The sequence below is a fragment of the Niveispirillum sp. genome (assembly GCF_017996735.1).
GTDB lineage: Bacteria > Pseudomonadota > Alphaproteobacteria > Azospirillales > Azospirillaceae > Niveispirillum.
The window spans coordinates 1-54563 of the sequence record NZ_JAGOGJ010000006.1; the positions used below are offsets into that span (position 1 = coordinate 1).

Here is a 54563-nt window from a genome sequence, read left to right on the forward strand (position 1 = left end):
AAGGAAAGAAATTATAAGTTTTTTTCTAACAGATTCCACAGCGTCATTGGTTAACAACTGGAGGGCCCGAGCCATTCTCCGTCTTTCCATCCATATATCAACGGCCAACGCAGCACTATATTTACCTGCACGCCGGATTGCTTCACTGACATAGTCAGAAACGGTGAGCCCTCCTCCAATTTCTCCAAATGCCCCCGAAAAATGGATGACATTTGATAAGGCGCGTCCCGGGACAGGAGCAGAGGCACTACGCAGACCACCCCATAGGGCGGCATTATTCCTTACAGCCAACTCATTGACATGCTTCGCTGCGACTGTCTGAACCACGGGGACGCAAGCAACCGGAATATCGAATTTACTCATAATACCCCCAGCAATATTAGCATCCGGAGATGGGTATATCGAAATACACCGACCAGACATTTCTCCTTTAAATCCAGATTTAAGAATAAATGAAAGAACACATCTACTATCTCGTCCGCCTGTAATATCGACTACTACTTTTCTTTCATCACGATGCATCGCAGAGTAAACGGATTCAACATGCCGAGTTACGGATCTACTTGCACTCTCTAATAATTCCTCATAATTTCCGACTTTCACATTGCTAAATTTTATGAATTTCAGAACATGGCTTCCGCGGATTTTACACCCGAACGGAACCAACCTGATCTGCTCCACATGCGTTGAACCAGCAATGTTGCCGCCGAACACCATGTTCTCTATACATGAATCCAGGATGATATTTACATTCTCCCCATTTTTCGCCATGATAAACTGAATATACTGTATGTTGTTTGAAACCAACCACCCTGATCCTATCCGGCTCCAATAGAGTGGGAATTGCCAAAGAGCATCAACAATCATATCGAGACCATCGGGTGTTACAAACCCAACGCAGAAGACCCCACTGTCGGCTGATCTGGGGCCATCGGCGATCAGTTTATCAATGGTCCGACCCATCAATTTATCATCATATTTGGGCAGAAGATTGGAAAAATAATTTCCATCTATAGAAAACTGACCGTCCATGATATAGCATTTATCTTGAAACGAATCATAATGGCAGCCAGTCATGCACAATTGGAAACTACCAATTCGCCTAGCAGACCATTGATCTGGACTTTCAAGGGAAATTGATTTCAGGGACTCCGAAAATTCCAGAATTTCGATTCCGTACCCAACAATAAAGTCCATTTTTCTCTCTCCACGCTCGTTGGTATATACATTTATGCTTCACACGGTTTCAAAAAACCATTAAACTATAATTATTTAATGATATAGAATCTGTCTCATCTAACAATACGGGAAAAATCCCACTCTGCTGTATAAGACATACTGGTAGAATTGTCTGCTGGCACCGTAGAATCATCGGAATGTCCGCATTTCTGTATATAGAGGGAAATGATACCGGTATTCTCGGCCAACATGACGTCAATCACCGGCTCGTAATATCCGAGATCATCATCCCAAATGATCCATTGTTGCTCCGGTCGCACAATGTAATGAGGCGGTTCGAGTACATCCGCAAGAAGACGGCCGCCTAGATCACCGCTTCGGTATATGACAATAACCCGACCATCGGGCAAGGCAGCGCACACAGGTCGGCTATAAGCCAAATAGAGAGTACCCTTACCATTCAATTCTACTGAGTTTTCAAACTGGCTGACCTGCCTGGTACGCCACGTACCGGTTCTAGCTGGCCAGAACGCATGGACCTGTCTGGATCCGATCGTAGAGGCCCAGGAGGCAACGCCAAAGGGGCGGCCGTCCGGCAAGCGTGTCGCCCCTGACTGATTGCACAGTTCCCGACGCCATGGAACAGCGACAACCCGTTCGCTAATGGCGGGCGTCACCGGCGCGAAAAGCTTGACCCCGTCATAGGTCGTGTAGGTGCGATCGGCTAAATCCGCTTCCAGATAATCTACACCGATGTTGCACACACGCGTCCGGGCGCCAGCCAGCGACTCAGAACGCCAGACAATAAAAAAACCTATCCTTCCGTCACGCGGACTGACTGCGGTGCTCAGGTAGGGACCTGCTGGCCAGGCATTCTGGCAGATGCCGCTGACCAGGAGGAAGGATTGCTGGTTCCACGCCCCGCCAATGTCGTCATATTGCGTGACGCGCCAAGAAGAGCGCGCCGGAACGCCATGCCTTGCCATGAAAAACAATCCCCCACGGCCATCCATGACGAAGGACGGATAACTCAGCCGGTCATCGGACGCGAAAGGATCGGCCCCATCAGTATACAATTTCAGCGTGTTTTCGATTTCTTCTACGCGCAGGTAAAGCGGGCGGCCGACATGGGCGCCACCGGCCACATGGATGCATCCGTCGTTGTCGATACCCAGCGTCAGGCTGTAATGGGCGTCATGAGGAAGCGCCGGGGCATCCGCAGTGATCATTGCACAGGCTGAAGAACCGATGTCTCGTGCGAAGACCACAACCTTTCCGTCCGCATCATAGTAACATCCGAACTGCCTTCCCTCCCTGGAGACCAAACCGAATTGCCTGTATGTCATGCCATTCAAGGCATTTCCCGCCCATGCCGGACCAAGCGGGCATAGGGTAGACGGTGGCAAGACGTTCCTGGTCATGCCGCTACCTTGTTAACAGACTTGGCCCGCATACCCAGCCGAATAGGAAGATCATGCCACAGGCGGGCCTTGGACAGGATGAAGCCGATATCTTCCCGGCGGGTGACGGGGTCCGTATCCTTGATCATCACACACCATGTATCAGGCAGATAGGCCTTGATCCTGTCAACGATGTCCACGCCATAGACACGATAATGTCCGTGATCTTTCGGATTGGGATAACCCCAGTCAGCGGTCTTCTGTCTCTCTGCCGGGTTGGGAACAGAGACGAAGGCGAAGCCCCGCGTACTGGTGATCCGGCATAATTCGGTGAAGGCCGCACGATCATCTTCGACATGTTCGATGACATGATTGCAGACAACGACGTCATAGGCGCCGACAGGCAGGGGAATCTTTTGAAGGTCGTATGAATTGCGCTTCCCGTATATTGATCGATCGCAACGGCGAAACCATTTCTCGTCGATCGACGGGTCCAAGCTGAACTGCAGGGCAATAAGGTCCGTGAACAACGAGGTATCCAGACGGTTGAATATCGACCGCAACGCACGGTGCCGTTCAAGTGACCCGCATTTCTCGCATGTCGGGGGAATGCCGTTGAAGCGCCGCCCGCCGGGACCGTCACGGAACGCCGTCGAGCCGCAAATATTGCAGGCACTCAGGGCTATATTCTTAAGAAACTTGTCCAGTTGCATCGTCATATCGCTTGGGCCTCCACAGTTTGCCGGGCAGCAAAGGGAACGGGTTCAAAGCTGGTGAAGCGCGGCGGCGGCTCATGCCCGGCCTGAATGATTTCGATCATCTGCCATACCTGTTCTGGCCATACGGGAACGTTGGATCGTAGGAACCGGAAGCGCTGCCGCCCCGTCCGGCCTTCGGAAAGCATGCGGACACGGTCGAGGAATGCCGCATGTGTCGGGGCGATGAATATTCCTGGGTCGTTGCCATGGATGTTGCCCACATCGGTCGTCACCACCGGCCGACCGAGTGCCCGGTACACATAGATTTTCAGCGGATTCATCGAATCCGTCAGTTCGTTGGCAAGGTGGGGCATGATGGCGATATCGAACCCGGCACCGATCCGTTTCGCCTCTTCATATGGCACCGCGCCCGTCATCATCACGTTGCGGATCGCGCCCAGCCCCTGCGCCTCCGCATTGCCACCGGTGGGCCCCACAAGGATGATCCGGTAGTTGGGGTTGGACGTGGCGAGCTTGGTGATCAGGTCGATATCGATCCGGTCGCGCAAATTGCCGATATAGCCAATACGCGTCACGTCCTGACCGGGAAAGAAATCAATCACGTCTTCCGACGCGACGGCCAGGGGCTCCGCCGCATTCGACACGACATGGATCGGATTGTCGACCAGGCTTGCGAAACGATCGGCAACCCCGGTGCAATTTGCAAAGACGCTGTGCGCCGCAAACAGAACCTGCCGGTAATTTTCCTGCAACTGCGCCCGGAATGTGGGGGTGGTGGTGAATGAACGTTGATCGTCAATCAGGTCGGCCACGATATGTTCAAACCGATGGGCCACGGTAACGGCATCAAAATCGAAGGCCACGGGGCAGACCCACAAGATGGCCTCCCGGCTCAGCCCCGCCGCCTTGAAGTCAGCTTCGAATAATTCGGCGAGATCCTTACGCCGGGGCAGGCCGGCTCCTAGGAAGTTGCGCCCCGCGTCGTCGTAGATTCGGGTGATTCGGCGGATCGACAATCCGTTGTCCAAGCCCAGCCAGCGCTTGAGGACGTTTTTATACACCAGCGCATCACCGGTCCGCTCGGCAGCAGCCTGCAGTTTCTGCACGGCCTGCAGGCTGATGGACGCATCATATTGGAACATCCGGCCGACAAAGCCGGATTTCATCATATATTTGATGAGCATATCGGACCGGCGGCCGTACAGGCCCGTGTCGTTCTGCTTCCACAGGAACACCATGTCCCGCCCGACACCCTGATTGACAAAGGGCGCCTCGACAGCCGGCAGCAGATTTGCAACGGGCCGCGGGAGCAGAGCCCGGTCGAGCACCTCCACCATTTCCAGGTCTGGCGATTTCGCCTGACCGATCAGCTCATAGAGCGGTTGGCTGACCGATCCGACCGAGAAGTGGCAGAGAAATGTGTCACGGATGCTGGCCCTGTCCGGTACCCGGTCCAGCAATTCCCGCATCTGCGCAGACAAGGCGCGCTGGTCCCGGATGGCGATTCCCGGCAGCCCCTTCAGGTCGCGAAACGGCGGGAGGTCCTCCAGCAGCACAGGCACGCCCATGGCCAACGCGTCGCTCATCTTCGCCGGGGTCTGATAGGCAGCGACGGGCGATCCGGCTTCGGACGGCAGACAGACAAGATCAGCACAGGCGATCAATTGCGGTAGTTGGGCAAAGGGCACACCGTCCGCCTGCGCGATATTCGCCATCATTCCCCGGAGTTCGGTGCGCAAACTCGCGTCATCAATGGGGCCGACAAGGACAAAATGAACCGACGGATCGTTCAATTCGACAATCGCCTGGGCAATGCCCAGGACACCCTTATGACGCCGGATCGTGCCGGCAAAGAGCACGATACGATCTGATTCCGAGTAGCCGAGTTGTGCCCGAATTTTCTTGCGGTCGAACTTGCCGGGGTCGAATACTGTTCTGGAACGGGCATGCCGGATGATGGTCCCGCCGAACCGTTCCTTCAGGGCAATGCTGGAAACGGTCCGGTTTGGGAACTGATTGATCAGATTCTCAGCGATCTTCGTCGCTGCGGCGCCATGCGCCTCTATCCGCCCCGCCTCCAGCGCCTCCAGCAGACCCGCCGGGGTCATCTCACCTCCACTATCCTTGAAAAATGCCATCTCGTGGTCATCAATATCCAGAATGACCTTGCAGCCGCTGATTCTGGACAAGCGCCAGCCAAGGTAAAGGCCAGGCCAGCGGGGTTTGCAGATGTGGACAAGATCGTACCTCTTCTTGCAGAGGGTATCGGCGAACACCACCAGATCCTGAAAGGTGGCAACCGGTTGCGTGATGGTGGTCAGGTCCGGCTGACCGGCCAACGGCTTCCACAATGCGGTACCGAACTTCGCGAACAAGGGGCCGATCAGGTCGACTTCGCTATAGAGTGCCTTCAGGCACTCCACCAATACGAAGGCGCGTCCCGCCGGGTTGTGGGCCAGATCCCAGCAGACGACCGCGGCCTTCGCCGCCTTGTTCCACCGCCGGTCGATGGGGGCTGAATTCTCCGATCCCAAGGTCAGCTTCGCATGCAAGGCAAGCTCTGAATTGCCCAGCACCCGGACCACGATCCGGTGGGTCTTTCCGTCAACGAACCGGGATGGCTGCACCGGGATAGAAAAGCCACAGGGCCCAACCGCAAACCCCGCAGCGACCACATCGGGGCGTTCCTGGTCAACAACGCCGGCAGAAACAAATTCCCCGTCGATCTCCAATATCAGATGACGCTGATCGGTCTTCGCAATCCATCCATGAATACAGCCTTCGTGAAAGACATCAATATTCCCGATCATGACTAATACCCCATCGAATCAACTGGATTCCTTGCAGCTACGATCGCGTCGGAACACTCTGATGCAGTGCATCAACGAACTCTCGACCGGGCCGTCGAAATCCGTCACCGGAGGCGTATCCAGCAGCGCAGATGGACCTGCGGCTCCTGGTCGCTCCCTTGGGAACGGCTCCCGCCGCCGGGTTTCGCTCACGGGCCCGCGCGGGCACAACGACTTGCCGTGTGGTGCGGAAATGCGGCCGCTCCCGCCAAACAGCTTTTCATGTCTCGCCCTTTCGCTTGAAGATTTTTATCATGGTCAAATTCTATGCTTTTGCTTGACGCGAAGTGACATAACAGTTCTTCCGCACGGGGGCCGACGGTTCGCTTCTGCGCGCCCTTGTCTCCATCAGGAAATTACCGTTTCGGTAAGATAATGTAAACCATATCGTTCAGGTGACCTTACTGAATCGGTAAGATAGAATTGGCCCATGAGCGCCTTGAGACACATCCGCGAGCAGCGCGGCCTGACCCAGCAGCAGTTGGGTGACTATATCGGCACGACGAGCGTGACGATCTCACGCTATGAGAAGGAGGATAACCGTCTGACGCTACCGGTCCTGCGCCGCTTGGCGAAGGTCCTGCATTGTCGTGTCTCCGACATCATCGGCGAAACCCAACTCGAAGAGCCCTTTCCCGAGATTGAGATGCTGGCAGCCGTTAGGGCAGTCGGCGGCGCCGAGCGTATACGCGGCGCTGTGCGATCGGTTTGCGAGTTGCTGATCGCCGGTGCGCCGGACCGCGCTCTGATCGCTTCACGGATGCTGGTCCTGGAACTGGAAATGGCGCTGGCGGTTGCTCAATCGGAGGGGACATCCAACCCCAGCACCACATCCAAGTCGAGTTGACGACCCATCCAGAAATCCTGGTGGATGACACGATGACCGGTCCTGACCAACGGGGCCCGTACCCGCATGGCAAATCCCCCGGCGAACGCCCCCCAGTCAGGCAATAGCTCAACCAGCCCGGCATGGCGGATATGGATATAAGATTCAGCAAAGCGATTGCTACGCAGCGCTTGCAGTTCTTTACCAGCGATCCAGACCGTGATTATGGATGATGGTCGCCGGAAATCGGGAATAGCATGAAACATATAACGCTCCATCACTGTTAAAGAGTGGCGGATGGAGTGGAACGAACCACCTTTACCGGGATACCTTTCTAACCGTTCTGGTATATGTTGGAAAGAATGACTAACCCTATATATACCAATACGGAGTTGGACAGCTATTAAAATTCTCTGTCCTGGCGTCTAGGTCGGTGATCGTTTCAGCCCGCCTTTTGCAAACATAAATATGCGTTACTGATACAGATCGACGGTTCTTACATAAAAGATAAATTCACACGTCTCTAGAAAGCAGCCATTTGGCTGTCATCCTCGACGCACTCAAGAAGATCGATTGTTTTCTGTCTCCGTTATCTTTGTTGGGGGCAGTTTTGTACGGTATGGACAGGAGCACAAGGTCATAAATTCACCTTGACATTCCCCGATTCTGAGCGTCAGAGCGATCGCTGATAGCCCTGATGGAATAGGCCCTGATCAGAGCCTGTCCATCGGTACGGGCCCCCAGCTTCTCCGTTGCGGCTCTCAGATATCCGTAGACAGCCTTCTCCGACCGTCCAATGATCTGCGCAATCTCCTTGGGTCCATATCCACTTAGCTGATGTTCCAGGACGGTTTTTTCCTGGGGGGTCAATCCCACCTCTGCCCGCAGCAGACGGCCATGCAACTCCTCATGGTAGGCCCTGACCAGCATGTTGACGCCCCACCCGACATTTCGCCAATGGTCATTGATCTTCTCCTGCGTGATGGAAGAGTGGGCGCAGATGCCGATCCCCCCCACCCCGGCACCGGCGAAACCCGCCAAGGGCAATGTGTGGCCGACACACAACCCCGCTGACTCCGCAAGCCAGCCGTCGCATGCCCGCTCCATCGGGTTCATGATGGCATGAATGGCCGGGTCACCCCACAGGATCACTTCCGTTTGCCGGTCACACTGCCAAGCATAGAAATCCTGATCGACAAAGGGCTGGCTGGTCTTCAGATAACGTTCCATGAAGGAAATCGAAAGTGTCGTGCGGAAGCTGACTTCCCGCGATATCCGTTTCTTGAGGTTTCCCACACCCCACCCGTAAATGTAATTCCCGTATCCCAGACGATTTAGGGCTGCCTGCATAATTTTATCGGCTTCGACCGCCGTATCGGCGGACCGCAGACGCTTGACATGCTCGCGGGCGACATCATCGTATCGGACCGACATATACGGCCTCCCATGAATGCTCTAATGGACGATAACGGCCGCACAATTCCCCAACAAGCTGAATTCAAGGTGAAACGCCGTAAAAGCCGAACATGCGCTCCGGTGTGTTGTGCCCGCTGAGCCAGGGACCAGACCAAGGGTGAACGGTGACCGTCAATGAACAATTCCTTCCACCGCCGTATGGTCGGGTTTAAACAACCGGCGTCCGGTTTTGCGTCTGGGGAAACAGGCCCATGGGGAAACAACCTCGCCTACTGACCATCGCCACCCTGTTGCTTGTCGCGGCGACGTTCCTGCTGGGTAGCATCGGCTGGTTCAGTCATGGGGACCTCCAGACTCTACCCACGCCTGCCGACCGTCTTCTCGAAGCGCTTTTCCGGACGTTGGTCAGTTTCAGCCCGGACGGGCTTTATGTGCAGGAAGAGCCGCGCCTGACCTGGCCCCTGCAGATCGCCCGTTGGACGGGTGCCTTGTCCACCCTCATCGTCCTGCTTTTTGCTGCCGTCACATTGCTGGGTGAGCGATATGACGCGCTGAGAACACAGCGGCGGCGCCATCACCATCTGCTGATCGGCGCCACGACATTTTCGCTGGTGCGGGCCGAGCGGCTGGCCTGTCAGTCGCAAAAGCCGCTGACCGTCCTTGTCCCGGAGCAGGAACGGGAGCGGATGAAGGCGGCGGCCCGCCAGCGCTCCACACGCATCGTCGCCATGGAGGATCAGGAGCTTGCCAGCCTGCCGCCACTGGCCGGGCGGGACTTCAGCCATATCGATCTGGGAAGCGCCTCGGCGGATTTTAATCTGACCTGGGCCCGCACCCTGTCCGGATACCAGCCGGCAAGCTGGTCGATCCGAATCGAGGACAGTTCCATCGCCCGCGACTTCGAACCGCTGATGCCCTGGCTAGGCCGCGCCGAACTCTATTCGGTGGGGCAGATCGTGGCGCGCAGTCTGGTTTCGGCTATGGACCTGCCTGGCATGGCCCTGATCAGGGGGCAGGAACGCATCCATGTCGTTCTGATCGGCATGGGCAAGACCGGGGTCAGCCTGATTGAAACCATCGCCCTGTGGTGCGCCGGCACCACCGACCGACCCATCCGGCTGTCCGTCTTTGACAACGAGATCGAGGCCGCACGCACCCGCCTGTTCAGCGCCATGCCGACGCTTGGCGACGTCCTGGATATCCGCTTCCACGCCGTCGATGCCCGCTTGTTCAGTGCCGGCCAGGGGCTGGAGCAGTTGATCGGGGTTGAAAGCGAACTGCCGATTACCGCCATCGTCGTCGCCACGGGCAATGACGCGCGCAATACCGGCATTGCCGTGCGGCTGCGTCAGGTGCAGTTGCATCGCATGCAATTGCGCGCGCCGATTTTTGTGCGCAACCAGTCCATGCCGACCGTCGCACCAGCACCCGTCACCGACCTTAGCGGCGGAACGGTGTTTTTCGGCGGGCTTTCCGTCGGCGAGGCGGAGGTGCGGATCGAAGACCGGATCGACAAGATCGCGCGGGCCATGCACGACGCCTGGCTGCGGGGCCAATCGGTGGACCAGCAGGCAGCACTGGCCTGGAACCGGTTGAGCCATCAGCAGCGCCGCGCCAGCATACGTGGCGCGGAAGGCATCCTGGAACTGCTGCGCACCGCAGGGCTGTCCCCTCCCGTCCAGGCGGGAAATGCCGATGGTGCCGCAGCCCCGGCGGACACCCATGCCGGTTTCGCCATCGCCGCGGCGGCGGCGACCGCCATCCTTGCCGACACGGCGGTGATGGAACGCCTGTCACGATATGAACATGACCGGTGGCTGGCCGAGCGCCGAACCGATGGCTGGCGTCAAAGCCCCACGGGCCGGCGCGATGATGAAAAGAAACTGCACAAGGACATGGTTCCCTGGGAGGAACTGAGCGCGGAATCGAAAAGCAAGGACAGGGGCAATGTCGAACTGATCCTGCGCCGATGCGCGGAATGGGACGATGGCGGTGCCTGCTGGCGCCGACGCCTGAGGATCGGCCTTGTGGGGCGCCTGCATATGCGACAGGAGGTCCACCCGGACCGTATCCAGGAACTGCTGGAAGCCTGGATGCGGGAAACCGGCCGGCCGGCGGAACAGTTCGACCTGGAGGTGGTGACCCCCAACGCGCCGGGTTTCGACCGGACGGGTGCCGCAGCCCTGTTGACCGCGTGGGAGCATATTGCCGGCCGCAAGGGGCGGCTGCTGCGGCTGGAGGCGGCGCGGCCCGCGATGCTGGATACACTTGCCAAGGTGGATAAGGCGGAATGCCGGCGGCAATCGGCCCTGCTGGACCGCGCGGCGGCGGAGACGCGGGTTTGCGACATGCGCCCTCTTGGCATGTCCGACGCCGATATCCAGGGGTCAGACACCCTGTTCAAGCAGGCCCGCGCCGGTGTGGAAACACGTCTGGACGCCCTGTGTGATCTGGTGATCGTGGCGATGGAGGGCGATGACAGAAGCGAGAGCGGGGCGTTCCTGAACCAGCGCCTGCAAGCGGGACGCGCCTGTCTGCGCTTCAGTTGACGGGAAAACCCCAGACAGGGCCGGAAGGGAATGTCGCGGCCGATTCGGCCCCCCTGCGGGACTGCCGCCCTGCCTTGAGGGCAAGCTTGACAAGCCGGCATCGCTGTTCGACAAAACGGACCCGGCATGCGCCACCAGGCCTGATCAGGCAGGTGTCGCCCCTGCCCCCCAAAGGCCCAAGATCGGCGGATGGCCAGTGGTCAGCTCAATCCTATCCGCGACACTGGTGTTGGTTGCCCCGCTGTCGGCAACGGTCAGCCATGCCCACTGAGATCCGGCACATCATCTTCACCAATGACGAGGTGATCCGCGCCGTGGTGGATTATCACCGCCGCGCCGGCAATCCCTTGCCGTCGGGCAGCATCATCCGCCTGGAAATCCAGACGGAGCCGCAGGTGCGCTGCGCCCTGCATATCGGGCTGGATGACGGCAACCGCCAGGTGAGCTGGATCGATAATCCGACCCTGGCCGCCTGTCTGATCTTCTATTGCATCAATCAGCGCATTCCCCTGCCCACCAAGTCGGCCAAGCAGTTGCACATGATGAACGACAAGGTGACGCTGGTGGTCCACAAGAATGCCCAGACCGACCGGGGCGGCGCGCGCGTCGCCTGACCCGTTGGCTTGGCTTCACACGGCACGGGCCGCGCGGCGGCAGTCGCCGGCCTTCAAGGGGCATTCCATGCCCCTTGGTCTTTTGCACCTCAGGCGCCGGGCGCCGCCATCCGGCGGCTTGGCTTACGCGCCATCTGGCGCGGGCCGGCAGTCGCCGGCCTTCAAGGGGCATTCCATGCCCCTTGATCTTTGTACCTCAGGCGCCGGGCGCCGCCATCCGGCGGCCTGGCTTACGCGCCATGTGGCGCGGGCCGGCAGTCGCCGGCCTTCAAGGGGCATTCCATGCCCCTTGGTATAAGACGCATTTTATTAAATGTTGCAGTGCGGTCAGGATGGACAGCCGTGCCCAAGCGGCGCACCATGACCGCTCCTGTCCAACATGGTGGTCACCGCCCCATGCCTTCTGGTACGGCCAGTCTGTCGCAGCAGCCAACGGCTGCTTTCCAGGATCACCCGCCAGCCCTGCTGCAGCCTTTGCTGCCCTGGTGGCGGGCCTTACCGCGTGAAGGGGGCCTGCCCTTGTGGTCGGGGGAACTGGTTTTTGACCTGAAACCCTGGCTCGGTCACCTGCTGATGGCGCGCTTTCCCCGCAGCGGGGCGGAGGCACGCTATACATTATATGGTTCCGAATTGGTGGAATTCACCGGCCGCGACCTGACGGGCCGTGGCCTGCGCGATGCCAGCAAATCGCCCGGCTTCCGGGTCACCGCCGAATCCTATGTCACAACCCGTCAGAGCGGCCGCCCGCACTGGAGCCGGATCCGTGTCGACCTGCCCGGCGGGGACAAGGTGCGGTATGACCGGTTGCTGCTGCCCTTCGGCTGCGCCGACGGCGATGCGCGTGTATTGGGCGCCATCCGTTTCGATCAGCGTCTGCCCCGGTTCTGGGATGCCGACGACATGCATCTCAGCATCGAGCAGGAGGCATTGCTGGCCTAGAATCCGGCCGGTCGACATGACGGCGTTTCAACCGGGCGCGCCGTCGCTTCACCTGGAACCCTGCCATCCGTCGTGATTAATGCTGACCGTCAGCCAGACCGACGATGCCCTTTCGCGCCTCGCCCAGGGCGCAGCTCAGCCTGAACAGCCAGGCATCGTCCAGGACATGGTCGGCGGCCACTTGACCGCGCCGGCGGGCCACCGCCAGACGGGCGGCCCAGGCCTGGGCCAGCAGCCGTTGCCGCCGTGCCTGCCCCACCGCCAGATCAAGGACATCATTCCCCGCCATCAGGGCCGCAAGCCGCTGCCGCTGCGGGGGACGCCCGTCATAACGGGCATGTAAATCATCCAGAAGGGCCAGCGTGTCAGGGGACGGCAGGGGGCAGGAAGCGGTCATTGGGGGCGACTCCGGCATGGAAACACGGCATGCGCGGAGGATAGACCGGTAACGGCCCCCTGATCAATGATTTTATTCCTAGGACAATCAGGCCGCCAAATCCGACTCCCAACCTGTCTTGCGACTCGGGTCACCGCACCCAGGACAAGGGGATCCATCACTAGCAGTTGGGGGTGGTCGCGTCGCAGACCCCTACTGGCTGGCCCACATGATGCGCGCGATCCAGGCGACATCGCCCATGGCCAGGGACCGGTCGGGATGCGCACGGTTCAGAGAGGTCAGTTCCAGCCGATTGGCCGTCTGCCGCGCCAGTTGCTTGGCCATCACCTCCCCGTCGCGCGTGCGCACCACCACCCGGTCCCCCCGTCGCACCGAGGCGGCAGGGGAGATGATGATGATGTCGCCGTCGCGATAGACGGGCTCCATGCTGTCACCCGACACTTCAAGCGCATAGGCATGATCATCGGTGACATGCGGGAATTCCAGCTCATCCCAGCCATTGCCGGCCGGATATCCCGCGTCGTCGAAATAACCGTCATTGCCGGCCTGGGCATAGCCGATCACCGGCACACGCCGCAGGCTGGGCGGCGGCGGCAGCGGCGCATCGCCGCCCCCGCCCCCTTCCCCTGTCATGCCGACAAAATCGGTGAAGCTGCTGCCCGTCGCTTCCAGCACCTTGGCGATGCTTTCCGTCGAGGGCCAACGCAGCTTGCCATCTGGCGTCATGCGCTTGGACTTGTTGAACGTCGTCGGATCCAGGCCGCCACGCTTGGCGAGCCCGGAAGCGGAGAGGCCATGTCGCTGCGCCAGCCGGTCGATGGCCCGCCATATGTCGGAATGTTTCAGCATGGGAGTCTTATCCCAGAAACCCCCTTGCCTGTCCCTAGGATAATTTTCACTTATCCGTTGACATAGGAATTTATCCATGCAGTCTTAAGGGAAATTACCTATCGCCCATTGTCACGAAAGGTTCTTCGATGACCCGGACCGCATGCATGCCCGGCCCCCTGCCGCGCGCCTTACCCCCGTTCCCCCTTGCCGGGACCACCCCCTTCGACAGCGTCGAGGAGGCCTGGTTCTGGTTCATCTCGGCACAGGAAGCCAAGCAGGCCGGCGCACGGGTGAAGGCGGGGCAGGGATTGATTGCCCGTCCCTGCGAACCGTCCGACATCCTGGGCGTGGTGGACCGGCTGCACCGCCAGCGCCGGCTGCTGCGCGACCATCTGTTGGTCCTGGCCCATTATGGCCGGCGCCAGATGGCACCGGAGGCCGACCGCCGCCGGGAGATGCGCGACCATGGCCTGTGGGTCGAAGCCTTGTCGATCCTGGCGCCGGTCCTGCGCGGCAAGGGCATCGTGCGATGAGAGGGCCGGCCCTGCTGGTCTTCTGCCACGACACGGAAATCGCCTGGCTGCGCCTTCTGCGCCCCGGCTTCCGGCATGTCTTCGTGGCTCTGCCCGTTGCCGGCGGCTGGGTCACGCTGGACCCGCTATCGACAAGGCTGGAGGTGGAGTTCCATCCCCTGCCCGCCGATACCGATCTGGCCGCCTGGTTCCGCACGCGCGGCCATTCCGTATTGCCAGTTTTGTTATGCCCGCCCCTGCCGGCCCAATGGCCGCTGGCCCCCTTCACCTGCGTCACGGTGGCCAAACGGGTGCTGGGCATCCGCGCACCGTGGGTTCAGACGCCCTGGCAGCTCTACCGCCATCTGGGCGGCGACCCGCCTGCCCCCACCCCACAGAAGGAGTGTCCGATCTTGGCCCGCCTCGTCTCCTCCCCCAAACCGCGCCCAACCGTGGTGGCGGCCAGCCCCGCCCCGGCTGCGACGCTATCCCTTGCCAACCCCGCTCCGGCGGTCGCGACCGGCCCCGCCGCCCCTGCTTCCACCGCCGCCGAACAGAGCCTGCTGCGCCGGTCCACGGGGCGGGCCGGCACGGTGCTGACCGGCTGGCGCGGTGTGCTGGCGCCCGGCGCCCTGGCACCGGCGCGCAAGACCCTGCTGGGGGAATGATCCATGGCCCTGTCCGAACAGACACAGACCCCGCCCGACCCGCTGGCGGCCAGCCTGCTGGACCGCCATGCCCGCGCCGTCGCCCGCCGCGCCGTCTGGGAACCGCTCTGGCGGGAATGTTATGAACATGCCCTGCCCCAGCATGCCGGCTTCGATCCCGGAGCCACGCCGGGCACGCGGCGCGGCGACCGCCTTTATGACGCCACCGCCGCCGACGCGGTGGACCAGTTGGCGGCCTCGCTGCTGGCGCAACTGACGCCGCCCTGGTCGCGCTGGATGGGGCTGGCCCCTGGCCCGGCGCTGGATACCGAACTGGCGGCAAGCCTGTCGCCCCTGCTGCTGGAGGCTTCGGAAAGTTTCCATGCCCAGATCGATCGCTCCAACTTTGCGGTGGAGGCGCATCAGGCTTTTTTGGATGTGGTGACGGGCGGGACCGGCTGTCTGCTGGTGGAGGAAGCCGCCCCCGGCGCCCCCTCCGCCCTGCGCTTCACCGCCGTGCCCCTGTCGGATCTGGTGCTGGAAGAGGGGGCGGAGGGCCGGCTAGACCATCTCTACCGCCGACAGCGCCTGTCCCTGGCCGAACTGGCGGCACGGGTTCCGGTGGACCGCATTCCCGAGCCGGTGAAACGCGACGGCGCCGCCGACCCCTCCCGCCGCTTCGCCATGATCGAATCGGTAATGGCGGAGGGAACGGCCTGGCGGTGGCGGCTGCTCCTGGCCGATGGCGACGAACCCGCATTGCTGGCCGAGGGCCGCTTCACCGACATGCCCTTCATCGCCTTCCGCTGGCTGAAGGCCCCCGGCGAAACCTACGGCCGCAGCCCCGTGATGAAGGCCCTGCCCGACATCAAGACCGCCAACAAGGTCGTCGAACTGGTCCTGAAAAACGCCTCCATCGCCGTCACCGGCATCTGGCAGGCTGACCAGTTATATTTTCCGGTATATTCGCGCCCTTTCCAGAATGAAGCCATCCTATTGAAATAGCGTGGTTTTTGGCGTGAAAATCGGGCCGTTGGCAACGTGGGTAAACGACGGAATATTCCGCTTGCTGCTTACGTGGTGCTTACGGGCTGCTTCCAAGAGGGTGGTGTGATGCCGAAGATCACGAAGAAGCTGGTGGATACCCTGGAGCCGGGGGAACGGGACATTTTCGCCTGGGATAGCGAGCTGCCGGGCTTCGGTCTGCGGCTTACTCCGGGCGGCTCCCGGACCTATCTGGTTCAGTACCGGGCTGGTGGCCGGTCCCGGCGGATGACGATTGCCCGGCATGGCGTCATGACCGCCGAAGAAGCGCGCAAGGAAGCCAGGAACATCCTGGCCGATGTAGCGCGGGGCCTGGACCCGGCGGAGAAGCGGGCGGAACAACGCCGCGACCTGACCGTCGCTGAATTGTGCGACCTGTATGTCGCCGAGGGCATGACCACGAAGAAGCCCTCCACCATCTCCACTGACAAGGGCCGGATCGAGCGGCATATCAAGCCGCTGCTGGGCAAGCGGCAACTGCGCTCCATCACGCGGGCCGACATTGAACGGATGCAGGCAGACATTGCCGCCGGCCGGACGAAGGCGGACATCAAGGGCGGGTTCAAATCCCGCTCCATCGTCACCGGCGGTCGGGGCGTGGCCACGCGCACCTTGGGTCTGCTGTCGGGGATATTCCAGTTCGCGGTGAACCGCTCGCTCCGGCCGGACAACCCAGTGCGGGGAGTGAAGCGGCACGCCGATAAGAAGATGGAGCGCTTCCTGTCGCCGGCGGAGATGGCGCGGCTGGGCAAGGCCCTGGCCGATCTGCTGGACGACGGCACCAACGCCCCGCCGGTGGGTGTGATCCGGCTATTGATCCTCACCGGGTGCCGGCGGGGTGAAATCACAGGCTTGCGGTGGGAGTGGGTGGATTGGGAACGATCCTGCATCCGCTTCCCAGACTCCAAGACCGGGGCCAAGGTGGTGCCGCTGGGGACGCCAGCGCTGGAGCTGCTGGCGGAGATGAAGCCGGATCGGACTGCCGGGCCGGTCTTCCCTGGACGCGGGCGGGATGGAACCACTACGGCCGTCTATCAGGCCTGGGAGAAGGCAAGGGAACGGGCGGGACTGCCGGGTGTCCGTATCCATGATCTCCGCCACAGCTTCGCCAGTGTGGGCGCGGCCGGCGGTGATAGCTTGGTCGTGATCGGCGCGCTGCTGGGACACCGGGACACGGGCACGACGGCGCGTTATGCGCACCTGGCCGATGATCCCCTGAAGGCAGCAGCCGACAGGATAGCGGGGAACATTGCTGCGGCTATGAGTTCCCAGATTTCCATCTTAGCTGACAGTAAGCGTTGATCGAATTCCATTGCATGACTACACCTATTTGATAGAGAAATAACTCTGGCACATGATATTAAGCGCATGATGTAAGGAATATTATTATGCCATACGACGATAATGCGGTGCAAAAACCAAATGAAATAGTATTCATAGGCAGTTGGGCCTCTGATGAAGATTTTTCCATTCACCCAAAAGGCTCTCAGCCGAAGTCCACTGTTGTATGTCCGGACCCTGCCCCATTTGACTTTCTCATTCCAGGCCATCAGTACATATTTAAAACTTCGAAGAAGAAATGGCAAGAAATTCAACTTTGGTCGGAAGTTATATCATACAGGATATCCAAGATAGCCGGGATAAACGCACCCCCTTGCCACGTCGCTGTTAACGAAAACACGGGTGAGGTTGGTGTTCTCATGGAATTTTTCTTCGGATACCCATTGGAGGCCGAGCCTCAGCGTTTTATTCATGCATCAGAATACTTAGCGCGCTTGCTATCCGATAGAAAACGAGGTCGCCCTCATGAGCTGAGAACGAATCTTCGATTCTGTCGGGCCCTTAAACTTCCCGATCCAGAAATTTGGTGGGCTCAAATCTTGGCATTTGATGCGTTGATTGGAAATACAGACCGACACCCTGAAAACTGGGGATTTCTGGTGAATCAATGCACGGACGGAACACAGTCATTTCGATTCGCCCCGGCATTCGATAACGGGACCAGCTTGGGATACGAGCAGTCAGAAGATAAGTTGGGGGCTCTGTGTGAAAACGCGTCGCTATCGAGGTATGTGTCGAGGGGAACCCATCATTGCGGATGGAACGCTTCTGAAGATGGACCGTTACCCCATATGTCGCTCTGCGCAAAATACATCTCTGCCTATCCGCGCACTAGCGCGGAGATGCGAAATGTGATTCGATTCGAAAGGGGGCAGATCACCGCAATCTGTGACGAGTGCGCTGAGTTTGATGTGGGCGTTCGGTTCACGCCGGCTAGAGCGAGATTTGTTGCAGCGCTTGTCGAGGCTCGTAGGGCTGCACTTGCGGAGATTCTGGGAGGGTACAATGGCGAATTGGATTGAGCGTGTTTCCGAACCGCCAAAGCTTTTCCTGGCTTGGCAGGCGCCGGATCATTTACAGTATCGCTTCAGGTGGGCTGTGGGCATTATCGCTCCGCATTCTGACGGGCTGTCTTTGCGCTACTTTGAAGATGGCGTCGAGTTTGAACAGCATAACCAAGGTCAAACGTATGCGAAGCTGCTGAGTTATGGGTACAAGGGATATCCTGCGTTCAGCACGAAGCGCCTGCTCCACACTTCCGGTGTCGCCGATGTACTTGTTAGGAGGCTTCCCCCTAGCACTCGACCAGATTTTTCCGAATACAAGAAGCAGTTTCGAATTCCTTCGGAAATGAACTTGCCTCTTATATCTCTTCTTGGCTCCACCGAAGCAAAGCTTCCTAGTGACGGCTTCTCTGTGGTCGACCCACTGGATTCTAACGCGCAATACTGCGATTTAATGTTGGAGATCGCTGGATTCCGATATTATTCGGACACTTATACCCCAACAATCAATGAGCGTATTGAGGTCCTTGCCGAACCCGACAATCGATATGATGCTGGGGCCGTTAAGATATGTGCTGGTGGCAAGAAGATTGGGAATATTAATCGGCTTCAAGCGCCAACTTTTCTAAGCTGGATTAATAGTCGGAGCATAGAAGGAAATATCGAACGGCTTAATGGAAAGCCGACGAGTCCGAGGGCGTTTATTTTTGTTCGCGTTAGGCCAGCTGTGGCTACGCTAGCTGCTGAATGAAGATGTCAGAATCCATTTTGGCTGCTTGACGAAAGCGAACAAACATGGAACAAGTTGGGCGTCAACGCCCGAAGTGTGTGAAGCCCGCCCGGTTATGCCGTGGCGGGTTTTTCTTTGTCTGTGCGGCGGAGCCGGACGCCCGGCCCTTCGCCGTTCTCTTGGATGAAGATTACGCCGGCCGCTTCAAGGGCGGTGCGAATGGCTGTGAGGGTGCTTTGTCGGGCAGCACCTTCTTCAAGTTCAATTCGCGCAACGGTGCGTTCGGTGGTTCCCGCCTGATTGGCAAGTTCCTCCCGTGACCAGTTAACGAGGCCGCGCGCTGCTCTAAGCTGGGCAGGGGTAATTGCATCTTTCATGAAATACACCGTTGCGAATTTCATGAAAGATGACATATCTTCTGCAAGTACACAAGCGGCCGGGCAGAGAGTTCGCACCTCCCTACCCGGCCTAACCACAACCGACCTTTCACGGAGGCGCGGCATGGCTACTGCCGTCCATAGCACGACTTTGCCCGGATCGCCCATTGTCCACCTGCTGAGCCAGGCCAGCAGGGCTGATATCGAGGCGGCCATAGAAGCCCTTATCGCTCGTCTGGATAGTCTGGACGGTGACCCGGACCTTGAACCGGAAACGGACGGCTGTGATGCCCATGATGATATCGGCACCAGCAGCGCCTTTTCCCGGCTGCTGGGTGATGATGGGCGGCCAAGGGATGCCGACGATACCGAAGAGGATAACGAGGACATGTGCCCGGCGGGTGACCATGGTGGGCGGTTGACGCCGCGCGCCTATCGCCCGCCGATTCTCATCCTGGCACGACCGGACCAGCCGGAGGGCAATGGTCAATGGGTGATGGTCACCCGGACGGGTGAGGTGGTGTCATGCTGACCCGCCGCCACGCCCTTTCCGTCGTCGCCAGTGCCGCGCTGGTGCCTCCGGCTGCATCGGCGACCATCCACCCCGATGCTACCCTGTTGCAACTCGGGGATCAGTTCGAAGCCGAATGGGCCAAAGAGCGGGAGTTGTGGGCCGCTTCCCATCTTCACCCCTCGCCCGACGTCATCGGCAACGCCATCGCGGAGCAAGCTGAAGGCCAGAGCGACCGAACCGGCGAACTGGTGAAGCGGATTGTCAACATGCCGGCTCGGACATTGGAAGGCATCCGCATCAAAGCTCGTGCCATCGCCTGGACTCACAGCGAGGAGCCCGTCGAAATGGACACGTTTGGCGAGACTACCGACTGTCGGCTGGTCGCCAGCATTTTGATGGATCTGGAGCGTTTTTCATCCACCGCATAGGTGATTTTGCCCCCTTATTTTGTGGGAGCAAAATCACCTCTTGAAATTATCAAGAGGCTGCTGTACCTCTGGTTAATGCCAAGAGGAAAGGAGTTCCCATGATCCCCCCCAAGTTGACCACCGTGGCCGCCTGCCGTGTGGCCCGCATCGACCGTGACCGCTTCAATGAGCATGTGGCCGCCGGCCGCTTCACCTGCGCCCCAAATACCATTCCCGGCCGCGCACGTCTGTTCGATCCTAACGATATGATCGGACTGTGGCTGTTTCGGGAGTTGATGGATGATGGCTTCGAGGCCGCGCGGGCTGGCAGGATTGCGTGTGAAGTCGCAGATGCCGCGCGGCGGCATCCCGAGACGCGCGCGATTTCCTATGTGGAGGATTACTTCGTCCCTCCCAGCGGTTCGGCTTTCCCTGCTGACCAAGTGCCCGCAGCTTCTGAATGGCACAAGGTGACTTTCAGCGGAACCGACATTCGTAAGGTCACCACGTTCAATGTCGGCAAGCTGCGTGAGTTGATCGCGCACTACACCGAGGAAGAGCGTTCCATCATAGGCGAACGCGAATAATCCAGCAGGCAGGGAGCATGGCTTCCTGCCTTTAACCGAAAGGCCATTTTAGATGACGACCATGACCGGTCGGCCGGAAGACTTCCGGCCGCAAACGCCCGAGCTTTGCCTGCCGCTGGCCCTGCGAAAGCCCCGGCTGCGTCGCTGGGAGGCCAGCGAGTATCTGGAGACCGCCCACGGCATCACCATCGCTCCCGCCACGCTGGCGAAGCTGGCGAGCATCGGGGGCGGGCCGCCCTACCAGAAGAGCCTGAAGACGCCCCTCTATCCGCGCGACGAGTTGGACACCTGGGCTTTGGCCAGGCTGGGCAAGCTGCGCCGCTCCACCAGCGACACGGGGGAATGATCATGCACCTTGAAGCCATCAAGGCCCATTTGGCTTGGGCACGCGAAGCGGCCGACCGTGCCCAACGTATCCAGGACGCTCCCCACGCCACCCGGCGCCCGTCCAGGATGGCCGCGGTGGCCGGTAACTTCGCCGCCGCCTACGAACACATGGATCAGGCCTATCAGGCCATGGAGGCCCTGGCGGTTGCCCATAGTGACAACAGCGTCCTGGCACTCGAAGAGCTGAGGCAAACCATCGGCTTTTTGGAACGCATGGTGGAGAAGTATCGCCGGGCCGTGCTGGCGGCGAGTGTCCTGTCCGTTCATGTGCATGACCTGGAGGTCGGGATGCTCCTCGATCTGGACACCGACACGCACATTCAGACCGCCGGCCACGCCTGATATCGCTGGAGGAAGTCACCCATGGGCGCCCTCTCGCCCTCCATCACCACGAAGCTGGCCAAGATGCTGCCCATGCTCGCGTCGGATCGGGATGGGGAGGTCGTGGCCACGGCTGCGGCTATCGGACGGGTGCTAGCCGGTGCCGGTGCGTCTTGGCACGACGTGGCCGCCTTGCTGTCTCTTCCTCCCGCTCAACGGCCCGCCACGGCCGAGCGACAAGCATCCTCCATGGCCTTCAGCTTCATTCACCTGAGCCCGGAAGGCGCCCGACGCAGGGTCGCCGAGTTGCTGGCGGGGAGCGGCTGGAACGACTGGGAGCGCCGCTTCCTCACCGATATGGAAAACCTGCTTCGGGGCAAGGCGCGAAACCCGTTGTCCTGCAAACAAGCCCAGCTTCTAACGGATCTGTACTGCCGTCATTGGGGTGTGAAACCGTGAGCTATCGTTTGATCGACATGGCCTGGAAAGCCCGTGGCATCCAAACCACGGCCAAGACCGTCCTTGTCCGACTATGCGGCTTTGCTGATGACGATGGCGGCAATGTTTTTCCGGGCCTGCGTCGGGTTGCTGACGACTGCGGCCTGTCGGAAAGGGCTGTACGAGAACAATTTCGCCATCTGGAAGAAATCGGGCTTTTGGCTCTGGTGGAAGAGGGTGATCCCCGTTCCCATCGTCCGCGCACCTACCGGGTGGTGGTTGAGCGTTTGGAGACTATGAACGCTTCCCCACCCCCTGGGGAACAAGGTGCCCCAGCCCCCGGCACCACATGCCCCACCCTGGGGCATGATGTTCCCCACCCTGGGGCGCCAGATGCCCCACCCCCCGGCACCACGTGCCCCAGCCCTGGGGCGCCACGTGCCCCCAAAAAGTCAGTAAGAAAAATCATAGAAAGATCAGCAGGGGATTCCGTCATATCGCAGGCTGTGAACGATCAGTCCCAGGGAGACGACCCCGAAAAGCGTTTTGAGGAGCTCTGGGCCGCCTACCCGTCCAGGGGGGACAACCCCAATCCACGCAAACCGGCCCGAGAGAAGTTCCTCAAGCTGGTGAAGGCCGGCACCGCCCCCGACGAGATTATCCGGGGCGCGCTGGGCTATGCCGCCGCGATGAAGCGCAAGCAACAGGCACCTGAATACATCCAGCAGGCGGTGACTTGGCTGAACCAAGCGGGGTGGCAGCAGTACGCCAGCCCCCAGGCCAATGCCCCGCCGCATGCCGCCCGCCGCCAAGCCGCCGCAGAATCTGTCTTCGATCTGGTGAACACCCAATGAACATCTCCGCCCCAACCGATCTGATCACCCTCCCCGCCATCCAGGCTCTGGTGGACCGGAACTGGAGCCAGGAAACCGAACTAATGGTTCTGGCCGCGGCGCTGAACCTGCCCCATGGCTTCGCGTTGACGGTTGGGCACTGCGATGCCGGCGACTTCTTCGACCCGATCCATGCGGCACTATTCACCGAGATCGCGGATCGCCGCACCCAAGGGCGGGCGGTTGACGCGGCCCTGTTGCGGGAGCTGGCGGAGAGGATGGAAGCTGAAGGACAAGCGGGGGTACGGGATCTGCTGCGGCATCTCACGGGCACGCTGGTCCTCGCAGCCAATGTCACCGGCTATGCGGAAGATCTGCGCAATCTTGCCCGTCGGCGCCGGTTGATGGAGGTGACGTTGACAGCCTGCCAGCGCGCAGACCGAGCGGAGAACATCGACGACCTGGTATCCGCCACCATCGCGGAAGTGGAGGGGTTGGTGGGTGGCGGCAAGGCGCGACACCGATTCGAGGTGCTGCGCCAGGTGGTCAGTGGCTTGGAGCGGCCGGGCGCGATCTTCTCCACCGGCCTGCCGTCGCTGGACAGGGTCATGGGAGGCGGTTTGGAGGTTGGTCGGTTCTACGCCATCGCAGGCCGCGGCAAAGCCGGCAAGAGCCTGCTGGCAGGCACGATCAGCCATCACTTGAACCGCCGAGGCGTGAAGCACGCCTATGCCGCCCTGGAGATGGGAGCGGCGGAGATCGAGACACGGAAGATCGCCCATGACCTGGGCACCAACAGCCTCGCCCTGCGTGGGCAGGTTGGGGCGGCATTGCTGGGCAAGGTCGGCACCTATGCCGCAGAGGCTCCCGACCACATGATCTATATCGACATGCCCGGCGGGACGATGCAGCAGCTCCGGGCCGAGGTGATGGCGGCACGTCACAAGCATCGTTGCACCGGCATCATCATCGACTACTGGCAACTGGTTGGCGGCCGGGATCGGGCGGTATCAGAGGAAGAGCATCTGCGCATCGTTGCCCAATGGCTGGCCGCCGCAGCGAAGCGGCTGGGCATCTGGGTGTTGGTGCTGGCACAGCTTGCCGACGATGGGGAGGCGCCCGCCGTCTGCCGTACCGGCTTGAACCGGAATGCCGACCAGCTCTTCTTCATCCGAGGCGAGGCTGACAGTCCCGATCGCTGGCTGGAGATGAAGCTGAGCCGGTTCACGCCGGTGGCCGATATCGGCGGGCCGGATGCCCCGGCTTTCCGCATCGAGGGACCGGGCCCGTTCTTCCGTGATCTGGCCGCATAGTCATTCCCAGTAAGTGTAAGTAAACACCCGAAAAACTAACTTCTCTCACCAACGTCGAAGACGTTGAAGTTCTCTCTTCGTTCCGCCCAGGGTGATCCGTTATTCCCGTGAGGGTTTTCGGATGCTGGGCAGGATCAAGGCGCTATTGGCGCCGGAGCGGAAGAGTGGTGACGGATACGAGGTGTTGACCGGCAATATTTTGCCGACTGCCGCCGGCGTGTCAGTGTCCGCCGAATCCGCGATGCGATGCAGCACCGTCTATGGCTGCGTGAAGGCCATCGCCGAAACCGTCCAGCAAATCCCCTGGCATCTGTACCGCCGGCAGGGTGATGACCGCGTGCGGGCCACCGACCACCCCGCCTATGCCCTGGTCACCAAGGCCGCCAACGACTGGACTCCGGCCAGCGAGTTCCGGCTGATCCTGGCCACCCATCTCGCCACCTACGGCAACGCCTATGCCTTCGCCAACCGCGACCGCACCGGCCAGGTGGTGGAATTGATCCCGCTGGACCCGAGGCGGGTTTCCGTCCGCCAGCATCCCACCACCATGGCGCCAATCTATGCCGTCACCACGGGCGATGGCACCCGCGATTACGGCCGTGACGAGATCCTGCATATCCGGGGCATCGGGCTAGACGTGACCCAGGGCGACAGCCCCGTGGCGCTAGCGCGGGAGGCCATCGGCCTTGCCCTGACTCTGGAGGCGCATTGCGCCGGGCTGTTTGGTCGGGGCGCCAAACCCAGCGGCCTGCTGAAGCACACGAAGAAGGTCGCCGACGATGTGCTGGTGCGTCTGCGCAACAGCTTCAGCGCCTGGTACACGGGCACAGCCAATTCCGGCCGGACGATGATTCTGGAAGATGGCATGGAGTTCGAGCAGCTCCAGCTTTCCTCCACCGATAGCCAGACGCTGGAGATGCGCCGGATGCAGGTGGCGGAAGTCTCCCGCTTCTGGCGGGTGCCGCTGTCGCTGCTGAATGATCTGGAACGGGTGACGCATGCGAACGCGGAGACGCTGGGCCAGCAATACCTGACCTATTGCATGCTGCCCATCCTGCGGGCCTTCTGCGATGCCGCCGCCATCACGCTGCTGACTCCGGAAGAGCGGGACGAATATTATTTCGAGTTCCTGATTGATGACCTGACCCGCGCCGAAATCGCCAAGCGGTTCGAGGCCTACAGCCGGGCCATCAATGCCGGTGTGCTGAACCCGAACGAAGCCCGCGCCATGGAGAACCGACCGGCCTATGCCGGTGGCGAAACCTTCATGCGCCCGGTCAATACCGCGCCGGCCCCGGCTGCCACCTCCACCAATGACGAGAGCGGCGCCGATGGAACGGCTTGAACTGAAGTTCGTCCAGGATGCCGGGGCGGCTGGGCTGATCGAGGGCATCGCCTCGCCCATCGGTGGCACGCCGGATCGGGTGCGGGATATCGTGGCGCCGGGTGCCTTCACCCGCACCCTGGCCGAACACAAGGCCGCCGACGCCATGCCGGCCATGCTGGTCGATCACAACCACAAGGCCGTGGCCGGCACCTGGCTGCAGATGACTGAAACGTCGGAAGGCTTGCGCGTCTCCGGCCGGCTGGCCCTTGGCACCGATGATGGCGACCGCGCCTATGCGCTGGCCAAGTCCAAGGCCATCACGGGCCTGTCCATCGGCTATCGCGCCATCCGCGCCACGGCAATGCCCGGCGGCATCCGCCGCCTGGACGAAATCGACCTGCTGGAAATCAGCCTGGTCAGCGTGCCCGCCGCGCCGGGCGCCCGGATCACCAGCGTCAAGAGCTTCCCCGCCGCCGCTGCGGCATCATCGAGAGAGAGCACCATGGACGAGAATGAAGCCGGCGGCGGCACCCCCACCGTCGAAGAGCGTGTCAGCAAGCTGGAAACCGGCCTGACCGATCTGGACAAGCGCCTGAAGGCCGTGGAGGGCAACAGTGCCGCCGCCGCCAAGGGCGTGGACCGTATCGAAACCATGCTGCGCCGGCCGGGCGCTGCGGCGCCGGAGACGAAGGCGGCCGATGGGGTGGAGGTCAAGGCCTTCGAGAATTATCTGCGCTTTGGCCCCACCGGCATGGAGTTCACCGAGGTGAAGACGCTGCGCACGGCGGAAGATCCGTCGGCCGGCTATCTGGCGCCGGCGGAGTTCATCGCCGAGATCGACAAGAACGTCGTGCTGTTCTCCCCCATCCGCCAGTACGCCACCGTGCGCAGCACCGCGCGCGGCACCGTGGAACTGCCCAAGCGCATCGGCCGTCCCACCGCCACCTGGGTGGAGGAGCTGGAGGACCGCGACGATACCGACACCGGCAGCCGCTACGGCAAGTCCATCTATGACGTGAAGGAACTGACGGCCTATGTGGATGTCAGCTTCTCCACGCTGGAGGATGCGGCCGTCAACATCTTCGCCGAACTGTCCGCCGATCTGGCGGAAGAGTTCGGCTATGCCGAGGGTCAGGCCTTTGTGAACGGCAACGGCGTGAAGCGCCCCATGGGCTTCATGTCGGATACCAGCATCCCCACCGTGATCAGCGGCCATGCCTCCCTGATTACCGCCGACAGCCTGATTGATGCCTATCACGCCCTGCCCACGCCCTACCGGGCAAACGCGGTCTGGGGGATGAACAGCACGACACTGGGGGCCTGTCGCAAGCTGAAGACCACGACGGGCGAATATCTTCTGTCCATGACCGGTATCGCCGGCTCCCCGGCCACCACCATCCTGGGTCGCCCCGTCATCGAACTGCCGGACCTGCCCGACGTGGCCGGTGGTGCCGTTCCCATCGTCTTCGGTGACTTCCGCCAGGGCTTCCGCGTCTTCGACCGGGTGGGCTTCTCCATCCTGCGCGATGACCTGACCCAGCGGACCAAGGGCAAGGCCCGGTTCCATGCCCGCCGCCGGGTGGCCGCCGGGGTGCGGAAGTCCGAGGCCATCCGCAAGCTGATCGTGTCCGCGAGCTAAGGAAGCATCCCATGCGCGACCTGATGAACAACATCCATCCCGTCCGGGCCATTTCCCCGGCGGCGGCCGTCACCGACAACACGCCCTTCGTGTCGCAGGTGATCGATACGCTGGGCTTCAACAGCCTGACCTTCGTGATCCTCACCGGGGCGCTGGCCGATGCCGACGCCACCTTCACGGCGCTGCTGGAACACGGCGATGCATCGGACCTGTCCGATGCGGCGACCGTCCCGGATGACCTGCTGATCGGCACCGAGGCGCTGGCGAGCTTCACCTTCGCTGACGACAACGAAACCCGGAAGCTGGGCTATGCCGGCGGCAAGCGTTACGCGCGCCTCACCGTCACGCCGGCCGGCAACAGCGGTAACGCCTTCGTGGCGGCCGTCGCCTTGCTGGGCCATCCCAACCGCGCCCCCACCGCCAACCCGCCCACCTGATCGGAAGGTCGGAATGCTGACCATCATCACCCCGGCGGAAAGCCAGAGACTGACCACCTTGGCCGCGATCAAGGATGAACTGCGGATGACCGCCGGGGCCGATGATGCTTTCCTGCTGACCCTGATTGACCAGGCAAGCGGGGCCGTGCGGCGCTGGTGCAACCGCACCTTTGCCGCCGAAACCGTGCGGGAGACGTTCCGCCTGTCCACCCTCACCGACAGCCTGATGCTGTCGCGCTGGCCGGTAGGCGCCGTGCTGTCCGTCACCCTGGCCGGGGCGACGCTGGGCGAAGCCGGGTATGAGGTGGAGGGGGCAACGGGCCTGCTTTATCGCCTTACCGACTCAGATGAACGCTTGCCGTGGCCGCCTGGCAAGATCGTGGTGGAATATGTCGCCGGCTTCGTTTTGCCCGGCAACCCTGGCCGCAGCCTGCCTGACGACATTGAACGGGCCGCCATCCTGCTGGTGAAGGCGGCATGGTTCAGCCGCAACCGTGATCCGCTGATCAAGACGGAAGAGGTCGACGGCATCGGCGCCAATTCCTATTGGGTGGGCGGGTTCAGCGACGGGGCCACCTTGCCGCCCGATGTACAGGGCCTGCTTTCCGCCTATCGTCAACCCGCCATTGGATGACACCATGTTGAACCCAGGCACCTATGCGCTGGCCGACAAGCCCGTCACCACCGCCGCCAACGAAGCGCAAGCCCCGATCACAGATCTTGAGGGCATGACCGCCGCAACGATCCAAGCCCGGTTCGCCTACGGCACCGGCGGCACGTCCGCCAAGGTCTATGTCGCCACCAGCCTGGACGGCGGCACCACCTGGGTGGATATCGCCTGCTTCGCCTTCACCACCGCCGGCGGGGTGAAGGTGGTGAATGTGTCAGGCCTGACACCACGGACAGCCCCCATCGCGCCAACCGACGGCGCGCTTGCCGACGACACGACGGTTGATGGTGTGCTTGGCGACCGGCTGCGCGCCCGGATCGTGACCACCGGCACATACGCCAACAGCCTGTTGACCGTCCGGGCGGTGGTGCGATGAACCGGGAAATCGCCACCTTGGACCGTATGCTTGCCGTGGCCGGGGAATCCATCGTGCTGATGCGTCAATTCGGCACGACGCCCAACAGCTTCGCCAGCGTCGAATGCCTGGCCTTCGTGCGCGGCTATCGGCCGGAAGAGCTGATCGGCAGCATCTCGCAGACCGACAGCTTCGTCGTCATCTCTCCCACGGAAATCAACCGGGCGAAATGGCCCGGTGGTTCCGGCTTGCTATCGGCCACGGATGCCCGCATCCCCCGCAAAGGGGACAGGGTCATGATCCGGGGCCTTCAGCGCAATGTCGAGTCTGCTGGGCCGATCTATGTCCGCGGCGCTTTGGTCCGTATCGACATGCGCGTGTTGGGGTAAGCCATGCCATTCGCTCCGCCCCGTTCCTGCAAATGCGGCGCCCTGGTCCCCGCCGGCCAGCGGTGCCCGCGATGTGCCAAGGCCGCCGACATTGCCCGCGGTTCCGCCCGCCAACGCGGCTATGACCGGGATTGGGAGAGTGTACGGGCGGCATTCCTGGAACGCCATCCGACGTGCTGTGCCCCCGGCTGCGATCAGCCGGCCACGGACGCGGACCATATCCAGACCGTGAAGGAGGCCCCGCACCGCCGGCTTGATCCCACCAACCTGCGCCCCTTTTGCCACCGGCACCATTCCCAGCGGACGCGCCGCGACCAGGGAGGGCCACGGGGATAGGGGTTCCAGAGTTTCCAACCCGAGGGGGCCGGGACCGTTGGGGGGTCTTGCGCGCACTCACCTTGAAATTGGGGATTTTCCCGAAAGGGCTTTCAGATGAAGGGTCGAAAACCGAATTTGCGGGTGATTGAAGGGGGTGCCGCCACGGGCCGCTGTCCCTCTCCCCCGACCTGGCTTTCCGTTCACGCCAAGCGGGAATGGAAACGCTGCGCTCCTGAACTGCATCGCCGGCGGCTGCTGACTGCCGACACGTTGGCAACGCTGGAAAGCTACTGTGTCGCCGCCGGCCAGGTGCGGGAGTTTGAAGAGCTGATGGCCACCGACGGCCGGATGATTTCCGGGGAGGACGGGCCCAAGCCGCACCCGGCTTTCAAGATGCAACAGGCGGCAATGCGGGAATGCCGGCTGCTGGCGGCCGAACTGGCATTGACGCCACAGCGACAGGGCACCAGGGGCAAAACGGACGAAGGAAAAGGCGATGGCTGGGATTCTGACCTTCTCGCCTGATCCGGAGCTTTACCCTGATCCGACCGGCCGTGCCGACCGGATGTGCCGCTTCGTCAACAAGCTCCGGCTATGGGAAGGAAGGTTCGCAGGCAAGCCGTTCCATCTGCATGATTTCCAACGGTCATTGGTCCGCCGCATCTATGGCCCGACCACGGACGACGGGCGCCGTCTGGTGCGCATGGCCTGCATCTGGATACCCCGCGGCAATGCCAAGACGACGCTCGCGTCGGCGCTGGCCCTGGCTCATTTCCTGGGACCGGAAGCCGAAGCGGGCGGACAGGTGATCCAAGCCGCAGCCGACCGGGAGAATGCCGGCATCGCCTTCAAGCACAGCTTCGAGATGGTGAAGCAGGATGACGCCCTGTTGCGCCGCGTGGCACCAATCGAAAGCCGGAAGGTGCTGAACCACACGAAGACCAGTTCCATCCTGAAGGCTATCTCGTCCGAGGCATACAGCAAGCACGGCATGAACGCCTCGTTCTTCCTGGCGGATGAGGTGCATTCCTGGCCGCTGGCGGAGGGCCGGAAGCTGTTCAAGGTGGTGACGGACAGCATGGTGAAGCGAGAACAGCCACTGACCATCGTCATTTCCACCGCCGGGGAAGGTCAAGGCGGGCTCGCCTTCGACCTCTGGTCCTATTCGCTGGCCGTAGCGCGGGGCGAAGTGAACGATCCGACCTTCGCGCCCATCATCTTCGCCGCCGACCCGGAAGCGGATTGGCGCGATGAAGCGGCCTGGCACGCGGCAAACCCGGCCATCGCCGCCGGCTTTTGCAGCCTGGAGGAATTGCGCATCAAGGCCCGCCGCATCGAGCATTTCCCGGCGGAGATTGCCGACTTCCGCCGCTTCCATCTGAACCAGTGGCAGGAAGGGGCCGCAAACCCCTGGATGGATCTGGCCACCTATGACCAAGCCGCGGCGATGACCGCCCCCGATGACTTGATCGGCCGGCCCTGCTGGATTGGTGTTGACCTGTCGAGCGTGGAAGATTTGACGGCCGTGGCCGCAGTCTTCCCCTCTGGCGATGGCGACACCCGCACCTATGACGTGATCGCCACCTTCTTCCTGCCGGAAGCCGCCTTGGCCCGGAAGGCGGATCGTGACCAGGCGGATTATCTGCGTTGGCGGGACGCTGGGCACCTGAAGGTGACAGAGGGCAACCGCATCGATTACGACGCGGTGATCGCCCACGTCGTAGAGCTGGCGGAACGGTATGCCGTCCAGGAAGTTGCCATTGATCGATGGAACTCCACGGCTGTCACCACGGCATTGCAGCGGGAGGAAATCACCGTCGCCACCTTCGGCCAGGGCTTCGCCAGCATGGCCGCCCCCGTGCGGGAGTTGAAGCGGGCCATCCTTGGCGGTGAGTTCCGCCATGGAGATAACCCGGTCCTGCGCATGTGCTTTGGCAACGTGGTGGCAGAGAAGGACGCGGCGGAGAACGAGAAATTCACCAAGGAGAAGGCCCGCGGCCGCATTGATGGCGCGGTTGCCGCCGCCATGGCTATCGGCCGGATCCTGGCCAGCGAAGACACTGGTTCCGTCTATGAGGCCGCCCGGCCTGAAGGCTTCCTATTCGTTTGAGGACACCATGCGCCTGGATGTTATCCGAATCGACCGCCGCCACGACAATTCAGCCTGTATCGCTGTCGTGGCCGTTGCCATCCCGAAAGCCGGTGTCGAGGTCCGCGGCATTCGGATAATCAGACGTGATGACGGCAGCGTCTACGCGAACATGCCCCACCAACGCGACCATCTTGGAGCATGGTATCCCACCGTCCGGTTCATGAAGCCGGGCACAGTTGATGCCATCAAACGCGCTGCTGTGGAGGCTGTTTGCGGCCCGCAGTGAGTTGCTTACGCCACGCTTACGGCAAACCATGCCATCCCACCAAGAGCATGAAAAGCAAGGGCAATGCCAAATTGTCCCTAGCATCTGGCAGGCGGATGATGACGGGGTGCTGAATCCCGGTGCCATCCGGCTGGTGCCCGGGACCATCATCCCCAAGGCCGTGGGGTCGGCGGGGTTGACGCCGCTGGCCAGTCCGGGGCGGTTCGATGTCAGCCAGTTGGTGCTGGACGACCTGCGCGCCCGGATCCGGCATGCGTTGCTGGCCGACCGGCTGGCGCCCGTGGATGGGCCGCGCATGACGGCGACGGAGGTGCTGGAACGGGGGGCCGAGATGGCGCGCATCCTGGGGGCCACCTTCGGCCGGCTGCAATCGGAGTTGCTGGTGCCACTGGTGCGGCGCTGCCTGTCCATCCTGCGCCGGCGCGGGCTGGTGCCCGACATCGCGGCGGACGGGCGCCAGGTGCTGATCCGCATCCTGTCGCCGCTGGCCCGGGCCCAGGCGCAGCGCGATGCAGAGGCGACGCTGCGCTGGCTGGAAAGCGTGTCGGCCCTGGGGCCGGACGCCCTGTCGGTGGTGGATCTGCCGGCCTGTGCCCGCTTCCTGGCCGATGCGGCGGGGGTGCCGCCGTTGCTGGTCCGCCCGCCGCCCGCCGCCATGCCGGTGGAGGGCACGGATGACTGATCCCGGCTGGCCCTGGACCCAATCCGAAACCGAGGGCCCGGACGAGGATCATCTGGCCGCCGCCTGTGCCCGGCTGTTCGCCGGGGCGGATGGCCGCCTGCTCCTGTCCCACCTGACCCGCATCATTCTGGGGACCAGTCCCGGTCCCGAGGTGACGGAGGCAAGGCTGCGCCATCTGGAGGGGCAACGGGCGCTGGTCCTGGCCCTTCGCCATCTGGCCGCACGCGGCGGCCTGTCCCTGCTCCCTCCCCTCCTTTGAAACCTTCCCACCATTGATTGAGGATATCGCCATGGACATGACATCGACCGACGTCACGAACAGCACCGACGCCCATGCCCGCCCCGACCATGTGCCGGTCAAATTCTGGGACCCGGCCACGGGCGGCATCCGGGTGGAGGCACTGCTGAAATCCTATCAGGAACTGGAGCGCAAAATGTCCGGCCCCACCGATCCCGCAGCAGAGAAGGCCAAGGCCCTGGCCCTGCTGGGTGTGCCGGACAAGCCCGATGGCTATTGCATCCGCTGTGACCACGGGCTGTTCGAGCCGGATGCGGAGATCAACAACCGCCTGCATGGCGCCGGCTACACGCCCGAACAGGCCCAGCTTCTCTATGACCTGGCAGCCGAGCGCATGCTGCCGCTGCTGCAAGAGATGGCCGCGGGATATCAGGCGGAGGCGGAGCTGGAAAAACTGGCCAGCCATTTCGGCGGGCCGGAGAAATGGCAGGAACTGTCGGGCCAGATCCTGGCCTGGGGACAGCGCAACCTGCCATCGCCGCTGCTGGACGCGCTGTCGGGGACGGCTGACGGGGTGATGGCGCTGCACCGGCTGATGGGTGAGGGCGGGGGAGAACCGAAAGCCTTGCGCCGTGGCGCCGACTCCGATGCCACCGGCGGCGTGGGTGACCTGAACCGCATGATCGCCGATCCCCGCTACTGGCGCGACCGCGACCCCGGCTTCATCGCCAAGGTGACCGAAGGTTTCCGCCGCGCCTATGGCAATGGATAGGAAGCGGCCCTATCCAATCCCGGCGGCATCATGCGCCGCCCGTCAGGACCGGACCGTCACCGCCGATCACGGTGGCGGGTCCTTCCACCCCGTCCCAACCACAGGCGGCAAGCGCCTTCCGCATGTGGTCGGGTACGGGGGCGGTGACGGTGACGGGGGGCTTGGTGGCCTGGATGGGGACCGTGATGGCGCGGGAATGCAGATGCAGCACATCGCCCACCCGTCCCGGCGCACCGGCAGGCAGGTAGATCGGGTCGCCCAGCAGCGGATGCCCCAGATGCTGCATATGCACCCGGATCTGGTGGGTGCGTCCGGTCTTCGGGTTCAGTTCCATGAAGGCGACGGGGCCGATGCCCGGGAGGTCGCCGCGCCCGCGCACGCGCCAGAGCGTGACGGATGGCTGGCCGTCCTCCTTGTCGATCACCATGCGCCAGCCCCGCCGCGCATCGCTGATCTTGGTCAGGCCGGCATCGATCTTGCCGGTATTGTCAGCCGGATGGCCCAGCACGACGGCCCAGTAGGTCTTGGCCACCTTGCCTTCCTGGAACAGGATGCCCAGCCGGCGCAGCGCCTTGGGATGCCGGCCCAGGATCAGGCAGCCCGAGGTGTCACGGTCCAGCCGGTGGGCCAGCGACGGCGGTTTGGGAAAACCAAAGCGCAGCGCATCGAAATGCCGCTCCAGATTGTCACCCTTGCCCTTGGCCGTATCCGGACCCGCATGCACGGCGATGCCTGCCGGCTTGTCCAGCACCAGCATCAGGCCATCACGGTACAGCAGGCGGGAAAGAAGATCGTCAGCATTCATGGAACGGGCCGGGAAAAGCGGGTGGGAAATGGAATCCCCCTATCCGGCCGGGTGCCGGACAGGGGGAACGGCGATATCATGTCTGCGGGGACGCCACCAGCAGGCCCACCACCCGTCGAACCAGCGGCAGTATCACCAGCAGGGTCGGAAAGGCCACGACCCAGGACAAGGTCCAGTTCTGAAGCCACAGCCAATGGACGCCATCGGCGATGCCGACGCTGCGCAGGGTGGCGATGGCGGATACGATGCAGGTCATGAAGACCGACAGGACAAAAGGCATCACGATGCCGGCATAACGGGCCTGCAGTTTGCGAAACCCAAAGCGCCGCCCCATGCCGGAACGGCCGGTCCTGATGGTATCGTTCGTCATTTTACGCTCTCCTTCCCCCGCCCCGCCGTAGCTGTCGCACATGTACCGGCAGGGACCACGCTGTCGGGCGGGGTCCTGTTGGTACGTTGGCTGACGTAAACGCTTACGGCGTCTTGCGTTCGGGGCAAGCGCATCTCTGTATAACCCCCGCCCCCACCCTCTTGCAAGCGGGGCCGGCGCAAAAACAAACGGGGCGCCCGGTAAGGGGCGCCCCGCTGCCATGGAAAAGGTGGAGACCACCCCATCCATCAATAATGATCAGACGATCAATGCACTTCCGACCACAGGCGACGCTTCGCGGCGTACATGATGCCGGCGAAGAACACCAGGAACAGCATGACCATCAGGCCGACGCGACGGCGCTCTTCCAGCTTGGGCTCAGCGGCCCAGGCCAGGAAGGTCGTGACGTCGTGGGCCTGCTGTTCGATCGTGGCCTTGGTGCCGTCGGTGAAGGTCACACCGTCCGCGTACAGCGGCTGCGCCATGGCGATGGCGTGGCCGGGGAAGTACTTGTTGTAGTTGCTGCCCGGCGACAGTTCATGGCCGGCCGGAGCCTCGCCATACCCCGTCAGCAGAGCATAGATATAATCTTCGTGATGGGCGCGGGCCTTCACGATCAGCGACAGGTCCGGCGGAGCCTTGCCACCATTGGCGGCGGCCGCGGCCTGCTTGTTCGGGAACGGGCTCTTGAACCGGTCGGACGGCAGGCCCGGCCGGGTGAACATCTCGCCCTGGTCATTCGGGCCGTCGGTGATTTCCACCGAAGCCGCGATGGCCTTCACTTCCGCCTCGTTGAAGCCGATGTCGTGCAGGTTGCGGTACGACACCAGATGCAGCGAATGGCAGGCGGAGCAGACTTCCTTGTAGATCTGGAAGCCACGCTGCACCGAAGCGTAATCATAGCCCTTGAAGAAGGACAGGAAGCTGTTCACCCCGCCATGGGCCCAGGTCTGGGCCGGCGGCAGGGGCGCGTCGCCGGCGGCCAGGGCCGTGCTGGTCAGGCCAGCAATGGTCATGGCGCCTGCGGCGATAAGGGTACGAAGACGACGCATCAGGCCTTCTCCATCACTTGGCGGTGGCGGCGTTGCCGCCGAGGACCGGATTGGCGATGCTGGCCGGCAGCGGCAGCGGCTTCTCGATCCGGCCGATGATCGGCAGGGCCAGGAAGAAGGCGAAATACATCACCGTGCCCAACTGGCCGATCAGCACGTAGGGCTGCTCAGCGGGCTTGCCGCCGGCATAACCCAGCATGAAGAAGGCCGGCACCAGGCAGAGCAGAACCCACCACTTGAAGATCGGGCGGAAACGGGCCGACCGGACCGGCGAGCTGTCCAGCCAGGGCAGGACAAACAGGATCGCGATGGAACCGAACATGGCCAGAACGCCGCCCAGCTTCGCCGGAACCAGCACCACGTCGGTGAACGGCAGGCTGATGGCGAAGGTGATGGAGCGCAGGATCGCGTAGAAGGGCAGGAAGTACCATTCCGGAACGATATGCGCCGGCGTCACCAGCGGGTCGGCCGGGATGTAATTGTCCGGGTGACCCATGTAGTTCGGCGCGAAGAACACGAAGGCGGCGAAGATGATCAGGAAGATCGTCGCGCCGAAAATGTCCTTCGTCGTGTAGTAGGGGTGGAACGGCAGCGTGTCCTGCGGGCCCTTCGGCTCGATCCCCAGCGGGTTGTTCGAACCGGTGATGTGCAATGCGGCCACATGCAGGACCACGACGGCCAGCAGCACGAACGGCAGCAGATAGTGCAGGGCGAAGAAGCGGTTCAGGGTCGGGTTATCGACCGAGAAACCACCCCACAGCAGGGTCACGATGCTCTCACCCACCACCGGGATGGCCGAGAACAGGTTGGTGATCACGGTGGCGCCCCAGAAGGACATCTGGCCCCAGGGCAGCACATAGCCCATGAAGGCCGTGCCCATCATCAGCAGCAGGATGACGACGCCGAAGATCCAGATCAGTTCGCGCGGGGCTTTGTAGGAACCGTAATAGATGCCGCGGAAGATATGGATATAGACGGCGATGAAGAACATCGAGGCGCCGTTGGCATGGATGTAGCGGATCATCCAGCCCCAATTCACATCGCGCATGATGCGTTCGACACTGTCGAAGGCCAGCAACGTGTTGTTGGTATAGTGCATCGCCAGGACGATGCCGGAGACGATCATCGTCATCAGCACGACCATGGCGAGCGCGCCAAAGTTCCAGAAATAATTGAAGTTACGCGGAGTCGGGAAGGACCCGTACTCCTTGTTCATCATCGTGAAGATCGGCAGGCGCTGGTCGATCCAGTTCACCACCGGGTTCTCGAAATTGGACTGTGGGGCGTGAGCCATCTGGCACTCCCTGACTGGATCTGTCTTTTAGCCGATCTTGACGCGGGTGTCGGTCAGGAACGCGTATTCCGGCACGTGCAGGTTCAGCGGCGCCGGACCCTTGCGGATGCGGCCCGACGTGTCGTAGTGCGACCCGTGGCAGGGGCAGAACCACCCGCCGAAATCACCCTTCGATTCGCCCGAGGAGGTGCCCAGCGGAATGCAGCCCAGATGGGTGCAGACGCCGACCAGCACCAGCCAGTTATCCTTGCCTTCCTTGACACGGGCCTGGTCCGGCTGCGGATCGATCAGCTCGGCCGTGGGTACGGCGCGGGCGGCATCAATCTCTTCCTGGGTGCGGTTGCGGATAAAAACCGGCTTGCCGCGCCACATGGCCTTGATCGCCTGACCCGGCTGGATCGGGGCCAGATCGACCTCGATGCTGGCCAGCGCCAGCGTATCGGCGGCCGGGTTCAGGCTGTGGATGAAGGGCCACAAAGCAGCAGCGGCACCAACACCGCCCATGGCGGCGCCAGCCAGATAGATGAAGTCGCGGCGGGTCTGGCCGTCGCCCGCATGCATGGTGTCCGCCATACCTCTCATCTCCTCGGCGAATGGACGCGGCCCCCGTCGGGCCGACGCCTTTTACTGAAAACAACGACATGGACCCGGGAACCCGGGCTGAATTGGGCTTGTCCGCCGGTCTTTCCACCCCCATTTCACCATCGCGGCCCGCATCGGGGGATGCGGCACGACAGGCGGGAAAGGCCAGCACGAACGGAGCGGCCGGAGGCACCTCCGGTCGCGGATGTTCGATATACATGGCCCGCCAACGGTTGGGAAGCGCATGCTTCTGGACAATCTGTCGCGCTGTCCGGCGTCTGGAACATCGATCCCCCCGCGCGCGTGCATGGCGGCGCGCTTGCATCCGTCCCGGATTGGGAATATCCCTGATTTCACAGCGCAGCCGGCGTTCATTCCGCCCGCCGATTGTGCCGATTTACCGGCAAACAATCTGTCCGGCCCCGGAGCCGAAGGGATATCGCCCTTGTCCACCACGCCACCGCCTGTGCAATCACTCGCCGGCCGTCGTGTCCTGCTGATCGTGGCGGGGGGGATTGCCGCCTTCAAGACGCCCGATCTGGTGCGCCGCCTGCGTGAACGCGGGGCCTCTGTGCGTGTCGTGCTGACCGATGGCGGGGCCAAATTCACCACCCCGCTGACCCTGCAGGCCGTGTCGGAGGATACGGTCTATCAGGATCTCTGGTCGCTGACCGACGAATCGGCCATGGGCCATATCCAGCTTTCGCGATCGGCGGATGTCGTGCTGGTGGCCCCGGCCACGGCCAATATCCTGGCCCGCATGGCGCATGGTCTGGCCGATGATCTCGCGACCACGGTGCTGCTGGCCACGGACAAGCCGGTGCTGGTGGCGCCGGCCATGAATGTGCGGATGTATGAGCATCCGGCCACCCAGGCCAATCTGGCCCTGCTGGCCGCGCGCGGTGTGGGCATTATCGGCCCGGATGAGGGCGCCATGGCCTGTGGCGAATATGGGCCGGGCCGCATGGCGGAACCGCTGGCCATCACCGATCATCTGGCCGGCTGGTTCGCAGCAAGGCAAGCGCCCAAGCCGCTGGCAGGTCGCCATGCCCTGGTGACCAGCGGCCCCACCCATGAACCGATCGACCCCGTCCGCTATATCGCCAACCGGTCCAGCGGCAAGCAGGGCCATGCGGTGGCGGCGGCCCTGGCCGCCCTGGGTGCCCGCGTGACGCTGGTCAGCGGGCCGGTGCGTCTGTCCGATCCGCCCGGCGTGACGGCGGTGGCGGTAGAGACGGCAGCGGAAATGCTGGCCGCCTGCCGCACCGCCTTGCCCGCCGATATCTTCGTGGCCGCCGCGGCCGTCGCCGACTGGCGCGTGGAGGCCGCGGGCCAGAAGCTGAAAAAGGATGGCGGCGGGCCGCCGATCCTGAGCCTGACCGAAAATCCCGACATCCTGGCCACCCTGTCGGCTGCCGGGCCGGACCGCCCCGCGCTGGTCGTTGGTTTCGCAGCCGAAACGAATGACGTCGTCACCTATGCCCGCGCCAAGCGGCAACGCAAGGGCTGCGACTGGATCGTCGCCAACGACGTGTCACCGGCCAGCGGCACCTTTGGCGGCGACCGCAATTCGGTGCATGTCATTCGCGCCGATGGGACAGAGGAAGCCTGGGAAAACCTGGCCAAAACCGAGGTGGCAAGCCGCTTGGCCGCCGCCATCAGCAATCATTTCGAAAACGGAAAGAAATAAGAATGTCGGATATCAGCATTTCCATCCGTCGCCTGCCGCATGGCGCCGATCTGGCCCTGCCGGGCTATGCCACGGCGCTGTCCGCCGGCATGGACCTGCTGGCCGCGGTATCGGAGCCGGTGACCCTGGAACCCGGTCAGCGCAAGTTGATCCCGACGGGCATCGCCATCGCCCTGCCGGAAGGGTACGAGGCGCAGATCCGCCCGCGCTCCGGCCTGGCCCTGAAGAACGGCATCAGCCTGGTCAACAGCCCCGGCACCATCGATGCCGATTATCGCGGTGAGATCGGGGTGATCGTCATCAATCATGGCGACCAGCCCTTCACCGTGGAGCGCGGCACACGCATCGCGCAGATGGTGATCGCCCGGCATGAACGGGCGGTGTGGACGGAAGTGGATAATCTGGATGAAACCGCACGCGGGTCGGGTGGTTTCGGATCGACCGGCACGAAAGGGTGAGGCACGGGCATGCTGCGCATATCCAAAAAACTGATGTTCGCCATCGAGACGGTGCTGGACATCGCCTATAATGCCGGCTCCGCCCCGGTACAGTCGGCGGAGATCACGCAGCGCCAGGGCATTCCCAAGCGTTACCTTGAGCAGGTGCTGCAGGCCCTGGTCCGGGCCGGCGTGCTGGCCGGGGTGCGCGGCCCCAAGGGCGGCTACCGCCTTGCCAAGGAACGCCGCCGCATCACGGTGGCGGAGATCGTGCGTGTCGTCCGCGCCCTGGAACAGGCCACCGACCCGATCGAGGAAGAGGTGGGCGCCGAACTGGGCCGGCAGGTCGTCCGCCCCCTCTGGGCCGAATTGCAGGACGAAGTGATGGCGCGCCTGGAACAGACCAGCATCGAAGACCTGTGCGTGCGCGCCCATCAGGCCGGCGTGGCCAGCGAGGCGGCCTCGAAGCTGGATTTCAGCATTTAGTAGTCCCTCAGGCGCCGGGCGGCGGCATCCACCGCCTTGGCTTACGCGACCATGGGGTCGCGGGCGCTCAATGCGCCAACCAACACGCAATAACATATTGCGTGTTGGTATCGCCTCTTTGACAGCGTCACCACCACCCTATATACACAAAAGCGACCCGGTATTTCCGATAAATACCACAATGGAGATGTGAAATGTCCGCCAGCCCTGAATTCCGTGGCAAGATCTATGACAGCATCCTGGACACGATCGGCGCCACGCCGCTGGTGCGCCTGAACCGGCTGGCGGCCAAGCATGGCGTCGTGGCCGATGTCGTTGCCAAGCTGGAATTCTTCAACCCCCTGTCCAGCGTCAAGGACCGTATCGGCAAGGCCCTGATCGAGGCGGCGGAGGCCGAGGGCAAAATCTCCCCCGACCGTACCGTCCTGATCGAGCCGACATCCGGCAATACCGGCATCGCGCTGGCCTTCGTGGCCGCCGCCAAGGGCTATCGCCTGATCCTGACCATGCCGGAAAGCATGTCGATCGAGCGGCGCAAGATGCTGAAGCTGCTGGGCGCCGAACTGGTCCTGACCCCGGCCCCGCAGGGCATGAAGGGTGCCATCGCCAAGGCCGAGGAACTGCTGGCCAGCACGCCCGGCGCCTATGTGCTGCAGCAGTTCAAGAACCAGGCCAACCCCGCCATCCACCGCGCCACCACGGCAGAGGAAATCTGGACCGACACGGCGGGCAAGGCCGACATCCTGATTTCCGGCGTGGGCACCGGCGGCACCCTGACGGGCGTGGCCCAGGTCCTGAAGCAGCGCAAGCCCGGCTTCAAGGTGGTGGCCGTGGAGCCGGAGGACAGCCCCGTCCTGTCCGGCGGCCTGCCCGGCCCGCACAAGATCCAGGGCATCGGCGCCGGTTTCGTGCCCGACATCCTGGACAAGGAACTGATCGACGAAGTGCTGCGCATCTCCAACGTCCGCGCCTTCGAACTGGCCCGTGAGGCAGCCCGGACGGAAGGTCTGGCCGTCGGCATCTCGTCCGGTGCCGCACTGGCCGCCGCGTTCGAGGTGGGCGCGCGGGCCGAGAACAAGGGCAAGCTGATCGTGGTCGTCCTGCCCAGCTTCGCCGAACGTTACCTGTCCACCGCCCTGTTCGAGGGGCTGGAGTAAGGGACGGCAGGAACCGGGATGCGCCCAGGAGACCGGATGCATCCCGGCTTGCATCGCTGATATTATGCGTTGCATTCTTCTCACGACTTACCAGCGTGGGCGGTAAGGGTATCGTGGAGGAAATAAATGCGACGTGCCTCCGTCGGAATCATAATCGCCAGTATGCTTTGGGCCAGTTCGGCACTGGCACAGGTGCAAACTCCGGGTACCCGCATCCCAACGCCGCTGCGGGGCACTGTCACCGGTTTCGATTTCAAGTGCAATGGCAACCAGTCCTATCCCGAAATCGAAGCCAGGGGCGAGCGTGAGGGCTGGGTTGATTTACGCTTCACGTCGAAGGCGGACGGGAGCATTGCCGATATCACTATCCGGAGTCTTTTCGGCAGTACGGATTTCGCCGAAGCCGCTGCCCGTGCCTTGGCAAAATGTCGGATCGTCAATCCACAGCAGGAAAATGGCGTCGCGGTCGATACGGCGAACGTGCCCATGCGTTTCTTCTACAGGATCAGTACACCCGGGCGGACAAACACGCCGGGAATCGCTGAGAAAATGCAGAAAGTGCAGAGCCTTCTCACGGCAGGTGACCTGGACGGGGCGGAGACGTTGCTTGACGAGGTCGAAGCCGAAAGCACCCGTATTCACGAAGTCGCAAACGCTTTGCTACGGCGCTCAGTGATCATGGTGAAGCGCGGTCGATCGGACATAGCACTTCGCTATGTCCAGCAGATGCCAATGAACTCAAATGTGATTGCGACGACGGACTCCGGAGGCCTGTTGCGGACACGTCTAGGCATTGAACTCACCCTTGGGCTTGTCGCCGATGCAGAAGAAACGGCGACAAAGCTGGAGCAAGAGGGCATCGACCTGAAAGGCGATCCTCTCCTGGAGGGATTGAACCGTTTGCGCGCGATCGGTCAATCCGGCCAGCCCCTGGGCGTATCCGGGCGTATTCCAACCGAATGCCGCCCCGTCATCTGCGACATGGCCAAGCCCGACTGGTCTTATGTCCCCACTCATCGCATGCTGTCGCTGACCAATGTGAACGGCCGTGTGGACATGGTGTCTATCCGTTGTAACCGAAAAACATATGAGACAAAGGCGGCGGCCGATGTCACCTGGAGCGTTCCGGCCAAATGGGGCAACTGCCAAATCTCAGTGAGTGGGGATCCGGGAACCACCTTCACCCTGATTGACGAAATGCCGCCCGGATAAAGGGGGGCCCGACATGTCGATGCAGAATATCGGTTGGCGGGAAGGGCCGGCGACATGACCCCCGACGCCTTCCGCGCCCTGGTGCTTGCCAACCCCATCAACGCCACCATCCTGGACCAGTTGCCCTCTCTGGGCCTGGATCAGGCGTATCTGGTGGCGGGGTGTCTTTATCAGGCCGTGTGGAATGCGCGGGACGGGCGCGACCCCGGCTGGGGCGTGAAGGATTACGACCTGTTCTATTACGACCCGGACACAAGCTGGGAGGCCGAGGATGCGGTCATCCGGCGGGCGGCGGCGCTTTATGCCGATCTGGGGGTGGAGGTGGAGGTGCGCAATCAGGCGCGTGTCCATCTCTGGTACCCGCAGCGATTCGGCACGGTGATCCCGCCGCTGGCAAGCAGCCAGGACGGCATTGCCGGCTTCCTGGTGCGCTGTACCTGTGTCGGCATGTCGGCGTCAGGCGAGGTGGTGGCGCCCTATGGGCTGGACGATCTGGCCGCCGGCATCCTGTCCCCCAATCCCCGCACCGACAATCCGCCTCAGTACCGGATCAAGGCCGACAGCTACCGCGCCCGCTGGCCCTGGCTCGTTGAACGAGGGTGATGGAACAAACGCCGCTTTCGGTTGTTACCCCCGCATCGCCGGCTGATGGCCGGTTTCGATGCGAGAGGACATGATGAAGAAACGTACCCTGACCCTGGCGATCCCGCTGCTGCTTTCCGCCTTTGCGCTGTCGGCCTGCAATACTGTCGAAGGCGTGGGCAAGGACGTGAAGTCCGGCGGCAAGGCCATCGAAAGCACCGCCCAGGACGCCAAGAACTAAAAACCGGCGTCCGGTTGCGGGAGCGACGGCGAAGCGGTTTTTGTAGACCTCAATCGCCGGCGCTGCATCCGCAGCTTGGCTACGCCGCACATGCGGCGCGGCGGCCATTGCCGCCGGAGCTGTTTCCGGTCATCCGAAAACAGCTCTAGCAGGCTTGCCCCGGCGGGACGTTGGCGTCATGGTGACGGCCATGAGCACGCCCCCCGCCGACCCTGCCAGCCTGTCGCCGCCACCGCCCAGCAGCGGTCCGCGTGTGCGCATGGTGCCGCCGGGGGAGGACCGGGAGCGGCTGGTCTGTCCCGATTGTTCCTATATCGCCTACGAGAATCCCAAGATCGTCGTCGGGGCCGTGGTCACCGACCAAGAGGACAGGTTCCTGCTGTGCCGCCGCGCCATCCAGCCGCGCAAAGGGTTCTGGACCCTGCCCGCCGGCTATATGGAACTGTCCGAGACGACGGAGCAGGGGGCCGCGCGGGAAGCGATGGAGGAGGCGGGGGCCCGCATCGCCATCGACGCCCTGCTGGCCGTCTATAACATCCCCCGCATTTCCCAGGTGCAGATGATCTACCGTGCCCGCCTTTCCGATCCTGCCATTGCGGCGGGGCCGGAAAGCCTGGAAGTGGGCATGTTCCCCTGGAAGGATATTCCCTGGGACGAACTGGCCTTTCCCAGCGTCGTCTGGGCCCTGCATGAATGGCGGGACCGGCGGGAGCAGACGGGCTTTGCACCCGGCACCAACCCGCCGCCGCCCGTGGAGGGCTTGTAACCGCTGCCCTGTCCGGGCACAGTCGCGAACAGAAGCGACCAACAGCCGGACAGGAAGCATGCGCCGTTCCCACACCGCCGCCCAGGGCACCATCCACCGCCTGACGCTGGACAGCCAGGTGCTGCGCGGCAACCTGCTGGGCGACAGCCCGTCGCGCGCGGTGCATGTCTATGTGCCGGCCGGACATGATGGGCGCGACCTGCCGCTGCTGGTCGATATTGTCGGCTATACGGCGGGCGGACCCGCCCATACCAACTGGAAAAATTTCGGGGAGAACCTGCCCGAACGTCTGGACCGGCTGATCGATAGCGGGGCCATGGCACCGGCCGTCGTCGCCTTCCCCGATTGTTTTACGCGCCTGGGCGGCAACCAGTACATCAATTCCACCGCCATGGGCCGCTGGATGGATTTCCTGTGCGACGAGATGGTGCCCTTTGTCGAAGGGCGCTTTGCCTGTGGCGGCACGGGCCGGCGGGCCATCTTCGGGAAAAGCAGCGGCGGCTATGGCGCGCTGGCCCATGCCTATCTGCGGCCCGATATCTGGGCGGCGGCGGCCTGCCATTCCGGCGATATGGGGTTCGAACTCTGCTACCTGCCCGACATGCCCGGCGTGCTGCGGTCGCTGGGCCGCCATGGCGGCTCCATCGAGCGGTTCATGAATGCGTTCGAAACGGCGCGCAAGGTGGATGGCAAGGACACCCATGTCCTGATGATCCTGTGCATGGCCGCCACCTATGACCCTGACCCGTCGCAGTATCTGGGCATCCGCCTGCCCGTGACGCCCGACACGTGCGAATTGATCGAGGAACGCTGGGCCAACTGGCTGTCCTGGGACCCGGCCCTCATGGTGGAGAAACACGCGGAATCCCTGCGCGGGCTGAAGGGCCTGTTCATCGATTGCGGGGACCGGGACCAGTATAATCTGGTGTACGGTGCCCGCCGCCTGCACCGCCGCCTGGAAGCGCTGGGTATCGGCCACCGGTATGAGGAATTCCCCGACGACCATTCCTCGGTCGATTACCGGATGGATGAAAGCCTGCCCTTCCTGGTCCGCGCCCTGAACGGGTGAGCGCATGGCCGATCAGGACATCACCGCCCTTGACCCGTCCGATGCCGCCGAAATGGCCAAGGGCCGGCTGCGGCTGGACAAATGGCTCTGGTACGCCCGCTTCCTGAAAACCCGCAGCCAGGCGGCCAAGCTGGCGGGTTCCGGCAATCTGCGCCTGGGCGGGGTGCTGGTGACCAAGGCCAGCCAGGTGGTGAAGGTCGGCGATGTGCTGACCTTCCCGCTGGGCGCCTATGTGCGGGTGATCCGGGTGAAGGCGCTGGCGGCGCGGCGGGGGCCGGCCCCGGAGGCGCAGGCGCTGTATGAGGACCTGGACCCGCCGACGCCGGAGGCACGGCTGCCGCGCCTGTAAACCCATTGGCCGCGCTTTACTTTTCAAGCAGCTTCCACACCCCGTCCACGCCGGCGACCGAACGGTCACCAACGGTCAGCATGCCACGGGCGTAGATGACGCTGCGGCCCGCCCGCAGGATTTCCCCCCGCGCCACGATGAAGTCACCCACGCGGCAGGCGCCGATGAATTGCATATTCATCTGGATGGTGGCACAGGGCCGGCGATCGACGCTGTCCCAGACAATCAGCCCGATACCGTGATCGGCCAGCGTGGCGATCATGCCGCCATGGATGGTCCCCTGTTCATTGCGATGTTTGGTCTCGCACAGGATGCCATAGGCCACGCTTTCCCCTTCCCGCCGTCGCCAGAACGGGCCGACCAGACCGGCATAATCGGCCCATTCCTCCGGCTGCCAGCCCGCCGCCCGCAGCGTTTCGTGCGTTTCCATCTCCCCTCACCTGTGTGTTCTTACCTCGCGCTTATTATACATAAACGTTGATATCCGTATAAATAAATCGTATCCCTGGGGCCGGAAACCATAAGGCCAGGGAGGACGGGATGGATCTGCAGGGTCGCGCCGTGGTGATCAGTGGCGGCGGATCGGGGCTGGGAGCGGCCACGGCACAGGCATTCGCAGCGGCCGGGGCACGGGTGGCGCTGCTGGACATCAACCGCGAAGCGGCCGGTCAGGTCGCCGAACGGATCGGCGGTGTGGCCGTGCAGGCCGATGTGACCAGCGGTGACAGTCTGGCGGCGGCATTGGCCACGGCTGCGGCCGCACACGGACCCGCCCGCATCGCCGTCAATTGTGCCGGCATCGCCCCGCCGGCCAAGGTGCTGGGCCGGAACGGACCGCATGATCTGGACCTGTTCGCCCGTGTCATCCAGGTGAACCTGATCGGCAGCTTCAATCTGCTGCGTCTGGCCGCCGCCGGCATGGCCGGGCTGGAGCCGGTAAATGCCGATGGGGAGCGCGGGGTGATCATCAACACGGCGTCGGTCGCCGCCTTCGACGGGCAGATCGGCCAGGCCGCCTATGCCGCGTCCAAGGGCGGCGTGCATTCCATGACCCTGCCCATCGCCCGCGAACTGGCGCGCAGCGGTATCCGCGTCGTCACCATCGCGCCCGGCATCTTTCTGACCCCCATGATGCTGGGTCTGCCGCAGGAGGCGCAGGACAGTCTGGGCCAGCAGGTCCCCTTCCCCTCCCGCCTGGGTCATCCCGACGAATATGCGGCCCTGGCCCGCCACATCGTGGAAAACGCCATGCTGAACGGGGAGACGATCCGCCTGGACGGCGCCCTGCGCATGCCGCCGAAATGAACGGGAACGGTAGGGGGGAAACAGTCATGTCGGACCCGGCAACCGATCCCATCATCCTGGAACAGCATGGCGCCATCGCCCTGGTCCGCCTGAACCTGCCGGCAAAGCGGAACGCCCTGGTGCCGGCACTGGTCGCCGCGCTGACGTCTATCCTGGACAGGATCGCCGCCGACCGCACCATCCGGGCCGTGGTCCTGACCGGTGCCGGCGGCGCCTTCTGTGCCGGTGGCGATCTGGGCGGGATGGAGGCATCCGATCCGCTGGGCGGCACGGCGATGATGCGGTCCTGTCAGGGCATCGTGCGCCGTATCGCCACCCTGCCGCAGCCCGTGGTGGCGGCGGTGGAGGGGGCGGCCTTCGGCGCCGGCTTCTCCATCGCGCTGGCCTGCGATCTGGTGGTGGTGGGACCCGGCAGCCGCTTCTGCGCGGCGTTCGGCAAGGTGGGGCTGATGCCCGACCTGGGCCTGCTCTGGTCGCTGCCACAGCGTGTCCCCCTGGGCCGGGCGCGGGAATTGCTAATGCTGTGCGACGTGGTGGGCGGAGAGGCGGCGGTCGCCGAACATATCGCCGATGTGCTGGTCCCCGACGCCGAGATACTGGCCACGGCCCTGACGCGCGCACGGCGGCTGGCCGATGCCGCGCCGGGTGCGGTGACGGCGATCAAGCGGGTACTGGCCGCCTGGCCGCAGGGGCTGGACGATGTGCTGCGGGCGGAGGAGGTGGGCCAATCCCTGCTGATCGCCACCGCCGACCATGGCGCCGCCCGGACGGCCTTCTTCGAGAAGCGGCCCGTGGATTTCGAGGGCCGGTGACCGGCGGTTCAAACCGGGGGAGCGGCGACCTGCCCGGCGACGGTGGAGAACGCTGCGCGCAGGACCTGCTTCAGCGGCTCCCACGTCACCAGCGCCTCACAATCGGCCTGGGTGGCCCAGCGGGCGTCCAGCGCATCATCACCCGGCACCGGCTCCCCCGACAGCCAGTCGGCCGTGACATCCACGATGGTGTAGTGGAAGCGCAGCGTGCCGTCCCTGTCGCGGACGATATTGTCCACGGCGGTCAGGATGGATCGCGCATGGGCGACCACGCCCGTCTCCTCCCGCACTTCCCTTACCGCCGCCTCGAACAGCGTCTCGCCCAGTTCCTGCGACCCGCCGGGCAGGGACCATTCACCATAGCCGGGCGGCTTTCCGCGCCGGATCAACAGGACCTGCCCGTCCTTCCAGACCAGACAGCCGACGCCGACGCGGGGATGGGTGGGGGGAAGGTCAGACATGGTTAATTTTCAGCCCCTGGATTGACCAGCGTCAAGGCACGAACGCCGACGCGATCCTATCCTGCAGGCGAGAACGGGCGAGAAGGGATTTGTGTCATGGCGACCATCACCCTGATCCATGGTCATCCCGATGCCGGGAATGGCCACCTGCTGGATTTGCTGGCCGATGCCTATCTGGACGGCGCCCTGTCCGCCGGGCACAGCGTGGAGATGCTGCGGCTGAACGCGCTGGATTTCCCGCTGATCCGGTCGAAAAAGGAATGGGAGGAAGGGTCCGTCCCGCCCGATATCCAGGCGGCCCAGGGCGCCATTCTGACCGCCGACCATCTGGTCTTCCTGTTCCCGCTCTGGCTGGGCGATGTACCGGCCTTAATGAAGGCCTTTCTGGAACAGGTGGCGCGGCCGTCCTTCCTGCTGACCGACCCGGAAAAGGGCTTTGCCAGCGCCCGCCGGCTGGCCGGATGCAGCACACGCAGCATCGTGACCATGGGCATGCCGGCCCTGCTCTACCGGCTCTATTTCCTGTCACACGGGGTGCGCAGCTTCAAACGCAATGTCCTGGGCTTTGCCGGTCTTGGCCCCAACAGTGACACGCTGATCGGCATGGTGGAGAACATGCCGGCGGAGCGGCGCGACCGGCTGATCAAGCGCATGGAGGCGCTGGGGAAGGCAGGGGCGTAGGGCAGGCGCCGCAAACAGCGCCTGCCCCCACACGTATCAATACATGTGCTGACCGCCATTGATGGACAGGGTGGAGCCGGTAATGAACCCGCCCTCGTCCGCCACCAGGAACAGCACGCCACGGGCGATTTCCGACGCCTGACCCAGGCGGCCCACCGGCACCTTGGCGACAATCTTCTTCAGAACGTCGGCCGGCACGGCGCGGACCATGTCAGTGTCGATATAGCCGGGCGCGATGGCGTTCACGGTGATGCCCTTGGCGGCGCCTTCCTGGGCCAGGGCCTTGGTGAAGCCATGGATGCCCGACTTGGCGGCGGCATAGTTCACCTGGCCATACTGGCCGGCCTGGCCGTTGATGGAACCGATATTGACGATGCGGCCGAAATTACGCTCGCGCATGCCGTCGATCACGGCGCGGCAGGTGTTGAAGCAGCTTGTCAGGTTCGTCTGGATGACGGCGTTCCACTGCTCGAAGCTCATGCGGTGCATGGTGCCGTCGCGCGTGATGCCGGCATTGTTGACCAGGACGTCAACCGGCCCCAGTTCAGCCTCGATCTGCGCCACCGACGCCTTCACGGCCTCGAAATCCGAAACGTCGAACTTATAGGCCTTGATGCCCGTGCGTTCGGTGAATTCCGCGGCCGCCGCGTCATTGCCGGCGTAATTCGCGGCGACGATGTAGCCGGCATCCTTCAGCGCGACGGAAATCGCCTCGCCGATGCCGCGCGTACCACCCGTCACCAATGCCACTCGTGCCATTTGTTTCCCCCGTTGCTGTGGCCTTAAGGCCGGCTGAAAATAACTGAATGATATACTGACGGCAGCGTGCCGCCTTGATGTGCCTCAGGTGTCCGAATCCCTGAAAGCGAACGGGGGTGCTTTTGGCACCCCCGCTTAAACCTGGCCTCAGTCGCGTTCGACGCAGAGGGCGACGCCCATGCCGCCGCCGATGCACAGGGTCGCCAGACCCTTCTTGGCATCGCGTCGGATCATCTCATGCAGCAGGGTGACCAGCACGCGCGCGCCCGACGCGCCGATCGGATGGCCCAGCGCAATGGCGCCGCCATTGACATTGACCTTGGCCGGATCAAAGCCCAGATCGCGGTTGACAGCGATGGCCTGGGCCGCGAAGGCCTCGTTCGCCTCGATCAGGTCCAACTGGTCGATGGACCAGCCGGCCTTGCGCAGCGCCTCGCGGCTGGCCGGGATGGGGCCGGTGCCCATGATGGTGGGATCGACGCCGGCGGTGGCCCAGGACGCGATACGGGCCAGCGGAGCGACGCCACGCTTGGCGGCATTGTCGGCACGCATCAGGACCAGGGCGGCGGCGCCGTCATTGATGCCAGAGGCATTGCCGGCGGTGACGCTGCCCGTCTTGGAAAAGGCGGGGCGCAGCTTGGCCAGTGTTTCGATGGTGGTGCCGTGCTTGGGATATTCGTCGGTATCGACGATCACGTCGCCCTTGCGGCCCGCGACCGTCACGGCGGCGATTTCATCCTTGAAGCGGCCTTCCTTCTGGGCGGCCTCGGCCTTGTTCTGGGAGGCCACGGCAAACGCGTCCTGCTCCTCCCGCGTGATGCCGTACTTGGCGGCCACATTCTCGGCCGTCTGGCCCATGTGGTAGTTGTTGAAGGCGTCCCAGAGGCCGTCCTTGATCATGGTATCGACCAGGGCCGTATCACCCATCTTGGTGCCGCCACGCATATACATGGCGTGGGGCGACAGGCTCATGCTTTCCTGACCGCCGGCCACCACGATGTCGGTATCGCCCAGCAGCAGCGACTGGTACCCCAGCGCGACGGCGCGCAGGCCGGAACCGCAGATCTGGTTGATGGCATAGGCGGTGCGGCCGGACGGGATGCCGGCGGCAATGGCGGCCTGACGGGCCGGGTTCTGGCCCAGGGCTGCCGTCAGCACATGGCCCAGCACCACCTCGTTCACTTCCGCCGCGTCGGTCTTGGCGCGTTCCAGGGCGGCGCGGATGGCCACTTCGCCCAGCTTGTGCGCGGGCACCGACCCGAGCGCGCCGTTGAACGCGCCGATCGGGGTGCGGGCCGCACCGGCAATTACCACTTCGACCATGGTTCCTCTCCTCACACGTGCGGGGTCCGGATCCGGCCCCTGCTTGTCGCCATCACCCCGGAAGCTTAGGCGGAAGGGACCCGGCCACGCAAGCGACGGGTCCACGACAGCCCTGACACAACCGCATTATTGCACTGCAACATGGTCGATGGACAGGCTGGTTTCCGGCGGCTCCGCTTGTTTTCCGGGGCTTATCCGGGGGAAGGTCAGGGTAAAAAGCGCCCCGCCCTGGGGGGCTGCCCCCACCCGCACGGTACCGCCCATACGCACCGTGACGATATTGTAAAGAAGGTGGAGACCCAGGCCCGATCCGCCCATGCCGCGTTTCGTGGTGAAGAACGGTTCGAAGATGCGGGGCCAGAGGTCGCGGGGAATGCCCTTGCCGTCATCGCTGTAGGCCAGTTCGACCATGTCCCCGTCCAGCCGGCGCGCCGCCAGCCGCAAGGTGCCGCCGCGCCGCCCGTCGGGATAGGCATGGACGATGGAATTGATCACCAGATTGGTGACCACCTGCGCCATGGCACCGGGATAGCCATCCATCTCGATCCCCTCGGGCAGGGCCATCTCCACCTTGTGCCCGGCATGGCGGATGCGGGGCGACAGGCTGGCCAGCACCTCACCCACATAGCTGCGCAGGTCGAACGGGCGGCGGGCGTCGGACGACTGGTCCACCGCCACCTCCTTGAAGGACTGGATCAGTTCCGCCGCCCGCGCGGCGTTTTTTTCGATCAGGGTGGCCAGTTCGTCCACCAGCTTCAGATATTCGTCGAAGGTCGACCGCCGCAACTGCCCCTGCGCCGCCAGCGCCAGGATCTGCGCCGTCTCCGTGCGCAGTTGCGAGGCGCCGGTGACGGCCAGTCCCACCGGCGTGTTCACCTCATGCGCTACCCCGGCCACCATGGAACCCAGGCTGGCCATCTTTTCCTGCAGGATCATCTGCGCCTGGGCGTCACGCAGGTCAACCAGGGTCTTTTCCGCCCGGCGGCGACCTTCGATGGCGGCGTCGCGTGCCTGGGCCAGCATGCGCCGCGTCTTGGTCCGGGCCGATTGCGACGACAGGTTGGCCAGCACCAGCAGCAGCAGCGCCGTCAGCAGGAAGGCGAATCGGCTATGGATGTCCGGCGGCGCCTCGCCACTGTAAAGCTGCCACACATAGGTGCCGGTGATCACGGTCAGGAAGCCGCCGAAAAAATAGAGGATGGCGCGGTTGCCGCCGAAATTGCCCGTGGTGGCCAGGGCCGTCAGGAACAGCGGCACCAGCGGCGATGCCACCCCGTTCGTGTAATGCAGCAGGATGGCGATCAGGCTCAGCCCGGCCAGGTTGTTGGCGATGGTGATTTCATGGAAACGGCCCGTCATGCGGACCAGCACCAGATTGCACGCCACCAGCACCGCATAGGCCGCCCAGGTCAGGCTGACCGGATCGAACGGCCCCTCGTTCACGGCCCAGATGGCATAGAGCACCAGGATGCCGACCAGGATCAGCAGGGTGATGCGGATGAAGGCGCGGGCACGCAGCAGCGCCTTCTCGTCAACGCCGGCCTGACGCATCGCGACGGGAAGGAACGTGTCCGTCAGCGCGCGCAACGTCTTTCCAGGCCAGGACCGCCAGCCACCAGCGCCCATGCGAAAGCCCTCCGACAGCCGGTTGCCCCGCCATGATGCTGGCGGAACTCCACCGAAAGCTCAATGGGGTACGCGACGGTTCGCCGGCTGGTCCCTGCCCGTCCGGGCCTATCCCGCCAGGGATGCCGCCAGAACCGTTTTCACATCCTCCAGCGTCACATCGGCGCAGCGGAACGCCTTGCCGATGCCGCGCGCCAGAATGAAGGTGACGCGCCCGTCCTTGACCTTCTTGTCCTTGGCCATGTGGGCCGCCAGCTTGTCCGCCGTCCAGGTCCCGCCGCCCAGATGGGCCGCCGATACGGGCAGGCCGACCGATGACAGATGCGCCCTGGCCCGCGCCAGATCCCCGGCCGGGCACAGGCCCATGCGCACCGACAGGTCAAAGGCCATGACCATGCCGATCGCCACCGATTCCCCATGCAGCAACGCGGTGCCGTACCCGGCCTCCGCCTCCAGCGCGTGGCCGAACGTATGGCCCAGATTAAGAAGCTCGCGCAGGCCCGATTCCTTTTCGTCCTGGCCCACGATATCGGCCTTGGCGGCGCAGGAGACGCGGATCGCCTCCGTCAGCAGGGCGTCATCGCCATCGACCAGCGCCTTGCCATTGGCTTCCAGCCAGGTGAAAAAATCCGGCCGGTCGATCAGGCCGTATTTCACCACCTCGGCATACCCGGCCAGAACCTCGCGCCTGGGCAGGGTCTTCAGGCTGTCCGTGTCGGCCAGGACCAGGCGCGGCTGATGAAAGGCGCCGATCAGGTTCTTGCCATGGCGGCTGTTGATGCCGGTCTTGCCACCCACGGAACTGTCCACCTGGGACAGCAACGTGGTCGGCACCTGGATGAAGTCGATGCCGCGCAGGGCGATGGCCGCCGCGAAGCCACCCAGATCGCCCACGACGCCGCCGCCCAAAGCCACCAGCACGGTCTTGCGCTCGATCCCGCGCGACAGCAGGGCGTCCATCACCTCGCCCAGCTTTTCCATATCCTTGCTGGCCTCTCCCGACGGGACCACGATCGGGTCCAGCACCCGCGACCCGGCGGCACGCAGGCTGTCCAGCAGCGGGGAGAGATGCAACTCGGCCACGGCACTGTCGGTCAGCACCACCAGCGGGCGGTTGCCCACGGCATCACGGATCAGGGTGCCTGCATTGCGGATCAGGCCCGGCCCGATATGGATGTCATAGGAACGGTCACCCAGGGCGACGGGGACGATGGTGCTCGGGCTGGTCATGATCGGTTCCGGCAATCCTTGAAACGGCAGTCAGGCGGCACTGCTGTCGGTATCACCCAGCCATTGGCGAAGGGCGACGACGACGCGGTCGGTGGTCACATCGGGCGGGCTGTCATCGCTGTCCACGGTAAGGTCGGCCTGGGCATAGACGGGGTAGCGCACCTCCATCAGCCGGGCCAGAACCGCGCGCGGGTCACCATGGCGCAGCAGCGGCCGATGGTCGCGCCGGGCGGTACGGTGGACCAGAAGGTCCAGGTCGGCACGCAGCCAGATGGAGATGCCGCGTTCCCGGATCACATCGCGGGTGGCTTCGTCCATAAAGGCGCCGCCGCCCGTGGACAGGACCTGCACCGGCTGGTCCAGCAGCCGGGCGATCACCCGGCGCTCCCCATCGCGGAAGCCCGCTTCCCCGAACCGGTCGAAGATTTCCTGAATGGTACAGCCGGCGGCCCGTTCGATCTCATGGTCGGCATCGACGAAGGGCAGGCCCAGTTTGGCCGCCAGCCGCTTGCCGATGCTGGTCTTGCCGGCCCCCATCAGGCCGATCAGCACCAGTGTCTTGGGGATGGGCAGCACCGTCACGGACATGGGCTCCAACGTCCAGCTTGCCGGCCCCACAATGGGCGTAGCCGGGATGGCGGATGGTGGCGCGATTGCCAGCCCCTGGCATGGGCGCTATGGTGCGGGCAAGGCCACCGGAACGGACGTTTCCATAGCACGAGGGGGTGGGTCCACCCAACCCTGGGAGCCAAGGGAAAAGCGGAACCGGAACCGGTCGCCGACGCATGGCTGGACCCTCCATCCATGCGGCACACCTGTCACCTTCGCGTTCGGGAAGCCTTTTTCCATGAGCATGCTGTTGAAGATTCTGCTGCTGGTCGTTGTTCTTGTCGGT

At 63.2% G+C, this 54563-nt stretch carries 63 protein-coding genes and 2 pseudogenes (1 of these 65 running past the window's edge); 45 read left to right on the forward strand and 20 right to left on the reverse strand.

Annotated features, from left to right (window positions below; translation table 11 throughout):
- From KBA48_RS03695 to KBA48_RS03710, 4 genes are all read right to left on the reverse strand, one after another.
- Positions 1-1197, reverse strand: a 1197-nt coding sequence (locus KBA48_RS03695; RefSeq protein ID WP_292903644.1) for a hypothetical protein, incomplete at its 3' end; no start/stop codon positions are given.
- Between the two features lie 95 nt (positions 1198-1292).
- Positions 1293-2525, reverse strand: a complete 1233-nt coding sequence (locus KBA48_RS03700) for a BNR-4 repeat-containing protein (protein WP_292903760.1) — start codon at positions 2523-2525, stop codon at positions 1293-1295.
- Between the two features lie 71 nt (positions 2526-2596).
- Positions 2597-3298, reverse strand: coding sequence for a methyltransferase domain-containing protein (locus KBA48_RS03705; protein ID WP_292903645.1), 702 nt, complete (start codon positions 3296-3298; stop codon positions 2597-2599).
- Positions 3295-6108: a glycosyltransferase gene (locus KBA48_RS03710; protein ID WP_292903646.1), complete on the reverse strand. Its 2814-nt coding sequence runs from the start codon at positions 6106-6108 to the stop codon at positions 3295-3297. The genes KBA48_RS03705 and KBA48_RS03710 overlap by 4 nt, the downstream gene beginning before the upstream one ends.
- A gap of 469 nt (positions 6109-6577) precedes the next feature.
- Here KBA48_RS03710 and KBA48_RS03715 point away from each other — a divergent pair, with 469 nt between their 5' ends.
- Positions 6578-6994, forward strand: coding sequence for a helix-turn-helix transcriptional regulator (locus KBA48_RS03715; protein WP_292903647.1), 417 nt, complete (start codon positions 6578-6580; stop codon positions 6992-6994).
- Positions 6995-7618: 624 nt separating this feature from the next.
- On the opposite strand, the gene KBA48_RS03720 is transcribed toward KBA48_RS03715, so the two are convergent.
- The gene (locus KBA48_RS03720; RefSeq protein WP_292903648.1) at positions 7619-8407 is read right to left on the reverse strand and encodes a helix-turn-helix transcriptional regulator; all 789 of its coding nucleotides are present in this window, start codon (positions 8405-8407) and stop codon (positions 7619-7621) included.
- A 233-nt stretch (positions 8408-8640) separates the two neighbouring features.
- Here KBA48_RS03720 and KBA48_RS03725 point away from each other — a divergent pair, with 233 nt between their 5' ends.
- The 3 genes from KBA48_RS03725 (at position 8641) to KBA48_RS03735 (ending at position 12491) form a co-directional block, all read left to right on the forward strand.
- Positions 8641-10938: a RyR domain-containing protein gene (locus tag KBA48_RS03725; protein ID WP_292903649.1), complete on the forward strand. Its 2298-nt coding sequence runs from the start codon at positions 8641-8643 to the stop codon at positions 10936-10938.
- Positions 10939-11198: 260 nt separating this feature from the next.
- Entirely contained in the window at positions 11199-11552 is a 354-nt protein-coding gene (locus KBA48_RS03730; RefSeq protein ID WP_292903650.1) for a hypothetical protein, read from the forward strand.
- A gap of 396 nt (positions 11553-11948) precedes the next feature.
- Positions 11949-12491, forward strand: a complete 543-nt coding sequence (locus KBA48_RS03735) for a hypothetical protein (RefSeq protein ID WP_292903651.1) — start codon at positions 11949-11951, stop codon at positions 12489-12491.
- A gap of 76 nt (positions 12492-12567) precedes the next feature.
- Here the strand turns inward: KBA48_RS03735 and KBA48_RS03740 are convergent, their stop codons facing one another.
- Together KBA48_RS03740 and KBA48_RS03745 are read right to left on the reverse strand one after the other, a co-directional pair.
- Positions 12568-12888, reverse strand: a complete 321-nt coding sequence (locus KBA48_RS03740) for a hypothetical protein (RefSeq protein ID WP_292903652.1) — start codon at positions 12886-12888, stop codon at positions 12568-12570.
- Positions 12889-13080: 192 nt separating this feature from the next.
- Positions 13081-13737 carry a helix-turn-helix transcriptional regulator gene (locus KBA48_RS03745; protein WP_292903653.1) on the reverse strand — a complete coding sequence of 219 codons (657 nt, stop codon included), beginning with the start codon at positions 13735-13737 and terminating at the stop codon, positions 13081-13083.
- 146 nt (positions 13738-13883) lie between these two features.
- Between KBA48_RS03745 and KBA48_RS03750 the strand changes: the two genes are divergently transcribed.
- The 6 genes from KBA48_RS03750 (at position 13884) to KBA48_RS03775 (ending at position 19018) form a co-directional block, all read left to right on the forward strand.
- Positions 13884-14252 carry a hypothetical protein gene (locus KBA48_RS03750; RefSeq protein ID WP_292903654.1) on the forward strand — a complete coding sequence of 123 codons (369 nt, stop codon included), beginning with the start codon at positions 13884-13886 and terminating at the stop codon, positions 14250-14252.
- Positions 14249-14899, forward strand: coding sequence for a hypothetical protein (locus tag KBA48_RS03755; protein WP_292903655.1), 651 nt, complete (start codon positions 14249-14251; stop codon positions 14897-14899). Before KBA48_RS03750 ends, KBA48_RS03755 begins: the two co-directional genes overlap by 4 nt.
- A gap of 3 nt (positions 14900-14902) precedes the next feature.
- Entirely contained in the window at positions 14903-15883 is a 981-nt protein-coding gene (locus KBA48_RS03760; RefSeq protein ID WP_292903656.1) for a portal protein, read from the forward strand.
- A gap of 108 nt (positions 15884-15991) precedes the next feature.
- On the forward strand, positions 15992-17224 hold the full coding sequence (locus tag KBA48_RS03765) for a site-specific integrase (protein ID WP_292903657.1): 1233 nt from the start codon (positions 15992-15994) through the stop codon (positions 17222-17224).
- A gap of 86 nt (positions 17225-17310) precedes the next feature.
- Positions 17311-18285: a HipA domain-containing protein gene (locus KBA48_RS03770; RefSeq protein WP_292903658.1), complete on the forward strand. Its 975-nt coding sequence runs from the start codon at positions 17311-17313 to the stop codon at positions 18283-18285.
- Positions 18269-19018 carry an HIRAN domain-containing protein gene (locus KBA48_RS03775; RefSeq protein WP_292903659.1) on the forward strand — a complete coding sequence of 250 codons (750 nt, stop codon included), beginning with the start codon at positions 18269-18271 and terminating at the stop codon, positions 19016-19018. The genes KBA48_RS03770 and KBA48_RS03775 overlap by 17 nt, the downstream gene beginning before the upstream one ends.
- A 92-nt stretch (positions 19019-19110) precedes the next feature.
- On the opposite strand, the gene KBA48_RS03780 is transcribed toward KBA48_RS03775, so the two are convergent.
- Complete coding sequence (locus KBA48_RS03780) at positions 19111-19398, reverse strand: helix-turn-helix domain-containing protein (RefSeq protein WP_292903660.1); 288 nt, start codon at positions 19396-19398, stop codon at positions 19111-19113.
- A gap of 100 nt (positions 19399-19498) precedes the next feature.
- On the opposite strand from KBA48_RS03780, the gene KBA48_RS03785 reads away from it, so the two are divergent.
- The 21 genes and pseudogenes from KBA48_RS03785 (at position 19499) to KBA48_RS03885 (ending at position 33379) form a co-directional block, all read left to right on the forward strand.
- Positions 19499-19906 carry a hypothetical protein gene (locus KBA48_RS03785; RefSeq protein ID WP_292903661.1) on the forward strand — a complete coding sequence of 136 codons (408 nt, stop codon included), beginning with the start codon at positions 19499-19501 and terminating at the stop codon, positions 19904-19906.
- Positions 19900-20316, forward strand: a complete 417-nt coding sequence (locus tag KBA48_RS03790; RefSeq protein WP_292903662.1) for a hypothetical protein — start codon at positions 19900-19902, stop codon at positions 20314-20316. Before KBA48_RS03785 ends, KBA48_RS03790 begins: the two co-directional genes overlap by 7 nt.
- A gap of 98 nt (positions 20317-20414) precedes the next feature.
- Positions 20415-20882 (forward strand): hypothetical protein, encoded by a 468-nt coding sequence (locus KBA48_RS03795; protein WP_292903663.1) that lies wholly within the window; start codon positions 20415-20417, stop codon positions 20880-20882.
- A 52-nt stretch (positions 20883-20934) separates the two neighbouring features.
- The gene (locus KBA48_RS03800; RefSeq protein ID WP_292903664.1) at positions 20935-21228 is read left to right on the forward strand and encodes a hypothetical protein; all 294 of its coding nucleotides are present in this window, start codon (positions 20935-20937) and stop codon (positions 21226-21228) included.
- A 2-nt stretch (positions 21229-21230) separates the two neighbouring features.
- Positions 21231-21611 carry a hypothetical protein gene (locus KBA48_RS03805; RefSeq protein ID WP_292903665.1) on the forward strand — a complete coding sequence of 127 codons (381 nt, stop codon included), beginning with the start codon at positions 21231-21233 and terminating at the stop codon, positions 21609-21611.
- Between the two features lie 21 nt (positions 21612-21632).
- Complete coding sequence (locus KBA48_RS03810; protein ID WP_292903666.1) at positions 21633-22049, forward strand: hypothetical protein; 417 nt, start codon at positions 21633-21635, stop codon at positions 22047-22049.
- Between the two features lie 17 nt (positions 22050-22066).
- Positions 22067-22189 (forward strand): annotated as a pseudogene (locus KBA48_RS32995) (hypothetical protein); the annotation flags it as partial.
- Between the two features lie 345 nt (positions 22190-22534).
- A complete protein-coding gene (locus KBA48_RS03820; RefSeq protein ID WP_292903668.1) occupies positions 22535-22882 on the forward strand; it encodes a hypothetical protein in 348 nt (115 codons plus the stop codon).
- Positions 22879-24174, forward strand: a complete 1296-nt coding sequence (locus tag KBA48_RS03825) for a DnaB-like helicase C-terminal domain-containing protein (RefSeq protein ID WP_292903669.1) — start codon at positions 22879-22881, stop codon at positions 24172-24174. The genes KBA48_RS03820 and KBA48_RS03825 overlap by 4 nt, the downstream gene beginning before the upstream one ends.
- Positions 24175-24295: 121 nt before the next feature.
- Positions 24296-25519 (forward strand): phage portal protein, encoded by a 1224-nt coding sequence (locus KBA48_RS03830; RefSeq protein ID WP_292903670.1) that lies wholly within the window; start codon positions 24296-24298, stop codon positions 25517-25519.
- Entirely contained in the window at positions 25506-27140 is a 1635-nt protein-coding gene (locus KBA48_RS03835) for a phage major capsid protein (protein ID WP_292903671.1), read from the forward strand. The genes KBA48_RS03830 and KBA48_RS03835 overlap by 14 nt, the downstream gene beginning before the upstream one ends.
- Positions 27141-27151: 11 nt before the next feature.
- The gene (locus KBA48_RS03840; RefSeq protein WP_292903672.1) at positions 27152-27577 is read left to right on the forward strand and encodes a hypothetical protein; all 426 of its coding nucleotides are present in this window, start codon (positions 27152-27154) and stop codon (positions 27575-27577) included.
- Positions 27578-27590: 13 nt separating this feature from the next.
- Positions 27591-28211, forward strand: coding sequence for a phage head-tail connector protein (locus KBA48_RS03845; protein ID WP_292903673.1), 621 nt, complete (start codon positions 27591-27593; stop codon positions 28209-28211).
- 4 nt (positions 28212-28215) lie between these two features.
- On the forward strand, positions 28216-28623 hold the full coding sequence (locus KBA48_RS03850) for a hypothetical protein (protein ID WP_292903674.1): 408 nt from the start codon (positions 28216-28218) through the stop codon (positions 28621-28623).
- A gap of 17 nt (positions 28624-28640) precedes the next feature.
- Positions 28641-28991, forward strand: a complete 351-nt coding sequence (locus KBA48_RS03855) for a hypothetical protein (RefSeq protein WP_292903675.1) — start codon at positions 28641-28643, stop codon at positions 28989-28991.
- A 432-nt stretch (positions 28992-29423) separates the two neighbouring features.
- On the forward strand, positions 29424-29834 hold the full coding sequence (locus KBA48_RS03860) for a phage terminase small subunit P27 family (protein WP_292903676.1): 411 nt from the start codon (positions 29424-29426) through the stop codon (positions 29832-29834).
- Entirely contained in the window at positions 29806-31419 is a 1614-nt protein-coding gene (locus tag KBA48_RS03865) for a terminase TerL endonuclease subunit (protein ID WP_292903677.1), read from the forward strand. Before KBA48_RS03860 ends, KBA48_RS03865 begins: the two co-directional genes overlap by 29 nt.
- Positions 31420-31426: 7 nt before the next feature.
- On the forward strand, positions 31427-31687 hold the full coding sequence (locus KBA48_RS03870) for a hypothetical protein (RefSeq protein ID WP_292903678.1): 261 nt from the start codon (positions 31427-31429) through the stop codon (positions 31685-31687).
- 82 nt (positions 31688-31769) lie between these two features.
- A pseudogene (locus KBA48_RS03875) lies at positions 31770-32369 on the forward strand (portal protein); the annotation flags it as partial.
- Positions 32362-32628: a hypothetical protein gene (locus KBA48_RS03880; protein WP_292903679.1), complete on the forward strand. Its 267-nt coding sequence runs from the start codon at positions 32362-32364 to the stop codon at positions 32626-32628. The pseudogene KBA48_RS03875 and the gene KBA48_RS03880, both read left to right, overlap by 8 nt.
- 31 nt (positions 32629-32659) lie before the next feature.
- The gene (locus KBA48_RS03885) at positions 32660-33379 is read left to right on the forward strand and encodes a hypothetical protein (protein ID WP_292903680.1); all 720 of its coding nucleotides are present in this window, start codon (positions 32660-32662) and stop codon (positions 33377-33379) included.
- 28 nt (positions 33380-33407) lie between these two features.
- Here the strand turns inward: KBA48_RS03885 and KBA48_RS03890 are convergent, their stop codons facing one another.
- The 5 genes from KBA48_RS03890 to petA form a co-directional block, all read right to left on the reverse strand.
- Complete coding sequence (locus KBA48_RS03890) at positions 33408-34184, reverse strand: RluA family pseudouridine synthase (protein ID WP_292903681.1); 777 nt, start codon at positions 34182-34184, stop codon at positions 33408-33410.
- 76 nt (positions 34185-34260) lie between these two features.
- Positions 34261-34554: a DUF2798 domain-containing protein gene (locus tag KBA48_RS03895; RefSeq protein ID WP_292903682.1), complete on the reverse strand. Its 294-nt coding sequence runs from the start codon at positions 34552-34554 to the stop codon at positions 34261-34263.
- A 266-nt stretch (positions 34555-34820) separates the two neighbouring features.
- The gene (locus KBA48_RS03900; RefSeq protein ID WP_292903683.1) at positions 34821-35606 is read right to left on the reverse strand and encodes a cytochrome c1; all 786 of its coding nucleotides are present in this window, start codon (positions 35604-35606) and stop codon (positions 34821-34823) included.
- Between the two features lie 13 nt (positions 35607-35619).
- A complete protein-coding gene (locus KBA48_RS03905; RefSeq protein WP_292903684.1) occupies positions 35620-36900 on the reverse strand; it encodes a cytochrome b/b6 in 1281 nt (426 codons plus the stop codon).
- Between the two features lie 27 nt (positions 36901-36927).
- A complete protein-coding gene (gene petA, locus KBA48_RS03910; RefSeq protein ID WP_292903685.1) occupies positions 36928-37473 on the reverse strand; it encodes a ubiquinol-cytochrome c reductase iron-sulfur subunit in 546 nt (181 codons plus the stop codon).
- Between the two features lie 454 nt (positions 37474-37927).
- Here petA and coaBC point away from each other — a divergent pair, with 454 nt between their 5' ends.
- The 10 genes from coaBC to KBA48_RS03960 all read left to right on the forward strand — a co-directional run bounded on the left by coaBC (position 37928) and on the right by KBA48_RS03960 (position 45471).
- On the forward strand, positions 37928-39172 hold the full coding sequence (coaBC, locus tag KBA48_RS03915; RefSeq protein ID WP_292903686.1) for a bifunctional phosphopantothenoylcysteine decarboxylase/phosphopantothenate--cysteine ligase CoaBC: 1245 nt from the start codon (positions 37928-37930) through the stop codon (positions 39170-39172).
- 2 nt (positions 39173-39174) lie between these two features.
- Positions 39175-39630 (forward strand): dUTP diphosphatase, encoded by a 456-nt coding sequence (gene dut, locus KBA48_RS03920; protein ID WP_292903687.1) that lies wholly within the window; start codon positions 39175-39177, stop codon positions 39628-39630.
- Positions 39631-39639: 9 nt separating this feature from the next.
- Positions 39640-40095, forward strand: a complete 456-nt coding sequence (locus tag KBA48_RS03925) for an Rrf2 family transcriptional regulator (RefSeq protein ID WP_054166884.1) — start codon at positions 39640-39642, stop codon at positions 40093-40095.
- 194 nt (positions 40096-40289) lie between these two features.
- Complete coding sequence (cysK, locus tag KBA48_RS03930; RefSeq protein ID WP_292903688.1) at positions 40290-41252, forward strand: cysteine synthase A; 963 nt, start codon at positions 40290-40292, stop codon at positions 41250-41252.
- 126 nt (positions 41253-41378) lie between these two features.
- Positions 41379-42464 carry a TonB family protein gene (locus tag KBA48_RS03935; protein ID WP_292903689.1) on the forward strand — a complete coding sequence of 362 codons (1086 nt, stop codon included), beginning with the start codon at positions 41379-41381 and terminating at the stop codon, positions 42462-42464.
- A gap of 54 nt (positions 42465-42518) precedes the next feature.
- Positions 42519-43067 (forward strand): nucleotidyltransferase family protein, encoded by a 549-nt coding sequence (locus KBA48_RS03940; RefSeq protein WP_292903690.1) that lies wholly within the window; start codon positions 42519-42521, stop codon positions 43065-43067.
- 70 nt (positions 43068-43137) lie between these two features.
- A complete protein-coding gene (locus KBA48_RS03945; protein ID WP_292903691.1) occupies positions 43138-43287 on the forward strand; it encodes an entericidin A/B family lipoprotein in 150 nt (49 codons plus the stop codon).
- A 190-nt stretch (positions 43288-43477) separates the two neighbouring features.
- Positions 43478-44053: an NUDIX hydrolase gene (locus KBA48_RS03950; protein WP_292903692.1), complete on the forward strand. Its 576-nt coding sequence runs from the start codon at positions 43478-43480 to the stop codon at positions 44051-44053.
- 58 nt (positions 44054-44111) lie between these two features.
- Positions 44112-45122 carry an alpha/beta hydrolase-fold protein gene (locus tag KBA48_RS03955; protein WP_292903693.1) on the forward strand — a complete coding sequence of 337 codons (1011 nt, stop codon included), beginning with the start codon at positions 44112-44114 and terminating at the stop codon, positions 45120-45122.
- A 4-nt stretch (positions 45123-45126) separates the two neighbouring features.
- Entirely contained in the window at positions 45127-45471 is a 345-nt protein-coding gene (locus KBA48_RS03960) for an RNA-binding S4 domain-containing protein (RefSeq protein ID WP_292903694.1), read from the forward strand.
- A gap of 16 nt (positions 45472-45487) precedes the next feature.
- On the opposite strand, the gene KBA48_RS03965 is transcribed toward KBA48_RS03960, so the two are convergent.
- Positions 45488-45901: a PaaI family thioesterase gene (locus KBA48_RS03965; RefSeq protein WP_292903695.1), complete on the reverse strand. Its 414-nt coding sequence runs from the start codon at positions 45899-45901 to the stop codon at positions 45488-45490.
- A 110-nt stretch (positions 45902-46011) separates the two neighbouring features.
- On the opposite strand from KBA48_RS03965, the gene KBA48_RS03970 reads away from it, so the two are divergent.
- Positions 46012-46776 (forward strand): SDR family NAD(P)-dependent oxidoreductase, encoded by a 765-nt coding sequence (locus tag KBA48_RS03970; protein ID WP_292903696.1) that lies wholly within the window; start codon positions 46012-46014, stop codon positions 46774-46776.
- A gap of 26 nt (positions 46777-46802) precedes the next feature.
- Positions 46803-47588, forward strand: coding sequence for an enoyl-CoA hydratase/isomerase family protein (locus KBA48_RS03975; RefSeq protein ID WP_292903697.1), 786 nt, complete (start codon positions 46803-46805; stop codon positions 47586-47588).
- An 8-nt stretch (positions 47589-47596) separates the two neighbouring features.
- On the opposite strand, the gene KBA48_RS03980 is transcribed toward KBA48_RS03975, so the two are convergent.
- Positions 47597-48049 carry an NUDIX hydrolase gene (locus KBA48_RS03980; RefSeq protein ID WP_292903698.1) on the reverse strand — a complete coding sequence of 151 codons (453 nt, stop codon included), beginning with the start codon at positions 48047-48049 and terminating at the stop codon, positions 47597-47599.
- Between the two features lie 96 nt (positions 48050-48145).
- Between KBA48_RS03980 and KBA48_RS03985 the strand changes: the two genes are divergently transcribed.
- Positions 48146-48730 (forward strand): NAD(P)H-dependent oxidoreductase, encoded by a 585-nt coding sequence (locus tag KBA48_RS03985; protein WP_292903699.1) that lies wholly within the window; start codon positions 48146-48148, stop codon positions 48728-48730.
- Between the two features lie 36 nt (positions 48731-48766).
- Here the strand turns inward: KBA48_RS03985 and phbB are convergent, their stop codons facing one another.
- The 5 genes from phbB to KBA48_RS04010 all read right to left on the reverse strand — a co-directional run bounded on the left by phbB (position 48767) and on the right by KBA48_RS04010 (position 54256).
- Positions 48767-49489, reverse strand: coding sequence for an acetoacetyl-CoA reductase (gene phbB / locus KBA48_RS03990; protein WP_292903700.1), 723 nt, complete (start codon positions 49487-49489; stop codon positions 48767-48769).
- 147 nt (positions 49490-49636) lie between these two features.
- Positions 49637-50812, reverse strand: coding sequence for an acetyl-CoA C-acetyltransferase (locus KBA48_RS03995; RefSeq protein WP_292903701.1), 1176 nt, complete (start codon positions 50810-50812; stop codon positions 49637-49639).
- Positions 50813-50938: 126 nt separating this feature from the next.
- Positions 50939-52438, reverse strand: a complete 1500-nt coding sequence (locus tag KBA48_RS04000; RefSeq protein ID WP_292903702.1) for a sensor histidine kinase — start codon at positions 52436-52438, stop codon at positions 50939-50941.
- A 108-nt stretch (positions 52439-52546) separates the two neighbouring features.
- Positions 52547-53668 (reverse strand): 3-dehydroquinate synthase, encoded by a 1122-nt coding sequence (gene aroB / locus KBA48_RS04005; protein WP_292903703.1) that lies wholly within the window; start codon positions 53666-53668, stop codon positions 52547-52549.
- Positions 53669-53698: 30 nt separating this feature from the next.
- Positions 53699-54256, reverse strand: coding sequence for a shikimate kinase (locus KBA48_RS04010; protein WP_292903704.1), 558 nt, complete (start codon positions 54254-54256; stop codon positions 53699-53701).
- A 259-nt stretch (positions 54257-54515) separates the two neighbouring features.
- Between KBA48_RS04010 and KBA48_RS04015 the strand changes: the two genes are divergently transcribed.
- Positions 54516-54563, forward strand: partial view of a hypothetical protein gene (locus tag KBA48_RS04015; RefSeq protein ID WP_292903705.1) — the 5' portion only. Its footprint extends 90 nt past the window's final position; 48 of the gene's 138 nt are visible here — the first part of the coding sequence; its start codon is at positions 54516-54518; the stop codon falls past the right edge of the window.

Coding starts and splice junctions, on each gene's coding strand:
- KBA48_RS03700 (WP_292903760.1), bottom strand. CDS start 2,525: ATGACATACAGGCAATTCGGTTTGGTCTCCAGGGAGGGAAGGCAGTTC.
- KBA48_RS03705 (WP_292903645.1), bottom strand. CDS start 3,298: ATGACGATGCAACTGGACAAGTTTCTTAAGAATATAGCCCTGAGTGCC.
- KBA48_RS03710 (WP_292903646.1), bottom strand. CDS start 6,108: ATGATCGGGAATATTGATGTCTTTCACGAAGGCTGTATTCATGGATGG.
- KBA48_RS03715 (WP_292903647.1), top strand. CDS start 6,578: ATGAGCGCCTTGAGACACATCCGCGAGCAGCGCGGCCTGACCCAGCAG.
- KBA48_RS03720 (WP_292903648.1), bottom strand. CDS start 8,407: ATGTCGGTCCGATACGATGATGTCGCCCGCGAGCATGTCAAGCGTCTG.
- KBA48_RS03725 (WP_292903649.1), top strand. CDS start 8,641: ATGGGGAAACAACCTCGCCTACTGACCATCGCCACCCTGTTGCTTGTC.
- KBA48_RS03730 (WP_292903650.1), top strand. CDS start 11,199: ATGCCCACTGAGATCCGGCACATCATCTTCACCAATGACGAGGTGATC.
- KBA48_RS03735 (WP_292903651.1), top strand. CDS start 11,949: ATGCCTTCTGGTACGGCCAGTCTGTCGCAGCAGCCAACGGCTGCTTTC.
- KBA48_RS03740 (WP_292903652.1), bottom strand. CDS start 12,888: ATGACCGCTTCCTGCCCCCTGCCGTCCCCTGACACGCTGGCCCTTCTG.
- KBA48_RS03745 (WP_292903653.1), bottom strand. CDS start 13,737: ATGCTGAAACATTCCGACATATGGCGGGCCATCGACCGGCTGGCGCAG.
- KBA48_RS03750 (WP_292903654.1), top strand. CDS start 13,884: ATGCCCGGCCCCCTGCCGCGCGCCTTACCCCCGTTCCCCCTTGCCGGG.
- KBA48_RS03755 (WP_292903655.1), top strand. CDS start 14,249: ATGAGAGGGCCGGCCCTGCTGGTCTTCTGCCACGACACGGAAATCGCC.
- KBA48_RS03760 (WP_292903656.1), top strand. CDS start 14,903: ATGGCCCTGTCCGAACAGACACAGACCCCGCCCGACCCGCTGGCGGCC.
- KBA48_RS03765 (WP_292903657.1), top strand. CDS start 15,992: ATGCCGAAGATCACGAAGAAGCTGGTGGATACCCTGGAGCCGGGGGAA.
- KBA48_RS03770 (WP_292903658.1), top strand. CDS start 17,311: ATGCCATACGACGATAATGCGGTGCAAAAACCAAATGAAATAGTATTC.
- KBA48_RS03775 (WP_292903659.1), top strand. CDS start 18,269: ATGGCGAATTGGATTGAGCGTGTTTCCGAACCGCCAAAGCTTTTCCTG.
- KBA48_RS03780 (WP_292903660.1), bottom strand. CDS start 19,398: ATGAAATTCGCAACGGTGTATTTCATGAAAGATGCAATTACCCCTGCC.
- KBA48_RS03785 (WP_292903661.1), top strand. CDS start 19,499: ATGGCTACTGCCGTCCATAGCACGACTTTGCCCGGATCGCCCATTGTC.
- KBA48_RS03790 (WP_292903662.1), top strand. CDS start 19,900: ATGCTGACCCGCCGCCACGCCCTTTCCGTCGTCGCCAGTGCCGCGCTG.
- KBA48_RS03795 (WP_292903663.1), top strand. CDS start 20,415: ATGATCCCCCCCAAGTTGACCACCGTGGCCGCCTGCCGTGTGGCCCGC.
- KBA48_RS03800 (WP_292903664.1), top strand. CDS start 20,935: ATGACGACCATGACCGGTCGGCCGGAAGACTTCCGGCCGCAAACGCCC.
- KBA48_RS03805 (WP_292903665.1), top strand. CDS start 21,231: ATGCACCTTGAAGCCATCAAGGCCCATTTGGCTTGGGCACGCGAAGCG.
- KBA48_RS03810 (WP_292903666.1), top strand. CDS start 21,633: ATGGGCGCCCTCTCGCCCTCCATCACCACGAAGCTGGCCAAGATGCTG.
- KBA48_RS03825 (WP_292903669.1), top strand. CDS start 22,879: ATGAACATCTCCGCCCCAACCGATCTGATCACCCTCCCCGCCATCCAG.
- KBA48_RS03830 (WP_292903670.1), top strand. CDS start 24,296: ATGCTGGGCAGGATCAAGGCGCTATTGGCGCCGGAGCGGAAGAGTGGT.
- KBA48_RS03835 (WP_292903671.1), top strand. CDS start 25,506: ATGGAACGGCTTGAACTGAAGTTCGTCCAGGATGCCGGGGCGGCTGGG.
- KBA48_RS03840 (WP_292903672.1), top strand. CDS start 27,152: ATGCGCGACCTGATGAACAACATCCATCCCGTCCGGGCCATTTCCCCG.
- KBA48_RS03845 (WP_292903673.1), top strand. CDS start 27,591: ATGCTGACCATCATCACCCCGGCGGAAAGCCAGAGACTGACCACCTTG.
- KBA48_RS03850 (WP_292903674.1), top strand. CDS start 28,216: ATGTTGAACCCAGGCACCTATGCGCTGGCCGACAAGCCCGTCACCACC.
- KBA48_RS03860 (WP_292903676.1), top strand. CDS start 29,424: ATGAAGGGTCGAAAACCGAATTTGCGGGTGATTGAAGGGGGTGCCGCC.
- KBA48_RS03865 (WP_292903677.1), top strand. CDS start 29,806: ATGGCTGGGATTCTGACCTTCTCGCCTGATCCGGAGCTTTACCCTGAT.
- KBA48_RS03870 (WP_292903678.1), top strand. CDS start 31,427: ATGCGCCTGGATGTTATCCGAATCGACCGCCGCCACGACAATTCAGCC.
- KBA48_RS03880 (WP_292903679.1), top strand. CDS start 32,362: ATGACTGATCCCGGCTGGCCCTGGACCCAATCCGAAACCGAGGGCCCG.
- KBA48_RS03885 (WP_292903680.1), top strand. CDS start 32,660: ATGGACATGACATCGACCGACGTCACGAACAGCACCGACGCCCATGCC.
- KBA48_RS03890 (WP_292903681.1), bottom strand. CDS start 34,184: ATGAATGCTGACGATCTTCTTTCCCGCCTGCTGTACCGTGATGGCCTG.
- KBA48_RS03895 (WP_292903682.1), bottom strand. CDS start 34,554: ATGACGAACGATACCATCAGGACCGGCCGTTCCGGCATGGGGCGGCGC.
- KBA48_RS03900 (WP_292903683.1), bottom strand. CDS start 35,606: ATGCGTCGTCTTCGTACCCTTATCGCCGCAGGCGCCATGACCATTGCT.
- KBA48_RS03905 (WP_292903684.1), bottom strand. CDS start 36,900: ATGGCTCACGCCCCACAGTCCAATTTCGAGAACCCGGTGGTGAACTGG.
- petA (WP_292903685.1), bottom strand. CDS start 37,473: ATGGCGGACACCATGCATGCGGGCGACGGCCAGACCCGCCGCGACTTC.
- dut (WP_292903687.1), top strand. CDS start 39,175: ATGTCGGATATCAGCATTTCCATCCGTCGCCTGCCGCATGGCGCCGAT.
- KBA48_RS03925 (WP_054166884.1), top strand. CDS start 39,640: ATGCTGCGCATATCCAAAAAACTGATGTTCGCCATCGAGACGGTGCTG.
- cysK (WP_292903688.1), top strand. CDS start 40,290: ATGTCCGCCAGCCCTGAATTCCGTGGCAAGATCTATGACAGCATCCTG.
- KBA48_RS03935 (WP_292903689.1), top strand. CDS start 41,379: ATGCGACGTGCCTCCGTCGGAATCATAATCGCCAGTATGCTTTGGGCC.
- KBA48_RS03940 (WP_292903690.1), top strand. CDS start 42,519: ATGACCCCCGACGCCTTCCGCGCCCTGGTGCTTGCCAACCCCATCAAC.
- KBA48_RS03945 (WP_292903691.1), top strand. CDS start 43,138: ATGATGAAGAAACGTACCCTGACCCTGGCGATCCCGCTGCTGCTTTCC.
- KBA48_RS03950 (WP_292903692.1), top strand. CDS start 43,478: ATGAGCACGCCCCCCGCCGACCCTGCCAGCCTGTCGCCGCCACCGCCC.
- KBA48_RS03955 (WP_292903693.1), top strand. CDS start 44,112: ATGCGCCGTTCCCACACCGCCGCCCAGGGCACCATCCACCGCCTGACG.
- KBA48_RS03960 (WP_292903694.1), top strand. CDS start 45,127: ATGGCCGATCAGGACATCACCGCCCTTGACCCGTCCGATGCCGCCGAA.
- KBA48_RS03965 (WP_292903695.1), bottom strand. CDS start 45,901: ATGGAAACGCACGAAACGCTGCGGGCGGCGGGCTGGCAGCCGGAGGAA.
- KBA48_RS03970 (WP_292903696.1), top strand. CDS start 46,012: ATGGATCTGCAGGGTCGCGCCGTGGTGATCAGTGGCGGCGGATCGGGG.
- KBA48_RS03975 (WP_292903697.1), top strand. CDS start 46,803: ATGTCGGACCCGGCAACCGATCCCATCATCCTGGAACAGCATGGCGCC.
- KBA48_RS03980 (WP_292903698.1), bottom strand. CDS start 48,049: ATGTCTGACCTTCCCCCCACCCATCCCCGCGTCGGCGTCGGCTGTCTG.
- KBA48_RS03985 (WP_292903699.1), top strand. CDS start 48,146: ATGGCGACCATCACCCTGATCCATGGTCATCCCGATGCCGGGAATGGC.
- phbB (WP_292903700.1), bottom strand. CDS start 49,489: ATGGCACGAGTGGCATTGGTGACGGGTGGTACGCGCGGCATCGGCGAG.
- KBA48_RS03995 (WP_292903701.1), bottom strand. CDS start 50,812: ATGGTCGAAGTGGTAATTGCCGGTGCGGCCCGCACCCCGATCGGCGCG.
- KBA48_RS04000 (WP_292903702.1), bottom strand. CDS start 52,438: ATGGGCGCTGGTGGCTGGCGGTCCTGGCCTGGAAAGACGTTGCGCGCG.
- aroB (WP_292903703.1), bottom strand. CDS start 53,668: ATGACCAGCCCGAGCACCATCGTCCCCGTCGCCCTGGGTGACCGTTCC.
- KBA48_RS04010 (WP_292903704.1), bottom strand. CDS start 54,256: ATGTCCGTGACGGTGCTGCCCATCCCCAAGACACTGGTGCTGATCGGC.